This window comes from Flavobacterium salilacus subsp. salilacus (genome assembly GCF_004634195.1).
GTDB lineage: Bacteria > Bacteroidota > Bacteroidia > Flavobacteriales > Flavobacteriaceae > Flavobacterium > Flavobacterium salilacus.
Map to the genome: position 1 here is coordinate 171,693 of NZ_SKBP01000003.1, position 57,671 is coordinate 229,363.

Here is a 57,671-nt window from a genome sequence, read left to right on the forward strand (position 1 = left end):
AGCGCAGGAATTTTATCCATTTTCACATTAGTGTACTCCTCATCTTTAGTAACCATAACAGGCTCGCCACGACGTTGTGGTACAGCAACCGGTACAACTTCGTTGTCAAATTTACCTTCGCTCCACGCTTTTGCAGAACGCTCGTAAGAGTTGATTGCAAAAGCATCTTGTTCTTCTCTTGATATATTATATTCAGTAGCACAAAGATCGGCACATACACCCATAGCGTTGTTATCATACGCATCGCTAAGTCCGTCTTTTTGCATACCGTCTGTCAAAGTAGCGGGACCAAATTTATGCTCAGTCCTCATGTGTACATAGTGGGGGATAAGGCTCATGTTTTCCATACCTCCGGCAACTATTATTTCGGCATCGCCGCACATAATGCTTTGTGCGCCCTGCATAACGGCTTTCATACCCGATGCACATACTTTATTAATAGTTGTTGCAATAACGCTGTCAGGAAGCCCTGCATGCCTTGCAGCCTGCCTTGCGGGAGCTTGCCCTACGCCTGCCTGTACTACATTACCCATTAAAACTTCGTCAACCTTATTGGGGTCAAGGTTTATTTTTTCTAACGCTCCTTTTATAGCAGCGGCACCAAGCATCGGTGCCGGTACTGTTGACAGAGCGCCCATGAAACTCCCTATTGGCGTACGTACAGCCGAAACAATTACTACTTTCTTATTTTCCATTATAAATGCTTTTGTTTGTTGATATTGCGAAATTAATGATTTTTATGGTTTATAAGAATAAACTATTTAAAAATCTTCTTTAAATAAGGGTATGTGTTGTGAATGATTTATATATATTACTTTTTGATATGAAGTACACTTATGTTAAAGTCATAAATACAAAGTGCAATTTAAGTACATTTTTATCTCGAAATACATCAAAATATCTCAGTAAAAGTATAAAATATCAGAAATGAAAAATGTATAAAACAAAAAAACCACTGATAAACAGTGGCTTTGTGCTGTGATCGCGACAGGATTCGAACCTGTGACCGCCTGCTTAGAAGGCAGGTGCTCTATCCAGCTGAGCTACGCGACCCTGAATCCTGCGGATTGCAATATTTTTGTGTAGTCGGGGTGGCAGGATTCGAACCTGCGGCCTCCTGCTCCCAAAGCAGGCGCGATAACCGGGCTACGCTACACCCCGAAAAGAAGCGGAGAGACAGGGACTCGAACCCTGGCGACGGTTGCCCGTCGACAGATTAGCAATCTGCTCCGTTACCACTCCGGCACCTCTCCTTTCTGCAAAAAGGCTTACCCTTTTTGCGGTTGCAAATGTAACTTATTTATTCAATTAACTGCAACTATTTTTAAAGGTTTTTTAATTTTTTTTATGACGTTTAATTAAAGCCTTTAACACTCAATGCTCTACAATAACAGTAAAAAGGTGTTATTGTATGCATTTTAGGTAATTCATGAAATATTTATCGGGAAAATATTGTTTTTTCATTGTTTCGCTGTTCAGCTCGCTGCGAATGGGGTAGTCAATAGTTTCAGTAGTATATTTTACTCTTATAAAGGTTATAGTCGATTTTTCAAGTTCTTCCAATGAGCCTTTTGTAAACAGAAAAGTACTTGATAGTATCCTGATATTGTTTTTTTCCATACTATCATACACAAGTCCCGCACATTGGTTATCCAGGGCATTAATAAGTGTTACCACTTTACCGTTAGTAAGTTGCAGGTGTATCTTGGATGTTTTGTCAAGGCAGTATAATTGCGGAAAATCTTTACTTTTTGATAAAAGCTGAAAGTTGAGCAGGGGCGTACCGCCACTATTGGTGAGCGAAAAGAAAATAAACTGCGAGCTGTTGCCAAATACTTTTTCATACATCATCTGTTCTCCCGTCGTTTTCAGTTCTGTACCATCTTCAGTATTTTCAACAGTATAATTGCAATCCGTTTGGGCTATAGTGGTTGTACTTACAGCTATCAGCAGGATTATAAACCAATTTTTCATTTCGTTATATTTTGGCACAAAGTAACACAATTTTATCATTTTGTATGTTGGTTGTAAAAAAAGCATACGTGTCGCCGCCATCTTTTATTTTCCATTTTTTTTGTATCTCCGCAACGGTTTGCGGAAAGTTTCGTACTGTCACGTTCATTTTGCAGCCTTCTATGTGCTGTTTTATTTCTGCTTTTTGATAGGGAAGTATTTTTTTAACCATAAATCGCCTGCCTGTAAAGGCAATCAGATCATCGGATGTATATAACTGCGAGTGTTTGTGTAGCTTATCAATTTTAAAATGGGTGCTTACGGCATCAAATGCCCCCGATTTCATTACGGCGCTATTAGGCTCATACAGGTATTTTTTAGGTAAGGCATACGTAGCTTCGGCATCATTATCCCATTGTGTTACGAAAGTTGAAGTTTCTTCTTTAGTTATAGATACAGCTTCTATAACGGGTGTTCCTGTATAGCCTTTTTCTAATATCCAGAGCAGTTCTTTAACCTCGTTATGTATTGCCACTATATGTATTGCTTTAACGGAATGAAGCTCGGATAACCCCGCCGAAATATCGAGCAGGGGAGCGGTTTTTATCATGATGTTTTTACTGTACTTAAAATAGAAGTCCAGCAGTTCAGGAACATTAGGCAGGCAGTCTTTCAGGAGGAATACTTTTCCTTTCGCATCGCTTCTGCGTGATGGGTCTATATACATCCAGTCCCACTGCCTGTCCAGTAGCTTTAATGTTTCGGTACTGTCACCCGGTATGCATTCAATAGTATCGACTCCTAATAGTTTAAAGTTATGAGATGCAACAGCCGAAAGCTCCGGGTTGAGTTCGCAGTGCGAAACATGATTTATGTTTTTTGCAAAATAATAATCATCGATACCAAAACCTCCTGTAAGATCAATAAGGCTTTCGCCTGAAACAAGGTTGGCCTTATACTGTGCTGCTGTTTCGGATGAGGTTTGCTCTATCGATATTTTTTCGGGATATATAATGTTGTTGGTGTTAAACCATGTGGGCAGCTTTTCTTTCGCTTTTTCGCGGGCTGCTATTTGGTTTACTATTTCGCGCCATTCCACATAGGGGAACGGGTTTTTCATCAAGGCAAGTTTGGCTATGGGCTTGCCTGTATTTTCAATTATAAATTGCTGTATTTCCGGCTCTGATAATTTTGGGTTCAATCTATAAATCTTTTGTTAGCATACGTACTATAGTGTTTTGCGGAAAGAACTCTTTGGCAACTACCTTAATAGCTGTATATAGCGGTACGGCTATAATCATTCCTAAAATACCAAATACGAACCCACTGGCAAGTATTACTAAAAATATCTCTAAGGGGTGCGATTTTACACTGTTTGAGAATATAAGGGGTGTACTCACATTATTGTCTATAATTTGTGCAATACTGTAACCAATAACCACATATAGGGTGGTAGAGAGCATTTCGCCCTGCGTTTCAGGTCCCATAAGCCCCAGCATAGTAAGTACTATAACCAGTACCGTTGCAATAAGTGGTCCTATATAGGGTATAATATTAAGCAATGCTGTAAGAAAGGCTATAATTACAGCATTTTGTACTCCGAATATTAATAGTACAATAAGATAGAGTATAAACAGAACGGTTATTTGTAATATTAAACCGATAAAGTACCGGCTTAGTAAATTATCTATTTTTCGCAGAGAGTTGAGTATTTTTTCTTCATGGGCATCCGAAATCAGTTTTCTAAATCCGGTATCCATAGCTTTTTGATCTTTCAGGAAAAAGAATGTGATAAATAATACTGAACCTAAACCAATACCAAAACCGCTAAGGATATTTAACAGCGAATTGATAAAATCCGGTATAAAATTAAAGTTGAGCTTAGAGGTAAGGTCGGCTTCTTTAACTAATTGTTCGGTATTTATATCATAGTCAGAAAAATAACCGTTTACTTGGGCTATTAAGTCCGTAACATCCTGTTCCAGCTTTGCAGTATCCAAAAGTGAGAGGTTCTCACCTTGCGTAATGATAAGCGGAACAAAAAGCATGATAAAACCAGCCATAAGGCATATAAAAAGAAACAGGGTGGTTACCACTGCCACAACATGAGGAAACTTTAATTTGGTTTTCAAAAACCTGATAACGGGACTTGCTATCATGCTGACTATTAAAGCTATAAAAAGGTAAATGAGTACCGATTGTATTTTATAAAGGAACATTACAAGTATAAATACCGCAACAATAACTGCCAGTGCTCTTAATATTCCGTTGGCTATAACTTTAGATGTAATCATAGTAGGATGTTTTGTGTTTCGAATGTATGAAAAATATTGCTAACGAACTTAGCATTAGTAAAGATTATGATGGATTACCAATAATGCCATATAGTGCGACAGCAACAATATTTACTGTAATTAAGCAACTATTGTTATTAATATTTGAAAGCGTAGTTAACAATATTAGCTCCCATTTTTAGTGCTTTTTCGCGTACCTCACGCGGGTCGTTGTGCACCTCTTGATCTTCCCAGCCATCGCCAAGGTCGCTTTCAGATGTATATAGCAATACCAGCCTGCCTTCAATAAAAATACCCCAAGCCTGTGGCGCTTTGTTATCATGCTCATGTATTTTGGGCATACCCTGCGGGAATGCATACGGACCTTTAAAAATTTCGTGACTTGCAGGTACTTGTACCAACTCTTTATCAGGGAAAACTTTTTGTATCTCTTTACGGATGTATTTGTCCATACCGTAATTATCATCAATATGCAAAAAACCGCCCGAAGTAAGATAATTACGCAGGTTGGTAACATCGTTGGCACTAAACACCACATTACCGTGCCCTGTCATGTGTACAAATGGGTAGGAGAACAAATCCGGACTGCCAACTTCTACTGTTGCTGTTTTGGTATTTAGTTTAGTGTTAATGTTCTGGTTGCAAAACTTAGCAAGGTTGGGTAATGAGGTAGGGTTACCATACCAGTCGCCACCACCCGAGTATTTAAGTACTGCTATTTCCTGTGCCATAAGCAGGGCAGGAGTAAGCAGGAGTATGTATAGGAGTTTTTTCATTTGGAGTATCAGATTGTGAATGTAAAGATATAGAAAATATTGTTTGTGTCAGGATCGCTTCGTGCCTCGCGATGACATACTGTTACTCCTTCTACATCATTGCGAGGAGGAACGACGTGGCAATCTAAACACTATTTCTCATTCACAAAAGCTACGCTATGCGCTGCTACAATCGCAGCGGTTTCGGTACGCAGGCGGGTATTGCCCAGCGAAACGGGTATATACTTTTGCTGTAAAGCAAGTTCTATTTCTTTGTTAGAGAAATCGCCTTCAGGACCTATTAGTACGGTTGTTTTTTGCAAGGGTTGTAACTCGTTTTTAAGGAGTTTTTTGTCGGTTTCCTCGCAGTGGGCTATAAATAATGCTCCCTCATGCTCTTGGTTTACAAAATCTTTAAACGAGGTAGGTGCATTCAGTTTTGGCAGGTGGTATTGTAATGATTGCTTCATGGCACTTTGCAATATTTTTTCAAAACGCTCAGCTTTAAATATGGTGCGTTCGCTGTGTTCGCAAATAAGCGGAGTAATTTCGCTGATGCCAATTTCGGTAGCCTTTTCTAAAAACCACTCATAGCGGTCATTCATTTTGGTAGGGGCTACGGCAAGGTGCAGGTAATAGGGCAGCGGTTCAGATTTTGCTTCGGCAGTAATACTTACCAAACATTTTTTATCGGCTGCAAAGGTTATTTCAGCAGTAAAAACACTACCCTTACCGTTGGTAAGTTGTATCGTATCACCTTCCTTTTTGCGGAGTACTTTTACTATATGTCGGCTTTCCTCTCTGTCAAAAGTAAAAGTAGTATCGTTGCTGTTTATATCAGGGTTGTAAAATAATTGCATAGTTATAGTGGTATTCGGGCTTTTGATACTACGGAAGCATCGTTAAAAAGTTGCTGACGGTATTTATGGTAGCCTACTATGCCTATCATTGCAGCATTATCAGTAGTGTATTCAAATTTTGGTATAAAGCATTTCCAACCGTATTTCTTCCGGGCTTCCATGAGCGTATTGCGGATACCGCTGTTTGCCGATACACCACCGCCTATAGCTATTTGTTTTATGCCCGTTTCTTTTACGGCAAGTTTCAACTTATCCATCAGTATATTGATGATGGTGTGCTGTATAGAGGCACAAATATCGTTGAGGTTCTCCTGTATAAAATCAGGATTTTCGGCTACGTTTTTTTGTACAAAATACAGTATTTGTGTTTTCAGCCCGCTAAAGCTAAAATCCAGTCCCGGTACTTTTGGCTTGGTAAACGGGAACGCTTTTGGATTACCCTGTTGCGCATATTTATCAATAAGCGGACCACCGGGGTAGGGCAGCCCCAGTATTTTTGCGCTTTTATCAAAGGCTTCGCCTACGGCATCATCAGTAGTTTCGCCAATAACTTCCATGTCAAAATAATCGTTCACTTTTACAATTTGCGTGTGCCCGCCACTTATGGTCATTCCCAAGAACGGGAATGTTGGTTTTTCAAAACCTTCTTCATCTATAAAGTGTGCCAGTATATGTGCCTGCATATGGTTTACGGCTATTAGGGGAACACCTAATGCCAAAGCCATTGACTTGGCAAAAGAACTGCCTACCAAGAGCGATCCCATAAGCCCCGGACCTTGTGTAAAAGCTATAGCATTAAGCTGTGAGCGGTCTATATTGGCTTTTTTGAGTGCAACATCTATCACGGGTACAATATTTTGCTGATGGGCACGCGAGGCAAGCTCCGGCACTACACCGCCATACTCTTCATGTATAGCTTGTCTTGCCACAACATTACTCAGTACTTTGGCGTTTTCCAGTACGGCAGCAGCGGTATCGTCGCACGAACTTTCGATGGCTAATATATATAAAGGGTTTTCGTTCATATTCAGGCACGGTATTTGGATAGCAAAAAGTAGCTTCGCAAATTTTAGCAAATAACAAAATTGCCTACATTTGTTTCAAAATTGCAGAAGCTGCCATTCGACAAATTTAAAACAATTAGCAGTATCAAAAAATTTAAAAAAATACTTATCCGTACAGTAATAGGAATCCTCCTGTTTTTGTTACTGCTTGCCATAGCACTCTCACTTCCTTTTGTGCAAACTAAAATTGCTCATTATGCTACAAACAGGATTAATGAGGAGTTAGGAACGCATATACAGATTGATAAAGTAGCAATATCTTTTTTTGGAAGTGTAAAGCTTAAAGGAGTATTAATACTGGATCATCATAATGATACGCTAATAGCTGCTGACAGGTTACAAACTAATATTCTTAGCTTTAAACAGCTTACTAAAAACAGCTTTGAGTTTGGTACGCTTCGAGCCGAAGCACTTAACTTCCACATGAAAACATACAAAGGCGAAACATTGAGCAGCCTTGATGTTTTTGTAAAATTGTTTGATAATGGTAAGCCCGGAGATGGTTCTTTTCGATTGAAGGCTGACGAACTTTATGTAAATAACGGAAGGTATCGTTTGACAAATGAAAATAGCGCAACGCCTAAAGTTTTAGATTTTACTAAGCTGAACGGTGAACTGAGTGATTTTTATATCAAAGGGCCGGAAATTACAGCAGGAATTGAAGCACTATCATTACAGGACCACAGGGGGTTATTTGTTGAAAATCTTGAAGGTGACTTCACCTATACGAAATCGAATATTATTCTGGATAAACTTACTTTAAAAACGGCTGAATCATCATTGGAGGGTGATGTAAAGTTGAGTTACTCCGGCAATGACATGAAAGATTTTGTAAACAAAGTTAATTTTGATTTTAATATAGCTAAGGCAACTATAGCCTCTAATGAGATTAATTATTTTTATGACGAGTTTAGCGAAGACCAAAAATTCTACCTTTCTACAAGCCTGAAAGGACCTCTTAATGATTTTGTTTTAAACAACCTGAAACTGTTTGATGATGGGCAAAACGAAATAATAGGTAAAATAAACTTTAAAAACCTACTTAATAAGGAAGCAGGTTTTTATATGAATGGTAATTTTGACCGTATTACATCAACCTACGGCAGTTTAACCTATATAATGCCGAGAGTACTGGGCGAAAGCCTCCCCCAACAGTTAGATAAACTGGGTACGGTAAACCTTTCCGGGCATGTTATTCTTACTAATCAAGACCTTGATACCAACTTATATGTTATATCTGAAATAGGCGAAGTAGATACTAATTTATCGATTAAAAACTTTAATAATCCTAATATTGCCGCTTACGATGGAGTTATTGATTTAAGAGGATTTAATATAGGCGTTTTAACAGGCAGCTCGGCAATTGGCAGTGCTACGGCGCACCTTGTTGCAAATGGAGTAGGCTTTAACAAAGAGTCGCTTAATACTACCTTGAAAGGGGATATAAAAAGGCTGTGGCTCAATGAATATAATTATACCAATATTGATGTTGACGGCACAATGAAATGGCCTTATTTTAAAGGTGTTATAAATAGTAACGACCCTAATTTATTACTTTCTTTTGACGGTTTGGTCGATATGAGTAATAATACCAATAAGGTTGATTTTCATGCCCAAGTAGATTATGCCGATCTTGTAGCGCTACATATAATTAAAAACGACTCGCTATCTATTTTTAAAGGCGACCTGATGCTTACAGCTACGGGCAAAACGATTAATGACGTGGCAGGTACATTACAAATGTCTCGACTATCGTACCAAAACAGTCGTGACAGCTATTATTTTGAAGACTTTTTTATAGAATCGTCATTTGATGAAGATAATGTGAGAACAATTGCATTTAACTCAACTGATATAATAGAAGGACGCGTTTTGGGTAAATTTGATATTAACGAACTGCCCAAACTGGTAGAAAACGCTATGGGGAGCCTTTATACTAACTATTCACCCCATAAACTAAAAAGCGGGCAGTTTATCAACTTTAATTTTGTTATATACAATAAAATTGTAGATATAGTATTGCCCGACGTAGCAGTGGGGCAAAATACAGTTGTAAGAGGGAGAATTAATGCAGATAAGGGCGATTTTGTACTGAATTTTGATTCCCCGAATATAACTGTAAAAGATAATGAGTTTAGCAACATAGCTGTAGATATAAACAATAAAAATCCATTATATAATACCTACATAAGTATTGATAGCCTACGGACTAAAGGATATAAAATATCTGACTTTAACCTTATTAATGTAACTCAGAATGATACATTATTTTTACGTTCCGAATTTAAAGGAGGCAGTAAAGATGAAGATTATTTTAAACTGAACCTGTATCATACTATTGATAAAGAAAACAAATCCGTAGTAGGATTTAAAAAATCAGAAATAAATTTTAAAGATTACTTATGGTACATCAATGAAGGAGAATCGAATGATAATAAAGTGGTATTTAATAAAAAGCTTACCGATTTTACCATTGATAAAATAAGCATGTCACACAAAGACCAAAAGGTAGAACTCGTTGGTGTAATACGCGACTCTACCTATAAGGATTTAAAATTATCGTTTAATGATGTGGCACTCGACAAAATAACACCTTCTCTTGACAGTCTGGAATTTGGAGGCAGGATTAATGGCGATATAACCCTCAAACAACAACGTGATGAATATCAGCCGCAATCGATGCTTACCATAAGCAACCTGAGGATGAATGATTATGAATTGGGCGACCTTGACTTACAGATATATGGAGACCGCAGGCTGAAGCGTTTCAACCTTAGCTCTACCATATTTAAAAACGATGAAGAAAGGTTATACACATCCGGTACTATAGATATAGTTGATAACCAGACACAGTTATCACTCGATGCCGATTTTAGTGAATTTGATATCAGTTTTCTCGAGGTGTTCCTCAAGTCCGTTTTTCCCGATATCAGAGGTACAGCTACGGGGCGTGCCGCCATTGTAGGGAATATAAAAAAACCGGAGATAGATGCTATTTTTTACCTTCGTAATGCGGGGTTAAAGGTAGGCTACCTCAACACGGATTATAATTTTGAAGAAAATTCAATAATTGACCTTACCGAAAATGCTTTAGTATTCAGAAGACCTAAGCTTACTGATACTGAGCACGGAACTTCAGGATATCTTGAAGGTAAAGTAACACACGATATGTTTAAAAACTGGGCTCTTGACCTCAATATACAATCAGATAATCTTTTGGTTCTCAATACACCGGATTCTGATGATGCCCTTTTTTACGGTACGGCTTTTATAAAAGGCAATGCCAGCATAAGTGGTCCTACTTCTGCATTGCTCATAAAGGCAAATGCAGAGTCCGAGCCCGGAACAGATATAAAAATACCCATAAACAATACCGGAGCGGCAGGTAGTACACCATATATCCATTTTCTCAGTCCTAAAGAGAAAGAGGAAAATGGAACCGATGTAAGATTAGTAAATACAAGTAATTATAAAGGACTGGAAATGCAGTTCGATTTAGACATAGATGATGATGCTAAAATCGAGATAATTATAGATAAAAATACAGGGCATGGTCTTACAGCCATAGGTAACGGTAATATGCTGTTAGAAATCAATACACTTGGTAAGTTTAATATGTGGGGCGACTTTTCATTAACCGAAGGGGTATATAATTTTAAATACGGAGGAATTATTAATAAGAAACTTAAAGCAAAGCAAGGAGGTTATATTAACTGGGATGGCGATCCTACTGACGCAAACCTAAATCTGGAGGCTGTATATGAACTTCAGGCTAACCCCTCGGTACTGTTAGATAATGCATCCTATAGCGGTAATATCCCGGTAGAGGTGGTTATACAGCTTAATGGTAGCCTTATGCAGCCTGAGCATGAGTTCCAAATTAATTTCCCCCGTGCCAATTCAGTACTCAAATCAGACTTGGAATACCGCCTCAGTGATGCCGATACACGCCAAAACCAGGCACTTTCACTCTTATACCAACGCTCGTTTTTAAGTCCTACCAGCGCTAATACAATGGCATATGCACCATTCCTGGAAACAGCGAGCGGTCTTGTAAACGGTTTGTTCTCTGATGATGAAAGTAAATTGAACGTAGGTGTAAACTATGTGCAAGGATCGCAAAACCCTTATATGGAAACCAGTTCTCAGTTTGGTTTAACCCTATCCTCTCAAATAAATGACAGGATAACTATAAACGGTCAGGTAGGTGTGCCCGTTGGGGGTGTTAATCAGTCGAGCGTGGTGGGCAATGTAGAAGCTCAGTTTCGATTGAATAAAGAAAACTCATTAAAAGCAAGAGCATTCAACAGAGAGAATAATGTTAATTTTTTAGGAGAGGGCATTGGCTATACGCAGGGTGTAGGACTTACTTATGAAGTTGATTTTAACACGTTGGGTGAATTATGGCAAAAAATATCGAATAAGAAACAGGTAAAAGAGGAAAATAACAATGACGGAAATGAAATACCTGATTCTGAACTTTCGCCGGAGTTTCTGGAATTTGCAGAAAGAAGAAATAAGAAAAAAACAAATACCGAAGAAGCACCCGAACCGATACCGGAAACTGATTAATCGATAATTTATAAAGGATTAAATTTCATATATCAAAAAAAAGAGCGGGTTTTTATAAAAACCCGCTCTTTTTTTATGCAAACGGCGAAACGAATAAAAAAACTTATTAACGAAAACGTTTGAAATGTTAGAGAATTATTAATAGATTGTATTTATAAATTAATTTATCATATTAAATTATTAATTTTACAATTAAATATTAAAAAATGTCTGCGAATATCAAAAAAATAGGTGTGCTAACTTCAGGGGGAGATTCCCCCGGAATGAATGCCGCCATCAGAGCCGTAGTGCGTGCCTGTGCTTATCATAATATAGAGTGTGCCGGAATTTACAGAGGCTATCAGGGCATGATAGAAGGCGACTTTAAAGAAATGAATGCCCGAAGCGTTAATAATATAATTAACAAAGGAGGTACAATATTAAAATCGGCTCGCTCTAAAGACTTCATGACGAAGGAAGGCAGAGAAAAAGCTCACGAAAACTTAGTAAGCAATAACATAGATGCTATCGTGGTAATAGGCGGTAACGGCAGCTTTACCGGAGGACTTATTTTTAATGAAGAATATGGCTTTCCTGTAATAGGCATACCCGGCACAATAGATAATGATATATATGGCACCAGCTTTACACTGGGCTATGATACTGCACTTAATACTGTAGTAGAAGTAATAGATAAAATAAGAGATACGGCAAGCTCGCATAACAGGCTGTTTTTTGTAGAGGTTATGGGGCGCGATGCCGGACATATAGCACTCAATGCAGGTATAGGCGCAGGAGCAGAAGAAATACTGATTCCGGAAGAAGATATGGGGCTTGACAGGTTATTAGAATCTTTAAGAAAAAGCAAAGCCTCAGGCAAATCGTCAAGTATAGTAGTTATTGCCGAAGGCGATAAAATAGGTAAAAACGTTTTTGAACTTAAAGACTACGTAGAAGAAAATATGCCCGAGTATGATGTGCGTGTATCAATATTGGGGCACATGCAACGTGGCGGAACACCGTCATGTTTTGACAGGGTGCTGGCAAGCAGGCTTGGTGTTAAAGCTGTAGAAACATTACTCGAAGGAAAATCGAACTATATGGTAGGGCTGTTAAAAGACGAAATAGTACTCACACCTTTAGAAAATGCCGTAAAAGGAAAATCACAAATTGATAAGGAACTTATTAAAGTTTCAGACATCGTATCTATATAAATAACAACAATAAAAACTAAAATCACAAAATGGCAAAAGTAAAATTAGGAATAAACGGCTTCGGAAGAATTGGTCGTATTGTTTTCCGCGAAACTATAAACAGAGATAACGTAGAGGTTGTAGCTATTAATGACCTGCTTGATGTAGATCATTTAGCATACCTTTTAAAATATGATTCAGTACACGGCAGGTTTGCAGGCGAAGTTGAAGTAAAAGAAGGCAAACTTTATGTAAACGGTAACCATATCAGGGTAACAGCAGAAAGAGACCCTGCATTACTTAAATGGAATGAAGTAGGTGTAGATGTAGTTGCCGAATGTACAGGTATATTTACAACACTTGAAACAGCACAACTTCATATAAATGGCGGTGCTAAAAAAGTAGTAATATCTGCACCATCTGCAGATGCGCCAATGTTTGTAATGGGTGTAAACCACGACAAAGCCACTGCAAATGATACAATAGTATCTAACGCTTCATGTACTACCAACTGTCTTGCTCCGCTTGCTAAAGTAATTAATGACCACTTTGGTATCGAAGAAGGATTAATGACCACTATTCACGCTACAACAGCTACACAACTTACTGTTGACGGACCCTCTAAAAAAGACTTCCGCGGCGGAAGGGCAGCATTATTAAACATTATCCCTGCAAGTACAGGTGCTGCAAAAGCAGTAGGTAAAGTAATACCGGAACTTAACGGAAAACTTACAGGTATGTCTATGCGTGTGCCTACAGCCGACGTATCTGTAGTTGACCTTACTGTTAAAGTAAAGAAAGAAACTTCGTATGAAGAGATAATGAGTGTGTTGAAAAGAGAATCGGAAACCAACCTGAAAGGTATTCTTGGTTTTACCGAAGATGACGTAGTATCTCAGGATTTCGTATCAGATTCAAGAACAAGTATAATAGATGCCAAAGCAGGTATCGGGCTTAACTCAACATTCTTTAAGTTGGTATCTTGGTATGATAACGAGTATGGCTATTCAAGCAAACTTATAGACCTTTCGGTGCATATCGCATCACTGTAATAAATTATACTATATCCCGTCTTTTTTCATACAGAAAAGGCGGGATTTTTATTTTTTATATACTACTTTACTTAACCCAAAATTAACCCCAATAAATACTAATCTTAATATACCGAACAAAACTTAACTAAAAACTAACTCTATTTAATTATGAAATTATTAGTTGACAGTGGTGCTACAAAGGCTGACTGGATTGCGCTGGACGAAAACGGCGACAGGCTTTTTACTACCCAAACACTGGGTTTGAGCCCCGAAGTTATAGACAGAGAAGAGGCTTTGGAACGCCTTGAAGCACGCTTTGATATCTATAATAACCGTAACGAAGTATCCAGCTTGTTTTTTTACGGAGCCGGATGTGGTACAGACCGCATGAAAAATTTTATGAAAGATGTTTTTGAAGAATTTTTCCCAAATGCAGAAGTTTCGGTAAAAGAAGATACCTATGCGGCAGCCTATGCCACTAACCCTACTAACGAAAAAGCAATAATATGCATACTGGGTACAGGCTCTAACTGTAGTTATTTTGACGGTGAAGAACTGCACCAAAAAGTACAGTCGTTAGGCTATATTGCTATGGACGATTGTAGCGGTAACCGTTTTGGCAGAGATCTTATCAGAGCCTATTACTTTAATAAAATGCCACAGGAACTTGCCGCTAAGTTTGAAAAAGAGTACAACCTTGACCCGGATGTGATAAAGCATAACCTTTATAAAGAGCCAAACCCAAATGCCTATTTAGCTACTTTTGCTAAGTTTTTAATACAGCATAAAGATAATGCCTTTATAAAAGGGCTTATTACAGATGCTATGCAGGTATTTGTAGATAACTACATCACACAGTATGATAATGCGCACGAAGTACCGGTACACTTTGTAGGTTCAATAGCATTTTACCTGAAAGCCGAGCTTGCCGAAGTATTAAGTAAAAATAATCTGAAAATAGGTAATGTATTGCGACGCCCTATAGACGGATTGATTGAATATCACGAGTTAAACTAATGCCGGATATGGAAATTGCCATTATAGCCCATGACGGTATGAAAGCCGAAATGGTACAGTTTTTAAACAAAAACAGGGATATTCTTGCTAAAGAGAATATCCGGCTTGTTGCAACGGGTACTACGGGAGGAAAAGCCGAAAAAGCAGGTTTTACGGTTACTAAAATGCTTTCGGGACCGCTGGGTGGCGATGCGCAAATTGCAGCCCGCGTTGCCGAAGGGAAAACCAATATGGTGTTCTTTTTTAAAGACCCTTTGGCAAACCATCCGCATGAGGCAGATATTAATATGCTGATACGAGTATGCGATGTGCACAATGTACCTTTGGCAACCAACTCTGCTACCGCAGAATTATTGCTTCAGGCTATAGCGCAGCAATCATAGAAATTTCGACATTTACATTTTTTGGCAAACATGCCACTTGAACCGTTTCTCTTGCAGGAGCGGTTTCTTCGTTAAAATAAGCGCCATATACACCGTTTATCTTTGCAAAATCGTTCATGTCGCTTATAAAGATGGTGGTTTTTATAACATTGTCAAAACCCATTCCGGCAGCTTCCAATACCGCTTTCATGTTTTCCATAACCTGTTTGGTTTCGGTTTCAATATCACTTGTAATCAGTTCGCCCGTTTCAGGATGCAATGCAATTTGTCCTGACGTATATAACATATTGCCTGTAAGTACAGCTTGATTATAAGGTCCTATAGGAGCAGGAGCTTTATCAGTAAAAATAATTTTTTTCATGTCTTTGTTAATATGCTAAGTTAGTTTCCTAATACTCTGTCCGGTACTTGGCGCTTATCATACTTAATATCGCTAAGTACAGATGATTTAATCCCTATAAAAAAGCCCCAATAGGTATTATCGCCAAACGGAACCCAGTTAAAATCCATGCGCCAGCTAAGCAAGTCCCGCTCAAAGCGTAACTGGGTAAAAGTAACCCCTTTTTGCACAAAGTCATAACCTGACGAAAAGCCCATTTTCCAGCGGGGGGTTAAATCCACATTACCCGATACCATTATAGAGTTACCCGTTATTTCGCTTTGCCTGTTATTGTTAGAATAGGTTAGGGAGTAAGCAAGGCGTAAATCCCAAGGCAGCTTGGCATTAAAAAATGTACCACCCGATTTATCGCTTTTCTCAGTATCCTCGTCTTCCTCATCAAACATACTTTTACGCCTGTCACTCAGGTCGGTAGCAGTACCAAACAGGTCGTCTTCACGCCCGCCGTTTCGTGCCGTTTGGTCGTCGCTTTTACCTCCGCCTGATTCACCGTCTTTACTTGAAAAAGAATAATTTACCGTTACATTGGCACTGGTCATCCTAAAAAGGCTTCCGCCATTGTCTATATTATACGTATCTATTCTTTGTCCGGCATTATCAATAGCATATGGGTCTAAAGTAGTACCAAAGTTAATATTCATTTTTTGTTTAAACAGGTTAGTACCTGCTGTAACCCTTAGTGGCGACCATGCCAGTGAATCGGCAGCCATATTATAGCTGGTAGAAAAATTAAGGTTGTTAAGCAACATTATTTTTTTAGCTTCTTCATCAGGATCTTCATCATTTCTTACTTTGGCTTCAAAAGTATTATTTACAGATAAGCCTATACTGTTAGATAAATTTTTGCCCGGAGCACCAAATAACCCGCCTTCAAACCTTGTATAATCCCTATAGGCAGTTCCTGTTTCATCTATTTCATACCGGTCATAATACTGGTCAAAACTTGGTGTGTAGGTGTAGGATACCGATGGGCGAATTACATGGCGTATAGCCTGTATTTTTTTACTTTCTCCAAAATTAAAAGTACCATATATTGTAGTACCTATGCTCGAAGAAAAATTGTAAGTGCGGTACGATTCAAAACCTTTCAGGTCGCGTGTTTCCTCTTCATTGGTATTAGGGTTGTAAAAACGTTCAATAGTGTTCATTACCCAGGTTTCCTGAAAATTACTTCCGGCAGAAACGCTGAAATGTTTAAAAATTTTAAAGTTGGTGCTTAGGGGTATAGTATGCTGTAAACCTGACTTTGCATCGCGAAACATTTGGGGTTTAAAGAAAAGCGAATCGGTAGTGGCAATCCTGTTTTCTCCGCGCAGGTTATATTGCAGGTTAACATTTTTTATAATTCCTTTTTTCGGAGCATCGTCAGCAGCAAACGGAAATATCCTGTCAACACTGGCTTGCAGGGTAGGCAATGTCATATTTATCGTTTCGGTATTCGTGTTTTGGCTGTGCGTAGCACTTAGCGAAACATTAACCTGCGGTACAGTTTGGAATGTTTTGGAATAGGAAACGGATGACTGTAATGTATTATTAAGGCTTGCGCCAATATTGCTGAGGTTTTGTGACTGGCGGTAGTACTGACTTGAACCTAAGTTTACGCTAGCCGAAAATCGGGAATTGGGGTTGGCTTTTGCATCCTGATTGTGCGACCATTGTATATTATATTGCCTGGAGCGTACATAATCGGGGAAACCTCTTTCGCTTTGCACATTGTTTTCAAACCGAATATTAATATTGCCACGAAACTTGTATCGTTTGGCATAGGCGGACTGAAACCTGAGCCCGTAGCTCCCGTTGGTATAATAATCGCCCAGCACCGCAAGATCATAATAATCGCTAAGGGCTAAATAATACCCTCCGTTTTGTAAAAAGTAACCCTGATTGTTGTTTTCGCCAAAAGTAGGTACTATAAACCCTGATTCAGCTTCATCCGTCATCGGGAAAAAGGCAAAAGGCAGTGCCAGTGGCGTGGGCACATCGGCAATAACCATATTGGTAAAGCCTATCACTACTTTTTTGCCCGGTACGAGTTTTATTTTATTCGTATAAAAATAATATTCGGGGTCGTCTATGTTTTTAGAAGTAGTAAAACGTGCGCCTTTTATGTAGTAAACCGAATCGTTTTCTTTTTTTGTTATTTCACCTTTTACCCTAAATTCTCCTTGGTCGGAACGCGAGTTCCATATACGGGCTTTTTTGCTTACGGTATTAAAATGTATCGAGTCAGCCTCCACAACGTTATTTCCTTGTTTAAAATAAGGCATCTGAGAGTAGTTGCCCAAAGAGTCTTTTATACGCCCTGCAAAAACCTCATTAGTTTCATAGTTCATTTTAATTATACCGGCTTTTAGTTCTATATCTTTATAGTACAATTCTGCCTTGTTGTATAATGTGAGCATTTTGGTTTCCTGGTCAAGCTCTTCATAATCTTCGGCCACACGCTTTACTATGGCATCAAGACCTGATTTATTTTTAACAGTATCTGCGGCTATTATTTTAGTTTCGGTAGCTACTGTTTCCGCTTCCTGTAGCTCGGCAGCAATGACTTTGGGTATTGTATCGTTCTCTTTTTCAGCCGGTACAGTTATTGATTTCCCCGTTATTTCCTGAGCCGATATTCTTGAGCTTCCTATTGTTAGGAAAATTGCTGATAAAACGATATGAAATAAGTTTGTACGCAACGGTTTTAATACTATTTTTGTAAAAATGTGGCTTATTTTTTGGAGTGTCAAACTTACAATATTTTTGCCAAATTAAATCACATATTACATTTTAACACTTAGAGGAAATAATAACAGATATTGCAATGACAGTGAACCCGAATTTAAAACTTACTTTCTTAATTTTTATTACATTTTGCAGTGCATGTTTGGGTCAGGGCAACTCAAAATTCAGGGTAGTGCTTGATGCCGGACACGGAGGAAAGGATTTTGGAGCTAATTACCATGGGTTTGTAGAGAAGAACATAGTGCTGAATGTATCTAATAAAGTAGGGAAAATACTGGAAAAAGAACAGGATATAGAAGTAGTATATACTCGAAAAACAGATGTTTTTATAGAGCTTAATGAACGTGCCAATATTGCTAATAATGCAAACGCAAGCGTATTTGTATCAATTCACTGTAACGGTGCTGCAAATCAGTCGGCTTACGGTACGGAAACTTTTGTAATGGGACTTACCCGTAACGCCTCTAACCTTGAAGTTGCCAAGAAGGAAAATGCTGTGGTTACTATGGAGGAAGATTATAAAATAAAGTATAAGGATTATGACCCTAATAAGCCGGAATCGCTTATTGGGCTACAAATGATGCAGGAAGAGTATTTAGACCAAAGTATAGACATTGCAAGTAAAGTGCAAGACGCTTTTACTTATGAATTGAAAAGGAAAAGCAGAGGTGTAAAGCAAGCAGGCTTTTTGGTGCTTAGAAATATATACATGCCCAGAATATTAATAGAATTGGGCTTTATATCGCACAGACCCGAAGGGCAGTTTCTTAACTCAGAAGCAGGTCAGGATAAACTGGCAAAAGCCATAGCCGAAGCGATATTAAATTATAAGAAAGAATTTCACATCCCTATAATTCAAAAAACAGCCCAGCCCGCCCCTGTAAAAGAGCATAAACCCGAAACAGAGGTTATAACCGTAGTGCCTGTTAAAGAAGAAGTTAAAGAAAGTGTTGCCGAAGGCGTTATATTTAAAGTACAGATATCGGCAAGCGCCAGAAACCTGGATACCGTACCCTCTAATTTTAACGGGCTTACATCCATATCTAAAGATAGCAGCACATCTTTAATAAAATATTTTTATGGAGAAACCCGAAGTTATGAAGAGGCTAATGAATTGAAACAACAAGCCAGAGATAAGGGATTTGAGTCTGCTTTTGTGGTTGCTTTTCGTAACGGGAAAAAAATCCCTGTTCAAGAAGCACTCAAGAAACATTAAAAAGCTTTAAAGTAATATTCACACTATAATAATTTTATTGTCCTACATTTGTTAAATAAATAATTAGATTTTGAAAGTAACAAGAGAAGCTAAAACAGCAATATTAGTAATAGGAGCCATTTTGGTATTTATTTGGGGGTACAGTTTTCTAAAAGGAAGAGATCTTTTCAATTCCTACAGGACTTTGTATGTTATATATGAAAATGTTGAAGGATTATCGCCATCAGCCCCAATAACATACAGTGGCTTGGTAATAGGTAAGGTAAGCTCTATCAAGCCGGAAAAAGAAGGACGTTTGATGGTTGAGTTAAAAATAAGTAATAACGATGTATTTATTTCCAAAACAAGCCATGCCGTTTTAAATAAGCCCGATTTAGTTGGAGGTAAACAAATAGCCATAGAGTCTGATTTTAAAAATAACACTCCTGCAGAAAATGGCGATTATCTTATAGGTACCGAAGAGTCGAGCATGCTCTCTACAGTTGGTCAACAGTTGAAACCTTTACAGAACAAAGTGGAAACTACAGTAGTATCGGCAGATAGTTTAATGACTAAACTTAATAATGTTCTTGATAAAGAAACACAGGCAAACCTGCGTAATTCTATTGCAGATTTAAGTAAGACTATGAAAGAATTTAGTCAAACCACTAAATCAATTAATACAATGTTGGCAGACAATAAGACCAACATAAACGGTACGGTTGAAAACATGAATAAAGCCAGTGCCAACCTTGTCCAGATAACCGACTCGTTAAACGCTGCTAACCTTGCGGAAACAGTACGCAAGCTGGAAAACACAATGGCAAATGTAGATAATATACTGAGCGATTTAGAGTCAGGCAAAGGCACAATGGGCAAACTACTGAAAGATGAAGCCATGTATAACAACCTTACCGATGCCTCAAAAGAGCTTAAAGAACTTTTGGCAGACTTTAAGAACAATCCCAAGCGTTATGTACATTTCTCTGTTTTCGGTAAGAAAGGTACGCCATATGTAGAAAAGGAATAATAACTTTGCGGGTAGCACAACCTGCCACTTTATATTTATATGAGTTATATTGATAATATTTTATTTGTTTTAGTCCTCGCAGCAGGCTTTGGTTATTTTGCATTAAATGTAAAAAAACTGAGACGCAACATCAAGTTGGGTAAAGATGTAAACCGTAATGATAACCCGGGTGCTCGCTGGAAAAACATGGCTATGATTGCTTTAGGGCAATCTAAAATGGTGAGAAGACCAATAGCCGGACTACTGCATATCATTGTATATGTAGGATTTGTTATTATCAATATCGAATTATTAGAGATTATAATCGACGGTATATTCGGCACCCACAGGCTTTTTGCCTTTATGGGAGGCTTTTATAGTTTCCTTATAGGTTTCTTCGAAATTTTAGCCTTTTTGGTAATTGTATCAGTAACAATATTCTGGATAAGAAGAAATATAATAAAATTATGGCGTTTTGCACATGGCGACCTTAAAGGGTGGCCACATGGCGATGCTAATTACATACTATATTTTGAAGTAGTACTTATGGTACTGTTCCTAACCATGAATGCTGCCGACTATCATTTGCAGGGAGTAGGAGCAGACCACTACACACAGGCAGGTGCTTTCCCTATATCAGGAATTATTTCTCCACTTTTTGACGGTATGGCAGAAGGCACAGTAATATTAATAGAACGAACAGCATGGTGGCTGCATATCATAGGTATTTTAATTTTTATGAATTACCTCTATTTTTCAAAACACCTGCATATATTACTGGCGTTCCCAAACACCTACTATGCTAACCTGAAACCCAAAGGACAGTTTGAAAATTTAGAATCAGTTACCAATGAGGTAAAACTGATGATGGATCCTAACGCCGACCCATTTGCAGCAGCACCGCCCACAGAAGAGGGAGCAATACTGGAAAAATTTGGTGCAAGCGATGTACAGGATTTAAACTGGGTACAACTTCTTAATGCTTATACCTGTACCGAGTGCGGACGCTGTACGGCATCATGCCCTGCGAACATTACAGGTAAAAAATTATCGCCACGAAAAATTATGATGGATACCCGCGACAGGCTTGAAGAAGTGGGCAGAAACATAGACAAAAACAAAGGTACATTTGTAGATGACGGAAAGACGTTGCTAAACGACTATATAACCCCCGAAGAATTATGGGCATGTACCACCTGTAACGGATGTGTAGAGGCTTGCCCTGTTAATATTGACCCGCTTTCTATTATTATGGATATGAGAAAATACCTTGTAATGGAGCAGAGTGCTGCGCCTGCGGAACTTAATGCAATGATGACGAATATAGAGAACAACAGCGCACCATGGCAATATAACCAAATGGACAGGTTGAACTGGAAAGATGAGCAATAATGAAACAGGAAGAAAAAGCTAATAACTTACAGCCACTTACTGAAAATGGCGAGCATATAAGCCCAATGCTGCCTGAAGGTATAAAGAATTACCTGATAGATATAGACGGCACTATTTGCGATGATATACCCAATGAAGAGCCGGAGCGTATGGTTACCGCAAAAGTATATCCCGATGCATTGGCTACATTAAACAAATGGTATGACGAAGGACATATAATATACTTTTTTACATCGCGGACAGAAGCACACAGAGAAATTACCGAAACATGGCTTGATAAATACGGTTTTAAGTATCATGGCATGATAATGGGAAAACCACGCGGAGGAAATTACCATTGGATAGATAACCACTTGGTGAGGGCCACCCGTTACAGAGGAAAATTTACAGATTTAATAGAAAAAGCGGTTACCATCCAGGTTTTTGATGATGGTAAGCACGAATGATTTATACGATATGACTCAGGAAGAATTAAAAGTTCCCACAATGGCCGAAATGATGGCGCAGGGGCAGCAGCCGGAAGTATTATTCTGGGTAGGCTGTTCCGGTAGCTTTGATGACAGAGCCAAGAAGATAACAAAAGCATTTGTACGAATATTAAACCGTGCCAATGTGCCTTTTGCAGTATTAGGCACTGAGGAAGGTTGTACGGGCGACCCTGCAAAAAGAGCCGGAAACGAATTCCTGTTCCAGATGCAGGCGATGATGAATATTCAGGTGCTTGACGGTTATGAAGTAAAAAAAATAGTAACGGCTTGCCCGCACTGTTTCAATACCATAAAAAACGAATATCCCGGTTTGGGCGGAAAGTATGAAGTAGTGCACCACACCGAGTTTTTAAAATCGTTACTTGATGATGGCAGGCTTACTGTAGAAGGTGGGCAGTTTAAAGGAAAAAAAATAACATTTCACGACCCTTGCTACCTTGGGCGTGCCAATAATATATATGAAGCTCCGCGCGACCTGATACAAAAGCTGGATGCCGAGCTGGTAGAGATGAAACGCTCACGCAGAAACGGGCTTTGCTGTGGTGCCGGAGGTGCGCAGATGTTTAAAGAGCCGGAAAAAGGAAATAAGGATGTGAATGTGGAAAGAACTGAAGAAGCTTTGGAAACACAACCCGAAATTATAGCGGCAGGATGCCCTTTTTGTAATACCATGTTAACCGACGGAGTAAAGGCTAAAGACCGTGAAGCAGACGTTAAGGTGATGGATATAGCTGAATTGATAGCTAATGCGCAGGATTTATAAAAAATAACTTATGTACGTTCCCTTTGAAACATTACCCGAAGAGTCAAGAATCTGGATATACCAATCCGATCGTAAATTTTCGGATACAGAAATAGCAGAGATTGAAGAAGCTCTGAAAGAATTTATAGAAAACTGGGCAGCACATGGTACAGGGCTTGAAGCTTCGTTTATTACTAAATACAACCGTTTTATCATTATTGCCGTAAATCAGGATATACAACAAGCAACAGGTTGTTCTATTGATGCATCGGTACATTTTATACAAGAACTTGAAAAGAAGTATAATGTATCACTTTTAGATAAAATGAATGTGACCTTTAAGTTGGGCGAACATATAGCATATAAGCCACTTATCGATTTTAAAAAGATGGCTAAAGACAAGGCGGTTTCAGCTAATACCATTGTATTCAATAATCTTGTAAATACAGTAGGCGAGTGGCAGGATTTTTGGGAAGTTCCCGCCGGAGAGAGCTGGCACAGCCGCTTCTTTTAACAGAGTAGTTTTTTTTCACTCTCAAAAAAATAAAATCATCATTAACGCAGCGATAATGATGATTTACTATTTATAAAACAAATACATTACATGCGGCTATCCATACTATTTTTTCTTTTATGCATCCGGTTTGCCTTTGCGCAGCAGGATATGGTTTTTAATGATTACAAAACTCCGATAGAAAAGCAGTGGGTAGATAGCCTTTATAATACACTTTCTTTTGAAGAAAGAGTAGGGCAGTTGTTTATGGTGGCAGCTTATTCCAATAAAGACTCCGCACATATAAAAAGTATTGATAGACTGATAACCGAGAACAAAATAGGCGGACTTATCTTTTTTCAGGGAGGTCCTGTACGTCAGGCTAAGTTGACTAACCGTTATCAATCAGAATCAAAAATACCCCTTTTTATAGGTATTGATGCCGAATGGGGGCTTAGCATGCGCCTTGACTCTACCTACCGTTATCCTTGGAATATGACATTGGGCGCGGTGCAAGATATGAGCCTTATAGAAACTATGGGCGAGCAAATGGGCATTCAATCCAACCGTATGGGTATTCATTTTAATTTTGCCCCTGTGTTGGATGTAAACACTAATCCGCTTAACCCCATCATAGGCAATCGCTCTTTTGGTGAAGACAAAGTAAATGTAACCCGCCGAGCATCAGCTTTAATGCGCGGTTTGCAAAGTCAGGGGGTGTATGCCACGGGCAAACACTTTCCGGGTCATGGTGATACAGCTACCGATTCGCACTACTCATTACCCTATCTTCCTTTTAATAAAGAAAGACTGGAAAGTATAGAGTTTTACCCGTACAAAACATTGTTTAACGAGGGGCTTGCCAGCATTATGGTGGCGCACCTTAACGTGCCCAGTATAGAGCCCACGCCAAATTATCCTACTTCGTTATCCTATAATGTAGTAACCAATATTGTACAAAAAGAGTTGGGTTTTAAAGGTTTGATTTTTACAGATGCATTAAACATGAAAGCTGCCAGCAGCTTTATGCAACCCGGAGATATTGACCTCGAGGCTTTTTTGGCAGGTAACGATGTGTTACTGTTTACCGAAAATGTACCCGTGGCAATAGAACGTTTTTGTACAGCTTATTATGACAGCGGTGTTCTTTCGGAGGCGCGACTGGCATATTCTGTAAAAAAAATACTGGCTTATAAGTACAGAGTAAGGCTTAATAAGTACAAGCCCATTGAGCTTCAACATTTATACAGTGATTTGAACACGCATGAATTTGAAGATTTGAATTATAAATTATATGAAAATGCGGTTACTGTACTAAAAAATGACCGAAATCTTATGCCTTTTCCTCATCTGGAAGATGAAAAGATTGCCTATGTGAAAATGGGCGATGATGACGGTTTCGATTATTTAACCACGCTTCAAAAATATACAGCGGTTACTGAGGTAAACGAAGAAACCCTCGAATTGCTTATGCAAGAGCTAAGGCGTTACAGTACCGTAATTATAGGTTTTCATAAAGCTGACGGAGCTTGGAAGAAACATGATTTTACCGAAAAAGAGCTGACTTGGCTTGATGCTATTGCCAAGCAAAAAAGGGTAATACTCACGGTATTTGCAAAGCCTTATACACTTAATTCTATTAAAGATTTTAGCGATATAGAGGGGCTTGTGCTTGGTTATCAAAACAATACTATTGCCCAAACCGTAGCTGCCGAAGTTGTTTTCGGGGCTTTGGGGGCTAAGGGTAAAATTCCCGTTTCTATAGGCAGTACGTTTACGGTAAACGATGGGATAGATACTGAAGCATTGGGAAGAATGGGCTTTACCACACCACACAATGTGGGTATGAATGCCGCTATGCTTACAAATATAGATTTGATTGCCCAGAAAGCTATCAATGAAAAAATGACACCCGGACTTCAGGTACTGGTGGCACGCAGGGGTAAGGTATTTTATCAAAAATCATTTGGATATCATACTTATGATAAAGAGATGCCGGTAAAAAACTCCGATATTTATGATGTAGCTTCGCTCACTAAAATACTGGCTACATTGCCTAACCTGATGCAGCTTTATGATAAAGGAGAGATTAAGCAGGATACTAAGTTAGGTAAAATGCTCCGCGAATTTTCCCGAACCAATAAAAAGAATATCACGCTGAAAGATATGTTGTTGCACCAAGCGCGTTTTCAGCCTTGGGAACCCTTTTATAAAGAAACGCTGGATAGTAATAACCAGCCCGATTCCTTATACTACAAAAAAGCATACAGCCCCGAATTTCCGTATCAGGTTGCCGAAAACCTGTATATAAGAAAAGACTATCCTGATACTATAATTGCACGTATTGCCGAAAGCAAGTTATTACCCAAAAAAGAATATAAGTACAGCGATTTTACTTTCATCATTTTAAAAAAATATCTTGAAAATAAAGCGGGAAAACCTCTGGATGTATTGAGTGATGAGGCTTTTTATAAACCACTGGGTGCTGCCTATACTACCTATAACCCATTGCGTAAATTTGATATGTGTATCATTCCCCCTACAGAGGTAGATAATTACTACCGCTATCAGATAATACAGGGCTATGTGCACGATATGACTGCCGCTATGGAAGATGGCGTTGGCGGGCATGCCGGGGTATTCTCTAACGCTATGGATGTAGCTAAAATAATGCAGCTATATCTTAACAAAGGTACGTATGCCGGTAAGCGTTATTTCTCTGAAAAAACTTTTGATACTTTTAATACCTGTTATGCCTGTAAGGATGGTAACAGGCGCGGGTTGGGTTTAGACAAGCCACAAATAGACAAACCGGGACCTACCTGCGATTGTGTTTCCAAAAGCAGTTTTGGGCATACAGGTTTTACAGGCACTATGGCATGGGCTGACCCTGAAACGGAGATTGTATATGTTTTTCTTTCTAACAGAACATACCCCGAAGCAGGGGATAACAAACTCTCAAAAAATAATATAAGAGAAGACATACAAAAGATAATTCAGGAGTCGATACTGCAGGAAGAACTGCCTGACGAAAAACCGCTTAATACAATAAATTTAAATAAATAATACCGATGCAGTCTAAAGCTACCACACCTGCGGAATATATGGATTCTTTACCGGAAGACAGGAAGCCCGCTATGGAAAAACTTCGTAATGTTATTTTAGAAAATTTACCCAAAGGATTTCAGGAAGGTATGGGATACGGTATGCTGGGCTACGCAGTGCCCCATTCATTATACCCGCCGGGGTATCATTGCGACCCGAAAATTCCGTTGCCTTTTATGAGCATTGCTTCGCAAAAAAACTTTATAGCATTTTATCACATGGGTATCTATTCGGATAAGGATTTATACCAATGGTTTGTAACCGAATATCCTAAGCACAGTAAATATAAACTGGATATGGGTAAGAGTTGTGTGCGCTTTAAAAAGCCCGACGCCATACCCTTTGAACTGATAGGACAACTGGTAGTCAAGATTACGCCGGAGCAATGGATTGCTACCTATGAGTCGCATATAAAACGATAATATGCCAATGCTATACATACGTTAATTTCATCTAAAAACAGGTATAGCCTGTTTTTTTTATTTAAATTCGTTATCTCATTTATTACAATCTATGAAAATCGCAATAGTATGTTACCCCACCTTTGGCGGTAGTGGTGTTGTAGCTACCGAACTGGGTTTGGAGCTGGCACGCAGGGGGCACGAAATACACTTTATAACCTACAGCCAGCCAGTACGTCTGGCATTATTAAGTCCTAACATACATTATCACGAAGTACACGTACCGGAATATCCATTGTTTCATTATCAGCCTTATGAGCTGGCACTTTCCAGTAAGTTAGTTGATATGGTAAAACTGCATGATATAGAGTTACTGCATGTGCATTATGCCATTCCGCATGCTTATGCGGGCTATATGGCTAAGAAAATGCTGAAAGAGCAGGGCATACACATCCCTATGGTTACAACCCTGCATGGTACTGATATTACACTGGTTGGCAACCACCCTACCTATAAACCTGCCGTAAGTTTCAGCATCAATCATTCCGATGTGGTTACATCGGTATCTCAAAACCTGAAAGAGGAAACCTACAGGCTTTTTGATATAAAAAGAGATATTACGGTAATACCCAATTTTATTGAGCTTGATAAGAAAAAAATGGATACAACATCCGAGTGTCATCGCTCTATGATGGCTACCGAAACCCAAAAGATAGTAACCCATATCAGTAACTTCAGGAAAGTAAAGCGTATTCCTGATGTTATTAAAATATTTTATAATATCCAAAAAGTACTGCCTGCCAAGTTGATGATGGTGGGCGACGGTCCTGAAAAAGCTGCTGCGGAGACATTATGCGAGGAGTTGGGTATCAGCGATAAAGTAATATTTTTTGGCAACAGTAATGAGATAGATAAAATACTATGTTTTACTGATTTGTTTTTGCTTCCTTCGGAAACAGAGAGTTTCGGGCTTGCAGCACTGGAGGCTATGGCATGCGGAGCACCCGTTATATCTACCAACAGTGGTGGGCTTCCCGAAGTAAACCGCGAAGGATATTCGGGATATCTGGGTAATGTGGGGGATGTGGAGTATATGGCACAAAAAGCGATATCGATACTCTCGGACGATGAGGTATTATATGAATTTAAATCGAATGCCCTAAAAGTGGCACAGGAATTTGATATAAAAAATATTATGCCACTATATGAAAACTTATACAGAAAAGCTTTAAAACAATTAGTATGAAAAAAATAATAGCACTTAGTTTATTGATAGTATTAACCGTTGGCTGTAAATGCAAAAAGTCAGCAGCGGAGAATGGTGACTTTACCATCTTAAAAGAAAACGGTTATGGAGGTAAGGATACCGAATCGCATCAGTTAGTAAATAATCAATCAGAGTTTGAAGCATTATGCAATGAACTTACTATAGAGGAAGTACCTGAAGTGGATTTTTCTAAAAACAGCGTGGTAGCTGTGTTTATGGGGCAAAAAAGAAGCGGAGGTTATAGTATAACCATCAAAAAGGTAGAAATTGACGGTAATACGGCAAATATTTTGGTTAAAAATACAGTACCCGAACCCGGAGCAATGGTTACTATGGCACTAACCGCCCCCTATTGTATGGCAGTTATACCTAAAACTGAAAAAGTAACAGTTAAAGAGACCCTGTAAAAATGTAATTTTTACGGGGCTATAAGGGCTATCTCTACATATACCGGCAAATGGTCTGAGGGGTATCGGCAGTCTTCAGAGTCGCTTAGTACAGCGTATTTTAGTACTTCTACACCTTCGGTCGGAGTAAAAATATAATCTATCCTGCGGGTTACGGGTTTATTAAACTCAAAACCGTTAAACGTACCGCTTGGTCCAAAAGTAAGTTTGGCTAAGTCTTTACTGTCTTTAAGCTCTGTTTTTATTGTAGTTATGGGCTCGCTATTGGGTTCTAAGTTAAAATCGCCTGTAAGCACAAACGGGTAATTTTGTTTGTTGAGTTCTTTTATCTTTTTCAGGATAAGCTGTGCACTTTCTTTTCGTGCAACAGTCCCCACATGGTCAAAATGGGTATTAAAAACCCATATTTTTTGTTTTGTTTTTAAATCTTCAAACAAACCATAGGTACAAATTCTTTTGCAGGCAGCATCCCAGCCCATCGAAGGAGCATCAGGTGTTTCTGATAGCCAAAATGTTGACTGTTGTACTACTTTATATTTTTTGATATTATAAAATATAGCCGAATATTCGCCCTCATATTTTCCGTCATCTCGTCCCACTCCAATAGCATCATATTGATTGTTAAAATAAAGCAGCAGGTGTATCATTTGCTTTGGTAAGGCTTCCTGAACCCCCATAAAGTCAGGTTCATAAAATTTTACCTGTTGTGTTAAAAACTCTTTTCGGTTGTCCCAACGGTTTTCGCCGTCGCTTTCCACATCCAGCCTTATATTATAGCTCATTACTTTAATATGTTGGCTATAAACGCATAGTGGTAATAACATCATGAGTGCAAGAAAGAGATACCGGTTTTTCATTATTGTTTGTCTTTTCGGTGCACTAACAGCTTTTCGATAATTTTATTTGCCATTGGGTCAGAGAAACTTTCATCGCCGGTAACCAAAACCCCTTTTATACCGGATGTTGATTCGATACCATATACTGTGGCTTCGTCTCCCGGGTCTGATTCCCCTTCATAAAAATAAATATCAGATATTTCAAACTCATCATGATCATATTGATTACCGAGGTTACAGATCAGTTTATTGTCTTTCAGGTTAAAATCGTTGTCAAATCCTTTTGATCTCAGCTCATTTATGGCTACAGATACGGTTGCATAATGGTATGTTATATTCATAATTTACAATATTTATTGATTATTCTCAAATTTAAAGAAATATACCTGATATTTATTAAAGTTGTTAAAAATAAAAAATCCGGGCTTTGAACCCGGATTTTTTTCGCACTAATAAACTAAGTTAAAAGGTTTATCGCAGTCGGTCAACTGATTTTACGAGATCTTCATCCTTCTTGATAGCCCTATTGGCAAGGCTTAAAAAAACGATAGAAACAATAGGAAGAATCATCCCAATACCCTTCTCTGAAACCACCTTTTCAGGGTCGGTCTCTCCGGATAAATTTAGTAACCTGTATACAAATAATCCTAATAAAATTAAATTCAATATGATGTTCAGTCTGCCCATTACAAACTGATTTTTTCGTTTCTTAAAAGATACAATACTTATTAACGACAGCGTTGTACTACCCCCGAAAAGGGCAACAAAAGCAAGATTTTTTACAAAATAATACTCAATCCCGTTTTCAGTAAACCATAACGGAAACACAAAAGGCAGTATTCCTGTAACAATAAATGCTATTAATAAATATATTGTTTGTATTCTCTGTAACATTGTTGCATATTTGCTGCACAAAAATATGGTTTCTTTTTAAAAAATACTATTGTAACTAAAAATAAATTTGTAATATTGCATAACTTATTCATAACTACTTCATTCTGCGAAGTATTATATCTACAAAACAAAGACATACCCTCCACACCACATAAAGACACCACTCTAATTTAACCAAAAATTATAAATGTTTGATATTTCTGAACTAAAAGAAATGAAGCTTCCTGAGCTTCAGGAAATTGCAAAAAAAGCTAAAATAAATAAGTATAGAGGTTTAAAGAAAGATGATCTGATATATCAAATTTTAGATCAACAAGCTGCTGCTCCCGAAGTGATAAAAACACTTTTTGATGAGTCAGCTACGCCGGGCAGCCAGGCAGCCAAAGAGGCAGCCACAGCCAAACCCAAAACAGCAAAGCCTGCATCTGCCATACAAAAGCAGGCCGAAAAGACAGCAATGCCGATACAACCTGATACAAATGAAAAAGAGGATACTGCTGTAAAAGCCGTTAATGACGACAAACCGGTTGTTCGCAGACCAAGGGTTGCCAAAACGGCACTCAAGGCTGCACCAAAAGCAGCATCCGAAAGTACTACTACTGAGGAAGAACCTAAAGTTGTAGCGAAAGAAACACCTCAGCCTAAAGAGACACCACAGCCTAAAGAGCCTGCCCAAAAAGATAACAGACGTAAAGTAGCTCCTGCAAGAGATAATAATCAGCAAAAAGGAGAATCGGCAGAAAGTAAAAAAGCCCGGCTTACCGAAGAGGAACGCCTGGCACAAATAGAAAGGGCAAATGCAAATAACCCTAACCATCCAAGCTACAAGAAAAACCAGAATCAGAATCAGAACCAAAACCAAAACAATCAAAATAATCAGCCAACGCAGAGTAATCAGCAACAAAAGAAGCAAAATTATCGTGAGCCCGATTATGAGTTTGATGGTATAATAGAAAGTGAAGGTGTACTGGAAATGATGCCTGATGGCTATGGTTTTCTTCGTTCGTCAGATTATAACTATTTAGCATCGCCTGATGATATTTACTTATCAAATTCACAGATACGTCTTTTCGGACTAAAAACAGGAGATACTGTAAAAGGAGTAGTACGTCCGCCAAAAGAAGGCGAAAAGTATTTCCCATTGGTAAGGGTACTTCGCATAAACGGGCACGACCCTCGTGTAGTGCGTGACAGGGTATCGTTTGAGCACCTTACACCACTTTTCCCCGAAGAAAAGTTTAACCTTGCCGATAAGCAAAGTACTATATCAACCCGTATTATCGATTTGTTCTCGCCCATAGGTAAAGGACAGCGTGGTATGATAGTAGCACAGCCAAAAACGGGTAAAACAATGTTACTGAAAGACATTGCTAACTCTATAGCGGCTAATCATCCTGAAGTATATCTTATCGTATTATTGATTGATGAACGCCCTGAGGAGGTTACCGATATGCAGCGCAGCGTGAGGGGAGAGGTTATTGCCTCTACCTTTGATGAGCCTGCCGACAGACACGTAAAAGTGGCAAATATAGTACTGGAAAAGGCCAAACGCCTTGTAGAGTGCGGGCATGATGTTGTGATATTGCTTGACTCCATTACACGTCTTGCCAGAGCTTATAATACAGTACAACCTGCATCGGGTAAAGTATTGAGTGGTGGTGTAGATGCCAATGCATTACAGAAACCAAAACGTTTCTTTGGTGCGGCACGTAATATAGAGGGCGGAGGCTCGCTAAGTATTATTGCTACTGCGCTTACTGATACCGGTTCTAAAATGGATGAGGTTATCTTTGAAGAGTTTAAAGGTACAGGTAATATGGAATTACAGTTGGACAGAAAAATTGCTAACCGACGTATTTTCCCGGCTATTGACCTTACCTCGTCAAGCACCCGTAGGGACGACTTGTTACTGGACGAGAAAACCATACAGCGCATGTGGATTATGCGAAAATATCTTGCCGATATGAACCCTGTAGAGGCTATGGACTTTATTAACGATCGTTTCAAGAAAACGCGCAATAATGAAGAGTTCCTGATATCTATGAATGACGGCTAGTACTCGTTAGTATATAAAATAAAAAAGCCCGCTTTATTAAGCGGGCTTTTTTATTTTTAAAATTTTATAATGGTAATTATTCTTTAATAATAATAACAGTAGCTTTAAAACCTGTGGCAAGATTCCATTGGTTAGATGATACCAGTTTTTCCTTATCATCATATACTCTGAATTCGGCAGTGTTAGGTCCTGATGTTCCCTGATTTAAAGCCTCAAAATCTATTTTATTAAATCCGGGTTGCAGTGTTATTTGCACGCCTTTAAAATCGTTTGTAAGTACAATATTGGCAACTACCACACGGTCGTTAACCAGTACTTTAATTCTGTCGCCATCTTCATACTCAAAGTCGCGCGCCATAACCTGAATAAACTCGGCATTGCTTTTATGTTCACCAAAAAACTGATTGCCTCTGTAAGGCTCATTCGATTCGCTTTTGCGTGTTTTTACCTGTACACGATCCATATACTCGCTGCTGCGGTTTACAAACTCATCTTTTTGGTACATACTAAAGTTCTCATCATTATTTGCACCTACCTGATACGGATTGGAAACCGTAGGCTTTGGCGGTGTAACCGAAAAAGGGCTGGTGGTGCTTAAAGACGGGGTATCGGTACTGGTAGTATTACCTTTGGGCACAGTAATACTGCCCGTATTACTGTCAAACTGAGCCTGAGCAGTAACGGTTGCAAAAACGATAAATACAAGAATGAATATTTTTTTCATAAACCCGTTGTATTGTAAAACAAAATAACAAAAAATACCTGACTTACAATGTATAACGAATAAAGTTTTTGTTTGGTATTTATGTAGCTATAATCAAAAATAGAGCCAGTTTTATATACTATCCTAATAAATCAGTTCCTCTACATTTTTCCTGATGTTATCGGCAATTTTATCAAGCGGCAGGTCGTTGGCATCGGTACCAAACGGGTCTTCTATCTCTTCGGCAATAAGCTCAAGACTGGCAAGCACATAAAAAATGAATACTACCACAGGGATGACATAATAGCTTAACTGAAATGAGTAACCAAAAGGCAGCGTCATTACATAAAAGAATATAAATTTTTTAATAAAAGCACTGTAGGAGTAGGGTATAGGTGTGTTTTTAATGCGTTCGCAGGCACCGCAAATATCAGTAAGCGATTGTACTTCGGCATTAAGCACGATAAGTTGATCGCCTGTAATTTTTCCCTCTTTATATAAACTATTCACCTTTGCCATAATTGTTTTGGCAATTTGGTTGGGCTTGTGGTTATAATGGTCGGGGGCAAGAGTGGCATCATCAAACAGTTCATGATTAATATCTTCATTCTTCAAGTGCAGGCTCAATACGTGCGCATAGGCAGGAATCAGCCTGCGCATTATGGCTTTGTCCTCTTTATCGTCCAGCATTACGGCAATTTTCAGCGCAAGGTTACGGCTGTTGTTTACCAATGCGCCCCACATTTTGCGTCCTTCCCACCAGCGGTCATAAGCGGTATTGGTACGAAATACCAATAGTAATGATATTACAAACCCCAGCATAGAGTGCATTATGGTTACATTACTTATATAATCTTTTTTAGACAGTTGCCAATACTCCATTTCAAGATATCCAATTAATGCCGAATAGGCTGCTATGAACAGCATTAAAGGAAAAAGCTTGCGTACGGTGTCGGCTTTATGAAATCGAAAAATAAACGAAAACCATTCTTTGGGGTTATACGATATCATGCAATGTAATAATAGTTAATTCGTTTCAAATATAAGAAGATTTTAAACCGTGCAAGTATGTGAGAGCAGGTTGCTTTATAAAGTAATCAGGAAGATTCGATTTTTCTGAAAATCTAATTATCTAAACTTCTTCCATCGGCAATATTTACCTGCATTTCGCTTAGTTTTTCACCGCCTTTAATACCAAAGTCCAGTGTACGTATCGGGAACGGTATCATAATACCATTAGCGTCATAGGCTTTCTTGATGCGGATAATAGCCTCGCTGCCCACTTTTTTATATACAAGCTGCTCGGCAGTATCAATCCACATCCGAATGCTGAAGTTGATGGAGCTGTCGCCAAACTCTTCATAAAAAAAAGTGGTTTCTTCGGTTTTAGAAAGCTCTTCAATATCCTTAACCGCATCGAGGGTTATTTGCCTCACGCGTTCCAAATCTTCCCCATACGATACGCCCACCGTAAGGTCAAAACGCCTTTTTTGAAGGAAAGAATAATTTTCTATAGGGTTCTGGAAAACCTCTTTATTAGGGATAATTACGGTTTGCCCGCCAAAGGTACTGATAACCGTATCGCGCAGGTTAACCTCTACCACCTTGCCCATATAGTCTTTTATGGTTACAATATCGCCTACTTGTAACGGCTTGCGAAATGATATAAAAATACCCGACATAAAGTTGGCAGCAATATCCTGAAAGGCAAATGCCAGCGCCAAACCTAATATACCTGCTCCTGCCAGTATAGAGGTTACCGTTTGGTCGAGCTTAAGCACATTGAGCGTGATAAACAGCACAATGCCTATAAATGTGAAATGAATTACTGAGGCGAAAAGGTTATTAAGTGTAATGTTATGCGATACTCTGTTAACAAAGCGCAGGGCTAATTTTTTAATCCATTTTGATACCAAAAGACCTACTACCAATATAATAGCAGCTAATACAATATTGGGAAGAATGCTTATCAGGGCTTCAATCCATCCTCCTAATTTTTTTGTAATAAGCTCTGAAAAATTATTGATATCGATATTCATAGTATGAATTAAGGTTAAAAAAATAACTGTTAAGTAGTATTTTGATTGCTAAAATAGTAATTAATAAAGAAAAAAGTGACAGGTTTACAACTCTTTTAATACTTGTTTACATTGCTTAGGATATATAATTCCAAATGCTTTTTTTCTTGCTGAGCGCTATAAAAGCATTTTTTAATGCAGCATGTTCCGGTTTAGCCAGTGGGGCATCTTCTTTTAGTAACTTAATAGCATGGTGGCGTGCCAGCATCAGTATATCCCTGTCCTTAACCAAATCGGCTATTTGCAGGTTCAGTACACCGCTTTGCTGCTTGCCCATAATATCGCCCGGACCGCGCAGTTTTAAATCTACTTCGGCAATTTCGAAACCATCATTGGTACGTACCATCGTTTCCATACGGGTTTTGCTGTCGTTACTCAGTTTATGACTTGTCATCATAATACAGTAGCTCTGTTCTGCACCACGCCCCACACGTCCGCGTAGCTGGTGCAACTGGCTCAGCCCGAAACGCTCGGCACTTTCTATTACCATAACGCTGGCGTTGGGTACATTTACACCTACCTCAATTACAGTGGTAGCCACCATAATGTTGGTTTTACCTTTGGCAAAACGTTCCATTTCGCTGTCTTTCTCGGCGGGTTTCATGCGCCCGTGCACAATGCTCACGCTGTATTGCGGTAACGGAAAGTCGCGCGAAATACTTTCGTAGCCATCCATCAGGTCTTTATAGTCCATTTTGTCGCTCTCCTCAATCAGCGGATATACAATATATACCTGCCTGCCTTTGGCAATTTCTTCTTTCAGGAAAGCCCATACTTTTAGGCGGTTGCTATCGTAACGGTGTACGGTTTTTATGGGTTTACGTCCCGGAGGCAGTTCATCAATAACCGACACGTCCAAATCGCCATACAAGCTCATAGCCAGCGTACGCGGAATAGGGGTGGCGGTCATGACCAATACATGCGGCGGAATTTCATTTTTATGCCACAGCTTGCTGCGTTGTTCTACGCCAAAGCGGTGTTGCTCGTCAATAATAGCAAGCCCCAAGTTTTTAAACTGTACTTTATCTTCCAAAAGGGCGTGTGTACCAATAATAATGGGGAGCGAACCGTTTTCAAGTTCTTCGTGTATGATATTACGTTCGGAAGTTTTAGTTGAACCTGTCAGCAGTTTAATACTGATACCCATAGGTTCGGCAAGTTCGCTTAAACCCATATAGTGCTGGTTAGCCAGTATCTCGGTAGGCGCCATAAGGCACGCCTGGAAACCATTATCAATAGCAAGCAGCATGCTCATAAAAGCCACAATGGTTTTACCCGAACCCACATCGCCTTGCAACAGGCGGTTCATTTGGGCGGGCTGCCCCATATCATTCCTTATTTCTTTTATAACCCTTTTTTGGGCATCGGTCAGTTCAAACGGTAAATGGTTTTGGTAAAAATCATTAAAGTAATTACCCACCGTGGTAAACGGATGCCCCTTTATTTTATGTTTGCGGATGAGGTTTTTGGTAATGAGTTGCAGTTGTATAAAAAACAATTCCTCAAACTTGAGCCGAAACTGCGCTTTTGCCAGCAGTTCATTGCTCTTAGGGAAATGGATGTTAAATAACGCTGCGTTTTTAGGAATAAGTTGTAACTCTGCCAGCAGGGCAGGGGGCAGGGTTTCGTCGAATTTTGCCTGTGTTTCTGTAAACAGTTGCTGCATCATTTTGTTCATTACCTTATTGGTAATGCCCCGTTGCGTTAGCTTTTCGGTACTTGGGTATAGGGGCTGCATGGCACTGCGCAGGCTTTGCTCGTGTTCGGCAAGCAATTCCATTTCGGGGTGCGCCATATTGAAAACACCGTTGAAAGCCGTACACTTCCCGAAAATAACATAGGGTACGTTAATTTTAAGGTTTTCGCGTATCCATTTTTGCCCCTGAAACCATACCAGTTCCATTTCGCCTGTGCCATCCACGAATGTTGCTACCAAGCGTTTACCACGCTTTTGCTCTACCGTTTTTATGTTGATTACTTTACCCACTACCTGTACTTCGGCATTGCTGTTTTGCAGTTCGTTTATTTTATAATAACGGGTACGGTCGATGTATCGGTTCGGGAAAAGGTGCAGTAAATCGGCATATTTATGAATGCCCAACTCCTTGCGTAGCAGTTCGCCACGTGCCGGGCCTACACCTTTAAGGTATTCGATAGGAGTTTCGAGAGGGTTGTTCATTCAAATTAATTTGAAATACGAAGATAAAGATTATTAAAATGAATTAATAATGTTATTGTTTGATGTCATATATTAGCTTTATATCTGACTAAAATTTTTCTAACATGAATCAATATTTCATTCTTTTAATTTTAATTACAGTTATTACGCTCATATTTATATATTATAAACTTGATGAAAGTACATCAAAGCAAAAGAAGTCAGAAAAAACAAATATTATAACAATTTCCTTTTTATCTATTATTGCAGCATGTTTAATTATTGGTTCAGCTTTAATTTATGTTTATATATTAATTGAAAGAAAAGGAGGTGATTATGGAGATTTTTCAAAAATTGGTCCTTATGGAGATTTGATAGGAGGCATACTTAATCCGGTTGTTGCATTTGTAGGTATAATGGCAGCCTTTTTGGCTTTTTATGTTCAATATACAGCTAATAAGCAGGTTCAGGAACAATTTAATTTGCAAAAATTTGAATCTCAATTTTATGAAATGATAAGAATGCATCGAGAGAACCTTAATGAGATGAAAATAGAAGGATATAAATTTGACTCTAATTTTTTAGGTATAAAATCTAAGAAAGATAAAATAACATCAGGTAAAAAGGTATTTGTAACTTTAGATACAGAATTAAAAGCAATATATACAATTCTTAATAAGGAATTTGATATACATTATAGTAGTAGAAAATTAAATACTTTAGAAGTAAAAAGTTTGCTTTTCAAGGAAGCATATTCTGTTTTTTTTGCAGGTGTTACTTCATATGAAATACAAGTTAAGAACTCTTCTAAAAAAGATAATTTATTTGATGATGTCTTGTTAAAAAAGTTTGTTAAAGAACTTAAAGAGATAAGAAAAGGACATGAAAATAGAGGTAAGAAAGAAATTCCAAACTATAAAGATTCTAATACACTTTGGTTAAGTTTTAATTATAGACCTTTTTCAGGGCATCAATCTCTTTTAGCACATTATTATAGACATTTGTTTCAAACAGTTAAATTTGTTGTCAAACAAGATGAAAATTTCATTTCTTATGAAAAGAAGAGAGACTATTTAAGAATGTTGAGATCTATGCTATCGAATAAGGAACAATTATTATTATATTATAATTGGTTAGCTGGTCATGGAGATGCATGGGAGATAAAGCGTAGTAATTTGAACAAAAAATATAGTCGTAATAATAAAGGGAATAAGTTTTTTACTGATTATAGAATGATACATAATATCCCTTCTGGAGAAGTGATAGAAGACTTTGATTTAGAAAAAATATTTAATGAAGAATACAGAGACTTTAGATATGAAGAAAATAGAAAAGAAGAGGACACATTATTCGAATTAATAGGTATAATTAGTAACTATAAATAAATATTAAATATTTTAATGAAACTCTCTATATTTTTCCTCTCACTCTTTATAACCTCTTTAACCTTTGCCCAGCAAACGCAAAAGGTTGATTTTAAAACCTGCGATGCTGCTATTAGTTTTGACGTTCTGCAGAAAAAAGTAATGGGTACAGTAACCTATACTTTTGAGGTATTGGACAAAAAAACAGATACCATTTATATTGATGCCCGCAACATGCAGTTTACCGATGTTACCATTAACGGTAAAAAAGCAGGTTGGGTAAACTCTGCTACGGCATTAAAGCTGTATAAAGGATATAAAAAAGGGAATAATACGGTTACCTTCAGTTATTCGGCACAGCCTAAGCAGGCACTCTATTTTGTGGAACTGGATGCAGATGCTTCCGCTGCAAATGACATGACCGACAGCGATGAGGAAAAAGAATTACAGATATGGACACAGGGGCAGGGCAAATATACCAGTCACTGGCTGCCCAGTTTTGATGATATGAACGAGAAGGTAATTTTTAACCTTGAAGTTACATTTGATAAGGGTTATACTATTTTGGCTAACGGAAAAAATAGTAAGAATACTTTTACTACAGATACTAATCAACGTATTGCCAGTTACCAAATGGATAAACCCATGAGCAGCTATTTGGTAATGCTTGCCATTGGTAAGTTTGATAACACCTATGCCCTACCGGATAAAGAAAAACCATTACAGCTGTTTTACAGGCCGGAAGATGCAGATAAACATGAACCAACCTACCGCTATAGCAAGCAAATATTTAACTATTTTGAGGCAGCAATAGGTGTAAAATACCCTTGGGGTGTGTACCGCCAGGTTCCGGTCTTAGATTTTTTATATGCCGGTATGGAGAACACGACTTCTACTATTTTCTCACAGGATTTTGTGGTCGATTCCATAGGGTTTAATGACAGGACGTATATCAATGTAAATGCGCACGAACTGGCGCACCAGTGGTTTGGCAACCTTATTACGGCACAATCGGGAGAGCACCATTGGTTGCAGGAGGGGTTTGCTACCTACTATGCGCTGTTGGCAGAACAGGAGCTTTTTGGTGACGACCATTTTACCTACGAATTATATCAAATGGCAGAACGCCTGCAACGCGTTGCCCAAACCGATACTGTACCCATACTCAGTGATAAGGCAAGCTCGCTTACCTATTACCAGAAAGGAGCATGGGCACTGCATGTGTTGCGCGAAGGGGTTGGGCATGAGGCATTCCGCACTGCGGTAAAAAATTATCTGGAAAAATATGCTTTTAAAAATGTAACTACCGATGATTTTTTAGCCGAAATCAATAGAGTGTCAGATTATGATACTAAAGCGTTCAGGGAGCGTTGGCTGGAAAAGGGAGGTTTTGAAGTACAGGAAGCGATAGCATTGCTAAACGGAAATCAGTTTATGGAACTGTATTTTAAGCTGGGCGAATTACACGACAAACGTTTTGAAGAGAAGCAACCGATATTTGAGCAGATTTTGCATTCGGATATGTATTATCCTGTAAAGGAGGAGGTATTGTTGCAAATAGCTGATGTGCCGTTTGAGGATAAAGCGGTATTGATACGGCTTGCGATGGCAAGCGGTGATATAAAACTGCGACAGGCAGTGGCACGAACGGTTACTAATTTCCCCGATACTTTTTATGAGGAGTATAAATCGTTATTGCAAGACAAGTCATACATTACCCGCGAAATAGCATTAAATGTGCTGTATAATAAATTCCCTGAAAGGCGACCTGAGTTACTGGATTTATCTGACGGTTGGGTAGGATTTAACGATAAAAACCTGCGCATACTCTGGCTAACGCTTGCCTATGCCACACCCGATTACCGCGAAGCGGAAAAGGTCGAAATTTATGCTGAGTTGCAAGGCTATGCTTCGCCACGCTATGAGAGTACTGTACGCCAAAATGCGCTTACCAACTTGTTGTATATAAATAAACCCGATCCTGTGGTGTGGGCTAACCTTGTTAATGCTACGCTGCACCATAAATGGCAGTTTGCCAAATTTGGGCGCGAGAGCATCCGTGCACTATTAAAGCGGGAAGGTTATCATGAATTTTTTGAGAGTATTTTATCAGGATTGCCACAGGCGGAGCAAAAGAAATTACAACAGTTGCTGGCAGAATAATAGAAAGATTACTTTCTTTTGATTTGTATGGTTTTTATCAGCCGTAAAAATTCCATGCTGCAATCTTCTCCCATAAGGTCGTCCGTCATATTAATCTGGAAGTAGTAATGTTTCCAGGGGATAACATATATCCTGCTGCGCACTCTGTGTGTTAATCCGTTTTCAGTACGCATGGTAAATTTGGTTACAAAGTAAATGCTTTTTATGTGCGATATTTTTACATCCGTAGGTTCTTCTATAAACTCAAAATCGTCATACAGTCCTTCAAAACTTCGCGCACTTTTTATAATGTGTGATTTAAATGCATTATAATCCTCGTTGTTTCTTTCGCGCACGTTTATCTGTATGGCAGGTACAAGTCCTTTATGTGTTTGGGGGTCATATTTATAAAGGGAGAGTATCAGTACAGAGCCCTCATGTTCTTTAATAATTTTCAGCAGCTTTTCTTCGTCAATATCCAGTTTTTCCAGGTTGCGCACAAGGTCATCCTCATTGCCCCATATCCACCCCATAGGCTCTTGCATAGCGAAGCCAAAGGTTTTGTTTTCAAACCTTCTTTGTGCAACTGATGTTGTAGTAATGAATACTAAAAATATAAGAATAAACTGTCTCATAACCCTAATTGTAATACAAACATAATCAAAAAAAGGCACTTGCAATTAAGTACCTTTTCTATATCATAAATATAAAAGTAGTCTTATTATATTATTCCCTCCACATTTCGCCTACCTCATTTTTCAGGTAGGCAACAGCCACACTGCTGGGGCTTTGCTTGTCAAAAAGATTAGTAAGCATTACTTCGCGCAGTTTGTTGGCACTATCTACTTTATCGCTCATGTTTGACTTACGGATGAGTTGTATCGTAGCATTTTTGGCAGTAGTAATAATATCCCAACTTTCGGCAGAAACATATATTTGTTGTGTAAGGTTATGTTCATATTCCTGTTCAATTTGCGATATTAAATACTCTTCATAATCCAATTTATCAGACGATTGCGGTACTACCCTTATCAGTAGCTTTGCAGGGTTAATACGTTCTAAAAACAACACAAGTCTTTCATAAGCCTGAAGGCGAAGCGGCATTGCATTTTTTTGTGCTTCTTTATGGATGAGGTAACGACGGCGACCTTCTTCATTAGCCGTATGCATTTTAAAAAAGTAGTAGGCAATAAGCCCTGTAATAATAGCCGGTAGCGTATAAAATAAAAGTTCTAAAATTTTGTCAGCGTCCATTTATATGGGGTTTAGATGGTTATGTGTTTTGTAACAAGGTTTTTTTATTAAAAATTGTAAAAAGCTAAAATAACAATAAACTTTAATGAATACAGGCGCGCACAAAAATAATTAACAATTATATTTGGCTACTTATATTTATTATGAAAATCAAAAGCAGACTTATTTATATACTGGTTACACTGCTTACTATACCGCTTGGGCTGTTAGTGCGCAGTAAAAAAGCATGGTTTCCCGATGTGGTAAACCTGTATGCAGGCGATGCCCTGTATGCTTTTATGATGTATTACTTTGTTTGTGCAATGTATATAAAAAAGAACATCACATTTAGAGCTGTAACAGGATTGCTGATTTGTTATATTATTGAATTAAGTCAGCTATACCAAGCCGACTGGCTCAATACCATACGACAAACAATATTGGGAAAACTGATTTTGGGTTCCGGCTTTTTGTACAGCGATTTACTGGCATATTTTATAGGAATAGTGGCCGCTGCAACTGTTGATTATTTGTTGATTTACAATACGGCTTCACAAAGGGTTTCTCGCTTAAAATAGTTATTTTTGCTACTTTGTAACAACTATGGAAATCCAAAAATATATAAGTCAGCTAAACGAAGCACAGCAAGCCCCCACACTTCAAAAAGATGGTCCCATGATAGTGATAGCGGGTGCAGGGTCGGGCAAAACCCGTGTGCTTACCATGCGTATTGCCTACCTGATGAGCCAGGGCGTAGATGCTTTTAATATACTTGCCCTTACTTTTACCAACAAGGCAGCACGCGAAATGAAAAAACGTATTGCCGATATTGTAGGCTCATCCGAAGCGAAGAACCTTTGGATGGGTACATTTCACTCGGTATTTGCCAAAATATTACGTTTTGAGGGCGAAAAGCTGGGCTTTCCTTCCAATTTTACCATATATGACACGCAGGACAGCGTAAGGCTCATTAGTGCCATTATAAAAGAAATGCAGCTTGATAAGGATATATATAAGCCCAAGCAGGTATTGAACCGTATATCGAGCTACAAAAACAGCCTTATTACCGTTAAGGCATATTATAATGACCCTGACCTGCAGGAAGCCGATGCCATGTCGAAAAAACCCCGCTTGGGCGAAATCTATGAGAAGTATGTAGAGCGTTGCTTTAAAGCGGGAGCAATGGATTTTGATGATTTACTCTTGAGAACTAACGAGTTATTGAACCGTTTTCCTGAGGTGCTGATGAAATATCAAAACCGCTTTAAATACATATTGGTCGATGAGTATCAGGATACTAACCACTCGCAGTACTTAATAGTACGTGCCTTGAGCGACCGTTTCCAGAATATATGTGTGGTGGGCGACGATGCACAGAGTATCTATGCTTTTAGGGGAGCAAATATTAATAACATCCTGAATTTCCAGAAGGATTATGATAATGTACAAATGTACCGACTGGAGCAAAACTATCGTTCTACCAAAAACATAGTAGAAGCAGCCAACTCCATTATAGATAAGAACCAAATTAAACTGGATAAAATAGTTTGGACAGCGAATGACGAAGGACCGAAGATAAAAGTGCACCGCAGCCTTACCGATGGCGAAGAAGGGCGTTTTGTGGCAAGTACCATTTTTGAGCAAAAGATGCAACACCAGATGAAAAACGGAAGTTTTGCCATACTGTACCGCACCAATGCCCAGTCGCGGGCAATGGAGGATGCGCTGCGTAAGCGCGACATACCGTACAGAATATACGGAGGGCTATCGTTTTACCAACGCAAAGAGATAAAAGATGTACTTGCCTATTTAAGGTTGGTAATCAATCCGAAAGATGAAGAGGCATTAATGCGGGTTATCAACTATCCTGCAAGGGGAATAGGGGGGACTACACTTGAAAAACTTACTGTTGCAGCCAATCATTACGGACGGACGGTGTTTGAAGTAATGGAAAACCTCGACAGGATAGACCTGAAATTCAATTCCGGGACTAAAAACAAGCTACAGGATTTTGTAACCATGATAAAAAGCTTTCAGGTGATAGACCAATCGCAGGATGCTTTTTTTCTTGCCGAACACGTTACCAAAAAAACGGGGCTGATACAAGAACTGAAAAAAGATGCTACGCCCGAAGGGATTGCCCGTATTGAGAATATAGAGGAATTACTAAACGGTATAAAAGATTTTATTGAAGGGCAAAAAGAAGTAGATGGCGCACGCGGTGCGCTCTCTGAATTTTTGGAAGACGTGGCACTTGCCACCGACCTTGATAAAGACACAGGAGATGATGACAGGGTTGCCCTGATGACCATTCACCTTGCCAAAGGATTAGAATTCCCCTATGTGTTTATTGTGGGTATGGAGGAAGATTTATTCCCCAGTGCTATGAGTATTAATACCCGTAGCGAGTTGGAAGAAGAACGCCGATTGTTTTATGTGGCGCTTACCCGTGCCGAGCATCAGGCATATTTAACGTATGCACAATCACGTTACCGTTGGGGCAAACTGGTAGATAGCGAGCCTTCGCGATTTATTGAAGAAATTACCGATACATATCTGGAATACCTTACCCCTGTAGAAACAGGTTATCGATATAAACCAATGATAAATTCGGATATTTTTGGCGATGTGGATAAATCGAAGCTGCGACAGGTAAAACCAACGAGCGGTACACCACCCAAATGGATTACGGATAACGACCCTAAGCCCGATGCCAACATCCGTAGGCTAAAACCCATGTCAAGACCTGCTCCTTCCGGAAATGCTATCCCCGATACTAAACTGATAATTGGTAATGTGGTAATGCACGAACGTTTTGGTAAAGGAGAAGTACTTAACCTTGAAGGCATAGGGGCAGACAAAAAAGCCGAGATAAAATTTGAAGTAGGAGGGATTAAAAAATTATTGCTTCGTTTCGCAAAACTGGATGTAATAGGGTAGTTTTTTGTCATCCTCATCGTTTTTACTTTGTCATTCTGACGGTTGCTGTTTTGTCATTCTGACGAAGGAAGAATCTATTTATAGAAAGTCTTTAAGTCATATATTTTATTATGTTAGAGCAATGATTTAATCGAAAAAATGTAACTTTAAGCATTCTAACGATCACACACTTTTACAATGGCACACTTTATAAAAATTTACCCTGAAAATCCTAACGAAAAGGAGGTAGCCAAAGTAATAAAGATATTACGCGATGGCGGATTGATAATTTATCCTACGGACACAGTATATGGTTTGGGATGCGATATAACGAACACTAAAGCTCTGGAGCGTATAGCCCGCATCAAAGGCATTAAGCTCGATAAGGCTAACTTTTCATTTATATGTCATGACCTTAGTAACCTTTCAGACTACGTAAAGCAGATAGACACCAGTACTTTTAAAATATTGAAACGATCCTTACCCGGTCCTTATACCTTTATTTTACCCGGAAATAATAACTTACCAAAAGAGTTTAAAAAGAAAACTACGGTAGGTATTCGTGTACCCGATAATAATATTGCGCTCGAAATTGTGAGGCAGTTGGGTAACCCTATAGTATCGACCTCGATACACGATGAAGATGAGGTACTGGAATATTCAACTGACCCCGAACTGATATTCGAAAAGTGGCAAAACCTTGTAGATGCCGTTATTGATGGTGGTTATGGCGACAATGTAGCCTCTACCATAATTGACCTGTCGGGAGATGAACCTGTGGTAGTAAGGGAAGGAAAAGGCGATCCCGATATTTTTTAAATAATCACATACATCTATCTAATAAAAACAGGGCTGTCTCAAAAGTGTCATTCTGAACGAAATAGAATAGAGTGAAGAATCTCAATATTAAATTAATAAGAGATTCTTCCTTCGTCAGAATGACAAAAATGCTGATTTAAGTGCTTTTTTACACAGCCTATTTTTAATTATGCTTTTTCGGTCTTTAAAATGCTCACAATTTGCTCGGCAAGCTCTACGCCTATGCGGTCTTGCGCTTCCTGTGTTGCTGCACCAATATGCGGCGTAAGCGATATTTTAGGGTGCATCAGTATTTGTATTGCCGGTTTAGGCTCTTCTTCAAAAACATCAAGCCCCGCAAAGGCAACTTTACCCGAATCGAGTGCTTCTACAAGTGCCACTTCGTCCAGCACACCGCCACGTGCTGCGTTTACTATGCCCACTCCGTTCTTCATCATTTCAAATTCAGGGGTGCTGATTAGGTAGCCATCCTGCGCAGGTACATGCAGCGATATAAAATCGGCATGCTTAAAAATTTCTTCAGTAGGTTCGGTAGTTATTTCTACATTTATAAACTGTCCGTTATAAAAATCAACTCTTATTTCTGCGGTGCCTACAAATTTATCCGAAGCGATAACACGCATGCCTAAACCTAAAGCAATACGCGCTACGGCACGACCAATACGCCCAAAACCAATAATACCTAGTGTTTTACCTCTTAGTTCACTACCGTTGGCATAGGCTTTTTTAAGGTCATTAAAACTTGCTTCGCCCTCAAGAGGCATAAGGCGGTTGGCATCGTGCAGGAAACGTACTCCTGTAAACAGGTGGGCAAATACCAGTTCGGCAACCGAATCGGATGATGAAGCTGGGGTATTGATAACATGAATGCCTTTTTCGCGGGCATATTCCACATCTATATTATCCATGCCTACACCGCCACGACCAATAATTTTTAGTGTGGGGCAGTTGTCTATAATATCTTTACGCACTTTGGTAGCACTGCGCACCAGCAATACGGCTATATTATTTTTATTAATGTAATTGGCTACCTGTTCCTGAGCTACTTTGGTAGTTATTACTTCAAATCCGTTATCTTCAAGTGCTATAATGCCACTTGGCGAGATACCGTCATTAGCTAATATTTTCATTCTTTAGTATTTAAAGATTTAATAATTAAAATTATCCTAAGATTTCCCCCTTTGGGGGTTAGGGGGCTACACTTTTCTCAAACTCCTGCATAACATCTACCAATACCTGTACACTTTCTATCGGCATAGCATTGTATATAGAGGCACGGTAACCGCCTACTGACCTGTGTCCGCTCAGCCCGCTTATGTTGGCAGCCTTCCACATCTGGTCAAATTGTTCTGTATGGGTTTCATCAACAAGTAAAAAGGTAACATTCATTTTAGAACGGTCTTCTTCTTTAGCTACTCCTTTAAACAACGGGTTACGGTCTATTTCGTTATATAGCAGTGCTGCTTTTTCAATGTTTTTCTTTTCCATTGCAGCAATACCGCCATTGGCTTTAACCCATTGCAGGGTGAGCAGGGAGGCATAAACGGCAAAAACCGGAGGGGTATTGTACATACTTTCTTTGGCTATATGTACTGAATAATCGAGTATGCCCGGTATAGTTCTGCCTGTTTTGTCTAACAAATCTTCTTTAACAACAATAAGGGTTGTACCGGCAGGACCCATGTTTTTTTGTGCTCCGGCATAAATAAGTCCGAATTTGGAAAAATCAATTGCTCTCGAAAATATATCCGAACTCATATCGCACACAATAGGGACATTGGTTTCAGGGAAGTCGTGCATTTGTGTACCAAATATGGTATTGTTGCTGGTACAGTGAAAGTAATCGGCATCAGCAGGAATACTATATCCTTTCGGGATATGGGTATAATTGTCATCTTTGGATGACGCTACCACTACGGTTTCACCAAAATACTTAGCTTCTTTTATAGCTCCCGCTGCCCATGTACCTGTATCGAGGTAGGCAGCTTTACCGCCTTGTTTTAACAGGTTGTAGGGTACACGTACAAATTCCATACTTGCACCACCCGAAAGAAAAAGCGCTTGGTAGCCTTTGCCTTCAAGCCCCAGCAGTTCCAGCGCCAGTGCGCGCGCCTCATTCATAACAGCTACAAAATCTTTACTGCGATGGGAGATTTCCAGTATAGAAAGCCCCGAATTGTTAAAGTTAAGTACTGCCTGTGCGGCTTTATCAAATACTTCCTGTGGCAGGATAGAAGGTCCTGCGCTGAAATTGTGCTTTTTCATTATGCGCTTGTTGAAGTGAGGTACAAATTTCCAAATTATATATCAAAAAGGTGTAACAAAACTTGCTAATTATTCGGCTATATTTTTGATAAAAATGAAATAGTATCTACATTATCAGCATAATCCCATAATGCCGGTTTTTGAGTTTGCCCAAACGGGATACTGTTTTCGGTTATACCGTTACTTACAACACATTGCAACTGTTCGTGTTCGGCTTCCAATTTTTGCTTTAAGTTATCAATATCATCATAATATTCATAAAAGACAGAAGAGATAGGTGAGGCATAGCTCGTATCTTCTTTCAATGTCATAAATTCGTTATCGAGTATTTTAAAGTTGCTCATCAGGAACACCGCTTTGTTATAGTCGTAGTTATTAGCATATTTTTCATAATGAACAATATCGCCATAGGTAAACATCGCTTCGAAAAAGTCTTTAAAATCATAATCTTTAGGAACATACAGTTTGGAAACATTACGACATCCTAATCCGAAATAACGGAATATATCTTCGCCAAGTGCCGTAAGTTCTTCTTTAGTTTCTTTGCCTGTAAGGATGGCAACTGAATTTCTGTTTTTACGGATTATAGCCGGCTTATTTTTAAAATAATATTCAAAATAGCGGGCGGTGTTGTTACTGCCTGTCGCAATTACGGCATCAAAGCCTTCGAGCTTACCTTCGGTAAAGGTTATTCTGTCGGCAAGTTTGGGTTCTACAGCAATAAGGTATTTTGCTAAAAACGGCAGTAAGTGCTGGTCGTTTGATGATGCTTTTACCAAGGCTTTATTGCCGGTAATCAGTACCGATAAAAAATCGTGAAAGCCAACCATAGGGATGTTACCCGCCAGTACCAGCCCAACAGTTTTAGGCTCTGTATAATTGATAGTATAATTTTCGAGCCATTTATCAAGATTGTCATCGGTTAAGGCTTCTGCCCACGACTGTATGGCAAAATAAACCTGCTGCGGTGTAAACCACCCGTTATGCGATTGGGATAGTTGTATGAGGTTTATAAAATTATCAAAAAAGGTATCGTTATGCGGTACAGACTCGTTTTTTACAGCATCATCTTCAGAAAATTGACTGAGAAATTTTCCTAATGTTGCGAACGCTTTTTTTGTTTGGGTTAACGTCATTATGTTTGTTTATGAATAGATTTGGACGTAATTTTGCACAAATTTACGTTATTAAAATAAAATAAGCTATGGCTATCATTATAACAGATGAATGTATAAACTGTGGTGCTTGTGAGCCGGAATGTCCAAACACGGCAATATATGAGGGAGCAGATGATTGGAGATACAAAGATGGTACTAAACTAACAGGCAAAATTATTTTGCCATCGGGTGAGGAAGTGGATGCTGATGCAGCACAAACACCAATATCTGACGATTTGTATTATATAGTACCTGATAAGTGTACGGAGTGTAAAGGTTTTCATGACGAACCGCAATGTGCCGCAGTATGTCCGGTAGATTGTTGTGTGCCTGACGAAAACCATGTGGAAAGCGAAGAAACGCTGCTGAACAGACAGGCATTTTTACACAATGAATAGAGTAATGTGTACCGCAAAATAAAAAAATCCCGAAGCATTGCTTCGGGATTTTTTAGTTGTAATTATTAAAACAATCTAATCAATTAAGTTCTTTTTTGCAGGAGTATATTTTTCTACCATAACTCCGTCACCATCATTATCATAGGTTTCTACAACTAAGTTACCATCCGCATCAAAATATCCGAAAGAAGTTTTATTCTCAGTTTTATAAATATAGTTATTGTTTGATGTTTTTCTCAGCACACCGTGATTAAGATTTTCAGGAGTAGAAATTTTGTACCCTTTTTTATCTTTAACAAAACTATAGTTGGTACCGTTCATGGTATAATAAGTAGTACTGCCTATTTGGGTTGGTATGCCATCGCCTGAAATAGTTTCTGACTTTGTTACCTTAACAGAAGTTTCTTTTATATCCTTGTTCAGCTTATTAGAATCGGCATTTTTTAATTCAATATCCTGAACTTTATCTGTTTTCTCGGTCGTAACCGTTCTTTTCTTTTCCGTACCGTTATCAACAGTTGTAGTTGTCGTTTTGGTTTCTTCCGTTACATTTTTATTGACTTGTGCATACATCCCTGCACTAAGGCCAAACAGTATAATTAAAGCAATTTTTTTCATGATTTTTCCCTTTTTTGGTTTTTATGTTACAAAGTTAGTTGCAAACTGTTAAAATAGTTGGTAATAAAAGCATAAAGTATTTATAAATCATACCACTATATCCATACACCTACGCTGTATTTTTAATTTCAAAAACTTATATTTGCAGCCTTAAAAACACAGTTACTGATGAAAGCAGGAATAGTAGGATTGCCCAACGTAGGTAAATCGACCCTTTTTAATTGTTTGTCAAATGCTAAGGCACAAAGTGCAAACTTTCCCTTTTGTACTATAGAACCCAACATAGGCGTAGTAAACGTACCCGACCCAAGGCTGGAAAAGCTGGAAGAGTTGGTAAAACCCGAGCGCGTGCAGCCTGCTACCGTAGATATTGTAGATATTGCAGGATTGGTAAAAGGAGCAAGCAAAGGCGAGGGGCTGGGCAACCAGTTTTTAGGTAACATTAGGGAGTGTAATGCCATTATACACGTACTACGCTGTTTTGATAACGATAACATTGTACACGTAGATGGCAGCGTAAACCCCATTCGCGATAAAGAAACTATAGATATAGAGCTACAGCTAAAAGACCTTGAAACCGTTGAAAAACGTTTGGAAAAGGTAAAAAGAGCTGCCAAAACAGGCAATAAAGAAGCACAAACCGAAGAAGCCCTTTTAGAGCGAATAAGAGAAGTGTTACTGCAAGGCAAATCGGCTAGAGTAGTAGCGGCTAAAAACCAGGATGAAGAAGAGTTGTTGGAAGCCTTTCAGTTGATTACGACCAAACCTGTACTGTATGTATGTAATGTAGATGAAGGCGCTGCTGCAACCGGCAACCACTATGTAGAAAAAGTGCGCGAACTGGTTAAGGAAGAAAACGCCGAAGTTATTGTACTTGCCGTAGGCACAGAAGCAGATATTACCGAACTGGAAACCTACGAAGAACGCCAAATGTTCCTGGAAGATTTAGGGCTTAAAGAACCGGGAGCTTCGGCACTGATACGCGCGGCATACAAACTGCTGAGCCTGCAAACCTACTTTACCGCAGGGGTAAAAGAGGTTCGTGCCTGGACGATACAAATAGGCGACACCGCACCACAGGCAGCGGGTGTTATCCATACCGATTTTGAAAAAGGATTTATTCGTGCCGAAGTAATTGCCTATGACGATTACGTGGCTTTTGGCAGCGAAGCCAAAGTAAAAGAAGCCGGTAAACTACGTGTAGAGGGTAAAGAATACATTGTGAAAGACGGCGATGTAATGCACTTCCGTTTTAATGTGTAATACAGTAGTGAGATAATAGAATTAAGTATAATGACTAGTCCTAAAACAGTTAGACTGTTTTGAGACTAGTCATTATTTTTAAATAGGTTCAGCACTTTCCCAGTTTCTTGTTGGAAATATTTCTCTATTTGTAGTGTATGATAATACCCCTTTCATTTTATGTGTACTGTAAACATTACAATTTGGTAAATTTTTCTTCACACAACTTATAACTGCTTTTCTAGGATGCTTTTTATTACCCTCAGCTGATACTAAATACATATCAGGATTAAATTTTGATAACCACTTTGTATTTACATTTCTTCTACTTCCATGATGTGGTAATTGTACAATGTGTAGTTCTTCACAATCAAAACCATTCTTTTCCATATCATCAAAAGATTCAACCCCAGCATCACTGGTTAATAAATAACGTCTATTTTTACTATCAGTTAGTTCAATAACTGTGGCAGATAAATTTTCAGGAGAAGCATCGTTTTTTTCATCTACAATAATACAAGGCTTTATATTTTCTTCATATTCGTCAATATCTATAGATGATTTGGTTTTAAAATCAACTTTTTTTAGAAAATCAATATTTGTGAATTGCTGAACTTTTTCAATATAAAATTCTCGAGTAGGTGATACAACTTTAATTTCTTTATAGTTGAAGATTTCACTTAAAGCTTCTTTCTGCTCAATTTTATACTTAGTACATAGTTCATTAAGCTCATGAACTTTTTGAAAAGATTTATAAAGATGGACAATGTCTTTATCTTCTTCTTTTAAGGCGGATTTTTTAATGTTTTCTCTTAACTCTTCAGTAATAAATTTCACAGGATCGTTATAAAATCCCCAACTCAGATCATTTCCTAATTCATTTACTATTTCAATTAAACCATTTATATGATCTGTATGTGGATGGCTATTAATAAATGCTAGAGTTCTTTTTTTGTACAAGTTCGGTTCAATCCAATTTCTGTAGTGCTCTACAATTTTTTTGCCATATCCTTGACTTCCACCATCTAGAAAAAACACAAAGTCTGATTCATTTGGATTCCTTCCCCATATTACTATTCCATCACCATCACCAACGTATATAAAATCTATTACAAAGTCCATATTGTTTAATTATTTATTAGCATCAATTCTTTTAGTTATGTAATTCGTCTGTTTGCGAAATGCTAAGAGATATACTGTCCCTATACATAACAGAAGTAAGTACTTTTCTGTATTTTCGGATAATTTTAGAAACTGTGATAAATAGTAGTAAAATTTAGAAATTAGCAATAGAAACAACATTGTAAATAAAACTCTAAACTTATTACTTACTTCTACTAATACCTCTAATTTAGAATCTCTTTTTTGTGCTTCAACGAAAGATTTATAATCTCTAAACTTAATAATATTTAGAAACTTTAAAATAGGTTCTATAATAGTTGAAGAAACTCTACTTATGGTTAATCCAATGAAATAATATAAAAATATGCCCAGTATTTGATTTTCTTGTATCATTTTATAACCTACAAAAAAATCAAGTAGTATAACAAATAAAACTCCTGGGAGTAGATTATTAAATAAATTATATGAAGAAATTTTGTTTAACAAGTCATTCATAAGGAAGTTATTATGTCTGTAAATATATAACTTGGTTGTTTTAACAAAATACCCATTAATGGGTATTTTGTTAATTGTCTTACTTTAATTAGTAATTAGATACAATTTTATTTATTTGACTTTATTTTTTCTCATTCCTTTAACATCATTTCTTCTCTATTTTTCGTTAATTTATCCAACATCAAAAAATATAAAAATGAAAATAATAGCCCTTGCAGGAAGCAGTAGTACACAATCGATAAACAAACGTTTGGCAACCTATGCCGCCGGTTTGTTTGAAAATGGTCAGGTAGAAGTTCTCGACCTGAATGATTATGAGCTTCCGTTGTTTAGTGTAGATAAAGAAAAAGAGATGGGTCAACCCCAAATAGCGCGCGCCTTTCTCGATAAAATCGGTAGTGCCGGTATAATCGTGCTCTCCGTTGCCGAACACAATGCCGGGCTAACCGCAGCATTTAAAAATAGTTACGACTGGGCATCGCGCCAGCATAAAAAAGTATGGCAGGATATACCCATGCTGCTCATGAGTACTTCGCCCGGGGGTTATGGCGGTAAAAATGCCATGGAAGCTGCCAAAATAAGCCTTCCGCGTTATGGCGGAAACATCCGCGCTACATTTTCGCTGCCCTCATTCAATGAAAATTTTGATGTGGAAGCCGGTAAAATATCCAATAAAGAGCACGATGATGCGTTAAAGGATATTATACGCAACTTCGACTATGGCAAAGAAGGCTCTTAAAAAAATCCTGCGTTATACAGCCCGTATTGTGCTCGGTCTGTTTGCTTTTATTATCCTCTATACAGCAGGGGCTTATATCCTCTCGAACATCACTGTAAACAGTAGCAACAATGAGGGCAACGATGTGAGTATTTACATACATACCAACGGGGCACATACCGATATAATAGTCCCTGTAAAAAATAATACCAAAGACTGGACTGCCGATATACTTTTTACCCACACCAAAGCACAGGACAGCCTCGCCCGGTATATCGCCTTTGGCTGGGGCGACAAGGAGTTTTACCTGAACACCCCGCAATGGAGCGACCTCAAGGCAGGTACGGCATTTCGCGCCGCTTTTCATTTAGGCACATCGGCTATCCACACCAGGTTTTATACTGCCGTTCAGGAAGATGAAAATTGTATTAAAGTAAACATCAGTACAGAAAACTATCAGCGCCTTGTCGAATATATTTCGGACAGTTTTGTCTATGATGCGCATAATAAAGTACAATGGATAGCCCACCGGGGCTATGGCGACCATGATGCTTTTTATGACGCCAAGCGAAAATACAGCCTGTTTTATACCTGCAATACCTGGACAAACAATGCCCTGAAAGCAGCCAACCAAAAGGCGGCAATATGGACACCTTATGATAAAGGGATTTTTTGCCATTACAGATAATTAAACTTTTTACTCGCTTGGCAGGATTATTGGTAGTAAAAAAATTATGAAAACATTACTTTTTAAAATTACACTGGTTTTACTCCTTATATCGCCTACCATTTTTGCACAGGATTATGAAAAAGTTGATGCTACGGTAAGAGCCTACCCACGATCATTCACAGCTATTGACAGGCTTGCCGACCGCATTAATAACGATTTTACCCGAGAGGATGAGAAAGCCCGAGCCCTATTTACCTGGATAGCTACTAATATAAGCTATGATATGGGCGCTATAGGTACTTCTAAAAGCCCTGCGGGTTTTTCGTATAGTTCGGAAGAAGAATTGATTGCCAAAAAGAAAAAATTTATAGAAGATATCGCCTATCAGACATTGCGCTCCAAAAAAGGCGTATGCCAGGGCTATGCCTATCTTTTTGCTATTGTTGCCGAAAAAGTAGGGCTGGAGGCTGAAATTATTACAGGAACATCAAAGTCCTACCCGGATCATATCGGCAGATATCCGAATATTAGCGACCATGCATGGAATGCCGTTAAGATAAACGGCGAATGGAAATTGATAGATACCACATGGGGTGCGGGCAGCGTGATAGGGAATACAAAAAAGTTTGAATTTGATTTTAGCGAAGGTTATTTTTTTAGTAATCCTAAAGACTTTTTCCTGAAACATTATCCGGATGATGAAAAATGGTTACTGCTAAAGGCTACCAAAGAAGAATTTGCGGCATTGCCTTTATATTACAGAAACTACCTGAAAGAAGGATACGAAGTTGTAACCCCAACCACAGGAATAGTCACTACAGGGCAGGGAACAATAACATTTAAAATGAAAAACGTAAAGCCTACCGAAAAAATAGCCTATGTGCTTAGTAACAACAATACTTTTACTATAATACAGCCTGTATTTAATAACGATATTGCCGAATTTCAAATACCGTTAGATAAAAGATCGGCAGGGTTTTTAACCATTTACATTAATGGGGAATCGGTTGTATCGTATAAGATTAATAGGGGGTAGGCGTATGGTAAAGTTATGAACCATATTTTTAGCTACTCTTAATAAGTTTATTTGATACGACTTTCATTTTTTGTGTTTATATACTACATTAGCACAAAATCCATAAATTTTTATGCTGGAGCAGAATCAGTACACTGAAGATAACATCCGTTCACTCGACTGGAAGGAGCACATCCGTATGCGTCCCGGTATGTACATCGGTAAGCTTGGTGACGGTTCTTCGCCCGACGATGGTATTTATATCCTTTTAAAAGAAGTACTCGATAACTCTATCGATGAATTTGTAATGGGCAGCGGTAAAACCATAGAGGTTACCGTAAAAGACAAAACCGTTACCGTGCGTGATTACGGTCGTGGCATTCCGTTGGGTAAAGTAGTCGATGTGGTATCTAAAATGAACACGGGGGGTAAGTACGACTCCAAAGCCTTTAAAAAATCGGTAGGATTAAACGGGGTGGGTACTAAGGCGGTAAATGCACTGTCTAACTACTTTCGCGTAGAATCGGTACGGGATAATCAGCAAAAAGCAGCCGAATTTTCTGCAGGAGAAATTACCCTTGAAGAAGACGTTATAGAAACCACTAAGCGTAAAGGAACGAAAGTTACCTTTATTGCCGACGAAGCTATATTTAAAAACTACAAGTACCGTAATGAGTATATTATAAAAATGCTCAAAAATTATTGTTACCTCAATACAGGACTGACAATATTGTATAACGGCGAAAAATACTTCTCTGAAAACGGACTTAAAGACCTGCTTAGCGAAACGATAAACGAAGACGACAGGATATACCCGATAATCCACTTAAAAGATGAAGATATCGAGGTAGCAATGACGCATAGTAAAACCCAGTATAGTGAGGAATACTATTCGTTTGTAAACGGTCAAAACACTACACAGGGAGGTACGCATTTAGGTGCTTTTCGCGAAGCAATAGTAAAAACCATAAAAGAGTTTTACAATAAGAATTTTGAAGCTGCCGATATTCGTAAATCGATAGTAAGTGCCATTAGTGTAAAGGTAGAAGAGCCGGTATTTGAATCGCAAACCAAAACCAAGCTGGGCTCTACCGATATGGGACCCAACCTGCCAACGGTGCGTACCTTTGTAAACGACTTTATCAAAACAAAACTTGACAACTTTTTGCACCGCAACCCAGAAGTTGCCGATGCATTGTTGAAAAAAATATTACAGGCGGAGCGCGAGCGTAAAGAACTTTCGGGAATCCGAAAGCTGGCACGCGACAGAGCCAAAAAAGCAAGCCTGCACAATAAAAAATTGCGTGATTGCCGTGTACACCTTACGGATGCCAAAAATCCGCGTAGCTTAGAGAGTACGCTGTTTATTACTGAGGGCGATTCCGCTTCCGGTTCTATAACCAAGTCGAGGGATGTAAATACCCAAGCAGTATTCAGTTTGCGAGGTAAGCCGCTCAACTCCTATGGCATGAGCAAAAAGATTGTGTATGAAAATGAGGAGTTCAACCTGTTACAGGCAGCACTGGATATTGAAGAGGAAATGGAAAACCTGCGGTATAATAACATTGTTATCGCTACCGACGCCGATGTAGATGGTATGCACATACGCTTACTGTTGATAACCTTCTTTTTGCAATTTTTTCCTGAACTGATTAAAGAGGGGCATTTATACATTTTGCAGACACCGCTTTTTCGCGTACGAAACAAAAAAGAAACGATATATTGCTATAGCGAAGAAGAACGTAGAGCAGCGATAGAAAAACTTACAGGTAAACCGGAGATAACCCGATTTAAAGGATTGGGAGAGATATCGCCCGATGAGTTTAAACACTTTATAGGGCAGGATATAAGGCTCGATCCTGTGATGCTGGATAATGCCACGTCGATACAAACATTACTGGAGTTTTATATGGGTAAAAATACCCCCGACAGACAGGAGTTTATTATAAACAATTTGAAGGTAGAACTCGATGTGTTGGAACAATAGTGCTTTATATAAAAAGTAAAACAATCATTTTGTCATTCTGAACAGAGCG

50 protein-coding genes and 3 tRNA genes (1 of these 53 only partly in view) are annotated in these 57,671 nt (G+C 38.6%); 27 read left to right on the forward strand and 26 right to left on the reverse strand.

What is annotated here, in order from left to right; all coding sequences use genetic code 11:
- The 10 genes from E0W68_RS05510 to tsaD form a co-directional block, all read right to left on the reverse strand.
- Positions 1-695, reverse strand: the 5' portion of a protein-coding gene (locus tag E0W68_RS05510; RefSeq protein WP_135218417.1) for an acetyl-CoA C-acyltransferase. The gene continues 487 nt to the left of window position 1, outside the view; only the first 695 of its 1,182 coding nucleotides appear in the window; the start codon lies at positions 693-695; its stop codon lies off the left edge, out of view.
- A 284-nt stretch (positions 696-979) separates the two neighbouring features.
- Positions 980-1,053, reverse strand: a tRNA-Arg gene (locus E0W68_RS05515).
- Positions 1,054-1,086: 33 nt separating this feature from the next.
- Positions 1,087-1,161 (reverse strand) — tRNA-Pro (locus E0W68_RS05520).
- Positions 1,162-1,169: 8 nt separating this feature from the next.
- Positions 1,170-1,253, reverse strand: a tRNA-Ser gene (locus E0W68_RS05525).
- A gap of 151 nt (positions 1,254-1,404) precedes the next feature.
- Positions 1,405-1,974: a hypothetical protein gene (locus E0W68_RS05530; RefSeq protein ID WP_135218418.1), complete on the reverse strand. Its 570-nt coding sequence runs from the start codon at positions 1,972-1,974 to the stop codon at positions 1,405-1,407.
- Between the two features lie 4 nt (positions 1,975-1,978).
- Positions 1,979-3,154, reverse strand: coding sequence for a class I SAM-dependent methyltransferase (locus E0W68_RS05535; RefSeq protein ID WP_135218419.1), 1,176 nt, complete (start codon positions 3,152-3,154; stop codon positions 1,979-1,981).
- 1 nt (position 3,155) lies between these two features.
- On the reverse strand, positions 3,156-4,247 hold the full coding sequence (locus E0W68_RS05540; protein ID WP_135218420.1) for an AI-2E family transporter: 1,092 nt from the start codon (positions 4,245-4,247) through the stop codon (positions 3,156-3,158).
- A gap of 137 nt (positions 4,248-4,384) precedes the next feature.
- Positions 4,385-5,023 carry a DUF4159 domain-containing protein gene (locus tag E0W68_RS05545; RefSeq protein ID WP_135218421.1) on the reverse strand — a complete coding sequence of 213 codons (639 nt, stop codon included), beginning with the start codon at positions 5,021-5,023 and terminating at the stop codon, positions 4,385-4,387.
- Between the two features lie 131 nt (positions 5,024-5,154).
- On the reverse strand, positions 5,155-5,862 hold the full coding sequence (locus E0W68_RS05550) for a 16S rRNA (uracil(1498)-N(3))-methyltransferase (RefSeq protein ID WP_135218422.1): 708 nt from the start codon (positions 5,860-5,862) through the stop codon (positions 5,155-5,157).
- A gap of 2 nt (positions 5,863-5,864) precedes the next feature.
- Positions 5,865-6,887 (reverse strand): tRNA (adenosine(37)-N6)-threonylcarbamoyltransferase complex transferase subunit TsaD, encoded by a 1,023-nt coding sequence (tsaD, locus tag E0W68_RS05555; RefSeq protein WP_135218423.1) that lies wholly within the window; start codon positions 6,885-6,887, stop codon positions 5,865-5,867.
- Between the two features lie 60 nt (positions 6,888-6,947).
- Here tsaD and E0W68_RS05560 point away from each other — a divergent pair, with 60 nt between their 5' ends.
- From E0W68_RS05560 to E0W68_RS05580, 5 genes are all read left to right on the forward strand, one after another.
- Positions 6,948-11,498 (forward strand): translocation/assembly module TamB domain-containing protein, encoded by a 4,551-nt coding sequence (locus E0W68_RS05560; protein ID WP_225990290.1) that lies wholly within the window; start codon positions 6,948-6,950, stop codon positions 11,496-11,498.
- Positions 11,499-11,704: 206 nt separating this feature from the next.
- Positions 11,705-12,691, forward strand: a complete 987-nt coding sequence (gene pfkA, locus E0W68_RS05565) for a 6-phosphofructokinase (RefSeq protein WP_135218424.1) — start codon at positions 11,705-11,707, stop codon at positions 12,689-12,691.
- Positions 12,692-12,720: 29 nt separating this feature from the next.
- The gene (gap, locus tag E0W68_RS05570) at positions 12,721-13,722 is read left to right on the forward strand and encodes a type I glyceraldehyde-3-phosphate dehydrogenase (RefSeq protein ID WP_135218425.1); all 1,002 of its coding nucleotides are present in this window, start codon (positions 12,721-12,723) and stop codon (positions 13,720-13,722) included.
- Positions 13,723-13,872: 150 nt separating this feature from the next.
- Positions 13,873-14,721, forward strand: coding sequence for an N-acetylglucosamine kinase (locus E0W68_RS05575; RefSeq protein WP_135218426.1), 849 nt, complete (start codon positions 13,873-13,875; stop codon positions 14,719-14,721).
- A gap of 8 nt (positions 14,722-14,729) precedes the next feature.
- Positions 14,730-15,104, forward strand: coding sequence for a methylglyoxal synthase (locus E0W68_RS05580; RefSeq protein ID WP_135218519.1), 375 nt, complete (start codon positions 14,730-14,732; stop codon positions 15,102-15,104).
- Here the strand turns inward: E0W68_RS05580 and E0W68_RS05585 are convergent.
- Together E0W68_RS05585 and E0W68_RS05590 are read right to left on the reverse strand one after the other, a co-directional pair.
- A complete protein-coding gene (locus tag E0W68_RS05585; RefSeq protein WP_135218427.1) occupies positions 15,085-15,465 on the reverse strand; it encodes a RidA family protein in 381 nt (126 codons plus the stop codon). The genes E0W68_RS05580 and E0W68_RS05585 overlap by 20 nt on opposite strands.
- Before the next feature lie 20 nt (positions 15,466-15,485).
- Positions 15,486-18,239, reverse strand: coding sequence for a putative LPS assembly protein LptD (locus E0W68_RS05590; protein ID WP_135218428.1), 2,754 nt, complete (start codon positions 18,237-18,239; stop codon positions 15,486-15,488).
- Between the two features lie 74 nt (positions 18,240-18,313).
- Between E0W68_RS05590 and E0W68_RS05595 the strand changes: the two genes are divergently transcribed.
- The 10 genes from E0W68_RS05595 (at position 18,314) to E0W68_RS05640 (ending at position 28,733) form a co-directional block, all read left to right on the forward strand.
- Positions 18,314-19,450 (forward strand): N-acetylmuramoyl-L-alanine amidase family protein, encoded by a 1,137-nt coding sequence (locus E0W68_RS05595; RefSeq protein ID WP_135218429.1) that lies wholly within the window; start codon positions 18,314-18,316, stop codon positions 19,448-19,450.
- 70 nt (positions 19,451-19,520) lie between these two features.
- Positions 19,521-20,459 carry an MlaD family protein gene (locus tag E0W68_RS05600; RefSeq protein WP_135218430.1) on the forward strand — a complete coding sequence of 313 codons (939 nt, stop codon included), beginning with the start codon at positions 19,521-19,523 and terminating at the stop codon, positions 20,457-20,459.
- 39 nt (positions 20,460-20,498) lie between these two features.
- Positions 20,499-21,830 (forward strand): (Fe-S)-binding protein, encoded by a 1,332-nt coding sequence (locus E0W68_RS05605; protein ID WP_135218431.1) that lies wholly within the window; start codon positions 20,499-20,501, stop codon positions 21,828-21,830.
- Positions 21,830-22,276 (forward strand): LNS2 domain-containing protein, encoded by a 447-nt coding sequence (locus tag E0W68_RS05610; RefSeq protein WP_135218432.1) that lies wholly within the window; start codon positions 21,830-21,832, stop codon positions 22,274-22,276. Before E0W68_RS05605 ends, E0W68_RS05610 begins: the two co-directional genes overlap by 1 nt.
- The gene (locus E0W68_RS05615; RefSeq protein WP_394346280.1) at positions 22,260-23,081 is read left to right on the forward strand and encodes a (Fe-S)-binding protein; all 822 of its coding nucleotides are present in this window, start codon (positions 22,260-22,262) and stop codon (positions 23,079-23,081) included. The genes E0W68_RS05610 and E0W68_RS05615 overlap by 17 nt, the downstream gene beginning before the upstream one ends.
- 10 nt (positions 23,082-23,091) lie before the next feature.
- The gene (locus E0W68_RS05620) at positions 23,092-23,574 is read left to right on the forward strand and encodes an ABC transporter ATPase (RefSeq protein ID WP_135218433.1); all 483 of its coding nucleotides are present in this window, start codon (positions 23,092-23,094) and stop codon (positions 23,572-23,574) included.
- A 90-nt stretch (positions 23,575-23,664) separates the two neighbouring features.
- Complete coding sequence (locus E0W68_RS05625) at positions 23,665-26,619, forward strand: glycoside hydrolase family 3 N-terminal domain-containing protein (protein WP_135218434.1); 2,955 nt, start codon at positions 23,665-23,667, stop codon at positions 26,617-26,619.
- Positions 26,620-26,624: 5 nt separating this feature from the next.
- Positions 26,625-27,080, forward strand: a complete 456-nt coding sequence (locus E0W68_RS05630; protein ID WP_135218435.1) for a DUF1801 domain-containing protein — start codon at positions 26,625-26,627, stop codon at positions 27,078-27,080.
- 91 nt (positions 27,081-27,171) lie between these two features.
- On the forward strand, positions 27,172-28,305 hold the full coding sequence (gene bshA / locus E0W68_RS05635) for an N-acetyl-alpha-D-glucosaminyl L-malate synthase BshA (protein ID WP_135218436.1): 1,134 nt from the start codon (positions 27,172-27,174) through the stop codon (positions 28,303-28,305).
- A complete protein-coding gene (locus E0W68_RS05640) occupies positions 28,302-28,733 on the forward strand; it encodes a protease complex subunit PrcB family protein (protein WP_135218437.1) in 432 nt (143 codons plus the stop codon). Before bshA ends, E0W68_RS05640 begins: the two co-directional genes overlap by 4 nt.
- A gap of 11 nt (positions 28,734-28,744) precedes the next feature.
- Here E0W68_RS05640 and E0W68_RS05645 read toward each other — a convergent pair whose 3' ends face one another.
- The 3 genes from E0W68_RS05645 to E0W68_RS05655 form a co-directional block, all read right to left on the reverse strand.
- The gene (locus tag E0W68_RS05645) at positions 28,745-29,515 is read right to left on the reverse strand and encodes an endonuclease/exonuclease/phosphatase family protein (RefSeq protein WP_306786054.1); all 771 of its coding nucleotides are present in this window, start codon (positions 29,513-29,515) and stop codon (positions 28,745-28,747) included.
- Positions 29,516-29,589: 74 nt separating this feature from the next.
- The gene (locus E0W68_RS05650) at positions 29,590-29,910 is read right to left on the reverse strand and encodes a hypothetical protein (protein WP_135218439.1); all 321 of its coding nucleotides are present in this window, start codon (positions 29,908-29,910) and stop codon (positions 29,590-29,592) included.
- Between the two features lie 130 nt (positions 29,911-30,040).
- A complete protein-coding gene (locus E0W68_RS05655) occupies positions 30,041-30,463 on the reverse strand; it encodes a DUF4293 domain-containing protein (RefSeq protein WP_135218440.1) in 423 nt (140 codons plus the stop codon).
- 187 nt (positions 30,464-30,650) lie between these two features.
- Between E0W68_RS05655 and rho the strand changes: the two genes are divergently transcribed.
- Positions 30,651-32,519 (forward strand): transcription termination factor Rho, encoded by a 1,869-nt coding sequence (gene rho / locus E0W68_RS05660; protein ID WP_135218441.1) that lies wholly within the window; start codon positions 30,651-30,653, stop codon positions 32,517-32,519.
- Between the two features lie 76 nt (positions 32,520-32,595).
- Here the strand turns inward: rho and E0W68_RS05665 are convergent, their stop codons facing one another.
- From E0W68_RS05665 to recG, 4 genes are all read right to left on the reverse strand, one after another.
- Entirely contained in the window at positions 32,596-33,243 is a 648-nt protein-coding gene (locus tag E0W68_RS05665) for a hypothetical protein (RefSeq protein WP_135218442.1), read from the reverse strand.
- A gap of 123 nt (positions 33,244-33,366) precedes the next feature.
- The gene (locus E0W68_RS05670) at positions 33,367-34,233 is read right to left on the reverse strand and encodes a bestrophin family protein (RefSeq protein WP_135218443.1); all 867 of its coding nucleotides are present in this window, start codon (positions 34,231-34,233) and stop codon (positions 33,367-33,369) included.
- Between the two features lie 113 nt (positions 34,234-34,346).
- Positions 34,347-35,261 (reverse strand): mechanosensitive ion channel family protein, encoded by a 915-nt coding sequence (locus E0W68_RS05675; RefSeq protein WP_135218444.1) that lies wholly within the window; start codon positions 35,259-35,261, stop codon positions 34,347-34,349.
- A gap of 115 nt (positions 35,262-35,376) precedes the next feature.
- Positions 35,377-37,479: an ATP-dependent DNA helicase RecG gene (gene recG / locus E0W68_RS05680; RefSeq protein WP_135218445.1), complete on the reverse strand. Its 2,103-nt coding sequence runs from the start codon at positions 37,477-37,479 to the stop codon at positions 35,377-35,379.
- A gap of 104 nt (positions 37,480-37,583) precedes the next feature.
- Between recG and E0W68_RS05685 the strand changes: the two genes are divergently transcribed.
- Positions 37,584-38,843, forward strand: a complete 1,260-nt coding sequence (locus E0W68_RS05685) for a putative phage abortive infection protein (protein ID WP_135218446.1) — start codon at positions 37,584-37,586, stop codon at positions 38,841-38,843.
- A 15-nt stretch (positions 38,844-38,858) separates the two neighbouring features.
- Positions 38,859-40,985: a M1 family metallopeptidase gene (locus E0W68_RS05690; RefSeq protein WP_135218447.1), complete on the forward strand. Its 2,127-nt coding sequence runs from the start codon at positions 38,859-38,861 to the stop codon at positions 40,983-40,985.
- Positions 40,986-40,993: 8 nt separating this feature from the next.
- Here E0W68_RS05690 and E0W68_RS05695 read toward each other — a convergent pair whose 3' ends face one another.
- Positions 40,994-41,599, reverse strand: a complete 606-nt coding sequence (locus E0W68_RS05695) for a hypothetical protein (RefSeq protein WP_135218448.1) — start codon at positions 41,597-41,599, stop codon at positions 40,994-40,996.
- Between the two features lie 91 nt (positions 41,600-41,690).
- The gene (locus E0W68_RS05700) at positions 41,691-42,218 is read right to left on the reverse strand and encodes a DUF7935 family protein (protein ID WP_135218449.1); all 528 of its coding nucleotides are present in this window, start codon (positions 42,216-42,218) and stop codon (positions 41,691-41,693) included.
- Between the two features lie 143 nt (positions 42,219-42,361).
- Between E0W68_RS05700 and E0W68_RS05705 the strand changes: the two genes are divergently transcribed.
- The 3 genes from E0W68_RS05705 to E0W68_RS05715 all read left to right on the forward strand — a co-directional run bounded on the left by E0W68_RS05705 (position 42,362) and on the right by E0W68_RS05715 (position 45,935).
- Entirely contained in the window at positions 42,362-42,775 is a 414-nt protein-coding gene (locus E0W68_RS05705) for a ribosomal maturation YjgA family protein (protein WP_135218450.1), read from the forward strand.
- A gap of 31 nt (positions 42,776-42,806) precedes the next feature.
- Positions 42,807-45,137, forward strand: coding sequence for an ATP-dependent helicase (locus tag E0W68_RS05710; RefSeq protein WP_135218521.1), 2,331 nt, complete (start codon positions 42,807-42,809; stop codon positions 45,135-45,137).
- Positions 45,138-45,314: 177 nt separating this feature from the next.
- Positions 45,315-45,935 (forward strand): L-threonylcarbamoyladenylate synthase, encoded by a 621-nt coding sequence (locus E0W68_RS05715; RefSeq protein WP_135218451.1) that lies wholly within the window; start codon positions 45,315-45,317, stop codon positions 45,933-45,935.
- A 167-nt stretch (positions 45,936-46,102) separates the two neighbouring features.
- On the opposite strand, the gene E0W68_RS05720 is transcribed toward E0W68_RS05715, so the two are convergent.
- The 3 genes from E0W68_RS05720 to E0W68_RS05730 all read right to left on the reverse strand — a co-directional run bounded on the left by E0W68_RS05720 (position 46,103) and on the right by E0W68_RS05730 (position 49,336).
- Complete coding sequence (locus E0W68_RS05720; protein ID WP_135218452.1) at positions 46,103-47,065, reverse strand: D-2-hydroxyacid dehydrogenase; 963 nt, start codon at positions 47,063-47,065, stop codon at positions 46,103-46,105.
- 58 nt (positions 47,066-47,123) lie between these two features.
- The gene (gene serC / locus E0W68_RS05725; protein WP_135218453.1) at positions 47,124-48,200 is read right to left on the reverse strand and encodes a 3-phosphoserine/phosphohydroxythreonine transaminase; all 1,077 of its coding nucleotides are present in this window, start codon (positions 48,198-48,200) and stop codon (positions 47,124-47,126) included.
- A 77-nt stretch (positions 48,201-48,277) separates the two neighbouring features.
- Positions 48,278-49,336: an acyl-CoA reductase gene (locus E0W68_RS05730; RefSeq protein ID WP_135218454.1), complete on the reverse strand. Its 1,059-nt coding sequence runs from the start codon at positions 49,334-49,336 to the stop codon at positions 48,278-48,280.
- 68 nt (positions 49,337-49,404) lie between these two features.
- On the opposite strand from E0W68_RS05730, the gene E0W68_RS05735 reads away from it, so the two are divergent.
- Positions 49,405-49,755: a 4Fe-4S dicluster domain-containing protein gene (locus E0W68_RS05735; protein ID WP_135218455.1), complete on the forward strand. Its 351-nt coding sequence runs from the start codon at positions 49,405-49,407 to the stop codon at positions 49,753-49,755.
- 75 nt (positions 49,756-49,830) lie between these two features.
- Here the strand turns inward: E0W68_RS05735 and E0W68_RS05740 are convergent, their stop codons facing one another.
- Complete coding sequence (locus E0W68_RS05740; RefSeq protein WP_135218456.1) at positions 49,831-50,373, reverse strand: hypothetical protein; 543 nt, start codon at positions 50,371-50,373, stop codon at positions 49,831-49,833.
- Positions 50,374-50,541: 168 nt separating this feature from the next.
- Between E0W68_RS05740 and ychF the strand changes: the two genes are divergently transcribed.
- A complete protein-coding gene (gene ychF / locus E0W68_RS05745; protein ID WP_135218457.1) occupies positions 50,542-51,636 on the forward strand; it encodes a redox-regulated ATPase YchF in 1,095 nt (364 codons plus the stop codon).
- A gap of 78 nt (positions 51,637-51,714) precedes the next feature.
- On the opposite strand, the gene E0W68_RS05750 is transcribed toward ychF, so the two are convergent.
- Positions 51,715-52,737, reverse strand: a complete 1,023-nt coding sequence (locus tag E0W68_RS05750; RefSeq protein ID WP_135218458.1) for a ComEC/Rec2 family competence protein — start codon at positions 52,735-52,737, stop codon at positions 51,715-51,717.
- A 691-nt stretch (positions 52,738-53,428) separates the two neighbouring features.
- On the opposite strand from E0W68_RS05750, the gene E0W68_RS05755 reads away from it, so the two are divergent.
- The 4 genes from E0W68_RS05755 to E0W68_RS05770 all read left to right on the forward strand — a co-directional run bounded on the left by E0W68_RS05755 (position 53,429) and on the right by E0W68_RS05770 (position 57,622).
- Complete coding sequence (locus tag E0W68_RS05755; protein WP_135218459.1) at positions 53,429-53,971, forward strand: NADPH-dependent FMN reductase; 543 nt, start codon at positions 53,429-53,431, stop codon at positions 53,969-53,971.
- A complete protein-coding gene (locus E0W68_RS05760) occupies positions 53,952-54,638 on the forward strand; it encodes a TIGR02117 family protein (RefSeq protein WP_135218460.1) in 687 nt (228 codons plus the stop codon). Before E0W68_RS05755 ends, E0W68_RS05760 begins: the two co-directional genes overlap by 20 nt.
- 46 nt (positions 54,639-54,684) lie before the next feature.
- Positions 54,685-55,656 carry a transglutaminase domain-containing protein gene (locus E0W68_RS05765; protein WP_135218461.1) on the forward strand — a complete coding sequence of 324 codons (972 nt, stop codon included), beginning with the start codon at positions 54,685-54,687 and terminating at the stop codon, positions 55,654-55,656.
- A 112-nt stretch (positions 55,657-55,768) separates the two neighbouring features.
- On the forward strand, positions 55,769-57,622 hold the full coding sequence (locus E0W68_RS05770) for a DNA topoisomerase IV subunit B (protein WP_135218462.1): 1,854 nt from the start codon (positions 55,769-55,771) through the stop codon (positions 57,620-57,622).
- Positions 57,623-57,671 lie beyond the last annotated feature (49 nt).

Bases quoted from the DNA above. Each gene is read 5' to 3' on its own strand.
- E0W68_RS05685 (WP_135218446.1), top strand. From the start codon at position 37,584: ATGAATCAATATTTCATTCTTTTAATTTTAATTACAGTTATTACGCTC.
- E0W68_RS05630 (WP_135218435.1), top strand. From the start codon at position 26,625: ATGCAGTCTAAAGCTACCACACCTGCGGAATATATGGATTCTTTACCG.
- E0W68_RS05740 (WP_135218456.1), bottom strand. From the start codon at position 50,373: ATGAAAAAAATTGCTTTAATTATACTGTTTGGCCTTAGTGCAGGGATG.
- gap (WP_135218425.1), top strand. From the start codon at position 12,721: ATGGCAAAAGTAAAATTAGGAATAAACGGCTTCGGAAGAATTGGTCGT.
- E0W68_RS05610 (WP_135218432.1), top strand. From the start codon at position 21,830: ATGAAACAGGAAGAAAAAGCTAATAACTTACAGCCACTTACTGAAAAT.
- E0W68_RS05625 (WP_135218434.1), top strand. From the start codon at position 23,665: ATGCGGCTATCCATACTATTTTTTCTTTTATGCATCCGGTTTGCCTTT.
- E0W68_RS05730 (WP_135218454.1), bottom strand. From the start codon at position 49,336: ATGACGTTAACCCAAACAAAAAAAGCGTTCGCAACATTAGGAAAATTT.
- E0W68_RS05550 (WP_135218422.1), bottom strand. From the start codon at position 5,862: ATGCAATTATTTTACAACCCTGATATAAACAGCAACGATACTACTTTT.
- E0W68_RS05695 (WP_135218448.1), bottom strand. From the start codon at position 41,599: ATGAGACAGTTTATTCTTATATTTTTAGTATTCATTACTACAACATCA.
- E0W68_RS05700 (WP_135218449.1), bottom strand. From the start codon at position 42,218: ATGGACGCTGACAAAATTTTAGAACTTTTATTTTATACGCTACCGGCT.
- E0W68_RS05720 (WP_135218452.1), bottom strand. From the start codon at position 47,065: ATGAAAATATTAGCTAATGACGGTATCTCGCCAAGTGGCATTATAGCA.
- E0W68_RS05540 (WP_135218420.1), bottom strand. From the start codon at position 4,247: ATGATTACATCTAAAGTTATAGCCAACGGAATATTAAGAGCACTGGCA.
- E0W68_RS05580 (WP_135218519.1), top strand. From the start codon at position 14,730: ATGGAAATTGCCATTATAGCCCATGACGGTATGAAAGCCGAAATGGTA.
- E0W68_RS05760 (WP_135218460.1), top strand. From the start codon at position 53,952: ATGGCAAAGAAGGCTCTTAAAAAAATCCTGCGTTATACAGCCCGTATT.
- E0W68_RS05530 (WP_135218418.1), bottom strand. From the start codon at position 1,974: ATGAAAAATTGGTTTATAATCCTGCTGATAGCTGTAAGTACAACCACT.
- E0W68_RS05755 (WP_135218459.1), top strand. From the start codon at position 53,429: ATGAAAATAATAGCCCTTGCAGGAAGCAGTAGTACACAATCGATAAAC.
- E0W68_RS05545 (WP_135218421.1), bottom strand. From the start codon at position 5,023: ATGAAAAAACTCCTATACATACTCCTGCTTACTCCTGCCCTGCTTATG.
- E0W68_RS05605 (WP_135218431.1), top strand. From the start codon at position 20,499: ATGAGTTATATTGATAATATTTTATTTGTTTTAGTCCTCGCAGCAGGC.
- bshA (WP_135218436.1), top strand. From the start codon at position 27,172: ATGAAAATCGCAATAGTATGTTACCCCACCTTTGGCGGTAGTGGTGTT.
- E0W68_RS05670 (WP_135218443.1), bottom strand. From the start codon at position 34,233: ATGATATCGTATAACCCCAAAGAATGGTTTTCGTTTATTTTTCGATTT.
- E0W68_RS05640 (WP_135218437.1), top strand. From the start codon at position 28,302: ATGAAAAAAATAATAGCACTTAGTTTATTGATAGTATTAACCGTTGGC.
- ychF (WP_135218457.1), top strand. From the start codon at position 50,542: ATGAAAGCAGGAATAGTAGGATTGCCCAACGTAGGTAAATCGACCCTT.
- E0W68_RS05675 (WP_135218444.1), bottom strand. From the start codon at position 35,261: ATGAATATCGATATCAATAATTTTTCAGAGCTTATTACAAAAAAATTA.
- recG (WP_135218445.1), bottom strand. From the start codon at position 37,479: ATGAACAACCCTCTCGAAACTCCTATCGAATACCTTAAAGGTGTAGGC.
- E0W68_RS05655 (WP_135218440.1), bottom strand. From the start codon at position 30,463: ATGTTACAGAGAATACAAACAATATATTTATTAATAGCATTTATTGTT.
- E0W68_RS05620 (WP_135218433.1), top strand. From the start codon at position 23,092: ATGTACGTTCCCTTTGAAACATTACCCGAAGAGTCAAGAATCTGGATA.
- E0W68_RS05705 (WP_135218450.1), top strand. From the start codon at position 42,362: ATGAAAATCAAAAGCAGACTTATTTATATACTGGTTACACTGCTTACT.
- E0W68_RS05750 (WP_135218458.1), bottom strand. From the start codon at position 52,737: ATGGACTTTGTAATAGATTTTATATACGTTGGTGATGGTGATGGAATA.
- serC (WP_135218453.1), bottom strand. From the start codon at position 48,200: ATGAAAAAGCACAATTTCAGCGCAGGACCTTCTATCCTGCCACAGGAA.
- E0W68_RS05575 (WP_135218426.1), top strand. From the start codon at position 13,873: ATGAAATTATTAGTTGACAGTGGTGCTACAAAGGCTGACTGGATTGCG.
- tsaD (WP_135218423.1), bottom strand. From the start codon at position 6,887: ATGAACGAAAACCCTTTATATATATTAGCCATCGAAAGTTCGTGCGAC.
- E0W68_RS05665 (WP_135218442.1), bottom strand. From the start codon at position 33,243: ATGAAAAAAATATTCATTCTTGTATTTATCGTTTTTGCAACCGTTACT.
- E0W68_RS05690 (WP_135218447.1), top strand. From the start codon at position 38,859: ATGAAACTCTCTATATTTTTCCTCTCACTCTTTATAACCTCTTTAACC.
- E0W68_RS05735 (WP_135218455.1), top strand. From the start codon at position 49,405: ATGGCTATCATTATAACAGATGAATGTATAAACTGTGGTGCTTGTGAG.
- pfkA (WP_135218424.1), top strand. From the start codon at position 11,705: ATGTCTGCGAATATCAAAAAAATAGGTGTGCTAACTTCAGGGGGAGAT.
- E0W68_RS05715 (WP_135218451.1), top strand. From the start codon at position 45,315: ATGGCACACTTTATAAAAATTTACCCTGAAAATCCTAACGAAAAGGAG.
- E0W68_RS05765 (WP_135218461.1), top strand. From the start codon at position 54,685: ATGAAAACATTACTTTTTAAAATTACACTGGTTTTACTCCTTATATCG.
- E0W68_RS05585 (WP_135218427.1), bottom strand. From the start codon at position 15,465: ATGAAAAAAATTATTTTTACTGATAAAGCTCCTGCTCCTATAGGACCT.
- E0W68_RS05595 (WP_135218429.1), top strand. From the start codon at position 18,314: ATGACAGTGAACCCGAATTTAAAACTTACTTTCTTAATTTTTATTACA.
- rho (WP_135218441.1), top strand. From the start codon at position 30,651: ATGTTTGATATTTCTGAACTAAAAGAAATGAAGCTTCCTGAGCTTCAG.
- E0W68_RS05770 (WP_135218462.1), top strand. From the start codon at position 55,769: ATGCTGGAGCAGAATCAGTACACTGAAGATAACATCCGTTCACTCGAC.
- E0W68_RS05650 (WP_135218439.1), bottom strand. From the start codon at position 29,910: ATGAATATAACATACCATTATGCAACCGTATCTGTAGCCATAAATGAG.
- E0W68_RS05615 (WP_394346280.1), top strand. From the start codon at position 22,260: ATGGTAAGCACGAATGATTTATACGATATGACTCAGGAAGAATTAAAA.
- E0W68_RS05645 (WP_306786054.1), bottom strand. From the start codon at position 29,515: ATGAGCTATAATATAAGGCTGGATGTGGAAAGCGACGGCGAAAACCGT.